The sequence below is a fragment of the Aquipuribacter aurantiacus genome (assembly GCF_051216895.1).
Classification (GTDB): Bacteria; Actinomycetota; Actinomycetes; order Actinomycetales; family JBBAYJ01; genus Aquipuribacter.
Genome location: NZ_JBPKAO010000001.1, coordinates 406143 through 463813, shown reverse-complemented (window position 1 = coordinate 463813; position 57671 = coordinate 406143). Strand labels below are relative to the sequence as shown.

General features: G+C 74.9%; 47 protein-coding genes and 1 pseudogene (2 of these 48 cut by a window edge). 23 read left to right on the top strand and 25 right to left on the bottom strand.

Translation table 11 applies throughout. From position 1 onward, the window contains the following. From ACR80Q_RS02235 to ACR80Q_RS02225, 3 genes are all read right to left on the bottom strand, one after another. A protein-coding gene (locus ACR80Q_RS02235) for a DedA family protein (RefSeq protein ID WP_435376042.1) crosses the window boundary here: on the bottom strand, window positions 1-540 show its 5' portion. It extends 51 nt beyond the left edge of the window; only the first 540 of its 591 coding nucleotides appear in the window; its start codon is at window positions 538-540; the stop codon falls past the left edge of the window. Between the two features lie 61 nt (window positions 541-601). After that, on the bottom strand, window positions 602-2911 hold the full coding sequence (gene secD, locus ACR80Q_RS02230) for a protein translocase subunit SecD (protein WP_435375909.1): 2310 nt from the start codon (window positions 2909-2911) through the stop codon (window positions 602-604). 57 nt (window positions 2912-2968) lie between these two features. Continuing rightward, window positions 2969-3376, bottom strand: coding sequence for a hypothetical protein (locus ACR80Q_RS02225; RefSeq protein ID WP_435375908.1), 408 nt, complete (start codon window positions 3374-3376; stop codon window positions 2969-2971). A 114-nt stretch (window positions 3377-3490) separates the two neighbouring features. On the opposite strand from ACR80Q_RS02225, the gene ACR80Q_RS02220 reads away from it, so the two are divergent. Beyond that, window positions 3491-5422: a threonine/serine exporter family protein gene (locus ACR80Q_RS02220; protein WP_435375907.1), complete on the top strand. Its 1932-nt coding sequence runs from the start codon at window positions 3491-3493 to the stop codon at window positions 5420-5422. On the opposite strand, the gene ACR80Q_RS02215 is transcribed toward ACR80Q_RS02220, so the two are convergent. The 7 genes from ACR80Q_RS02215 to topA all read right to left on the bottom strand — a co-directional run bounded on the left by ACR80Q_RS02215 (window position 5403) and on the right by topA (window position 16721). Beyond that, entirely contained in the window at window positions 5403-5933 is a 531-nt protein-coding gene (locus ACR80Q_RS02215; RefSeq protein WP_435375906.1) for a hypothetical protein, read from the bottom strand. The two genes, ACR80Q_RS02220 and ACR80Q_RS02215, sit on opposite strands and share 20 nt — an antisense overlap. After that, window positions 5930-6373, bottom strand: a complete 444-nt coding sequence (locus tag ACR80Q_RS02210; protein ID WP_435375905.1) for an ATP-binding protein — start codon at window positions 6371-6373, stop codon at window positions 5930-5932. The genes ACR80Q_RS02215 and ACR80Q_RS02210 overlap by 4 nt, the downstream gene beginning before the upstream one ends. 175 nt (window positions 6374-6548) lie before the next feature. After that, window positions 6549-8165 (bottom strand): alpha/beta hydrolase, encoded by a 1617-nt coding sequence (locus ACR80Q_RS02205; protein ID WP_435375904.1) that lies wholly within the window; start codon window positions 8163-8165, stop codon window positions 6549-6551. Then, window positions 8162-9307, bottom strand: coding sequence for a DNA polymerase III subunit delta' (locus ACR80Q_RS02200; protein WP_435375903.1), 1146 nt, complete (start codon window positions 9305-9307; stop codon window positions 8162-8164). Before ACR80Q_RS02200 ends, ACR80Q_RS02205 begins: the two co-directional genes overlap by 4 nt. Then, window positions 9304-12969: a dTMP kinase gene (gene tmk / locus ACR80Q_RS02195; RefSeq protein ID WP_435375902.1), complete on the bottom strand. Its 3666-nt coding sequence runs from the start codon at window positions 12967-12969 to the stop codon at window positions 9304-9306. Before tmk ends, ACR80Q_RS02200 begins: the two co-directional genes overlap by 4 nt. Window positions 12970-13079: 110 nt before the next feature. Then, window positions 13080-13688, bottom strand: a complete 609-nt coding sequence (locus tag ACR80Q_RS02190) for a hypothetical protein (protein ID WP_435375901.1) — start codon at window positions 13686-13688, stop codon at window positions 13080-13082. 147 nt (window positions 13689-13835) lie between these two features. Next, window positions 13836-16721 carry a type I DNA topoisomerase gene (gene topA, locus ACR80Q_RS02185; RefSeq protein WP_435375900.1) on the bottom strand — a complete coding sequence of 962 codons (2886 nt, stop codon included), beginning with the start codon at window positions 16719-16721 and terminating at the stop codon, window positions 13836-13838. 225 nt (window positions 16722-16946) lie between these two features. Between topA and ACR80Q_RS02180 the strand changes: the two genes are divergently transcribed. Next, window positions 16947-17216 carry a hypothetical protein gene (locus ACR80Q_RS02180; RefSeq protein WP_435375899.1) on the top strand — a complete coding sequence of 90 codons (270 nt, stop codon included), beginning with the start codon at window positions 16947-16949 and terminating at the stop codon, window positions 17214-17216. 36 nt (window positions 17217-17252) lie between these two features. Here ACR80Q_RS02180 and ACR80Q_RS02175 read toward each other — a convergent pair whose 3' ends face one another. Then, window positions 17253-17930 carry a TetR/AcrR family transcriptional regulator gene (locus ACR80Q_RS02175; protein ID WP_435375898.1) on the bottom strand — a complete coding sequence of 226 codons (678 nt, stop codon included), beginning with the start codon at window positions 17928-17930 and terminating at the stop codon, window positions 17253-17255. 219 nt (window positions 17931-18149) lie between these two features. Between ACR80Q_RS02175 and ACR80Q_RS02170 the strand changes: the two genes are divergently transcribed. Next, a complete protein-coding gene (locus tag ACR80Q_RS02170; protein ID WP_435375897.1) occupies window positions 18150-19115 on the top strand; it encodes a hypothetical protein in 966 nt (321 codons plus the stop codon). Window positions 19116-19193: 78 nt separating this feature from the next. Here the strand turns inward: ACR80Q_RS02170 and ACR80Q_RS02165 are convergent, their stop codons facing one another. Continuing rightward, window positions 19194-20789, bottom strand: coding sequence for a DUF7059 domain-containing protein (locus tag ACR80Q_RS02165; RefSeq protein WP_435375896.1), 1596 nt, complete (start codon window positions 20787-20789; stop codon window positions 19194-19196). A 354-nt stretch (window positions 20790-21143) separates the two neighbouring features. Between ACR80Q_RS02165 and ACR80Q_RS02160 the strand changes: the two genes are divergently transcribed. Continuing rightward, on the top strand, window positions 21144-21971 hold the full coding sequence (locus tag ACR80Q_RS02160) for a formate/nitrite transporter family protein (RefSeq protein ID WP_435375895.1): 828 nt from the start codon (window positions 21144-21146) through the stop codon (window positions 21969-21971). 139 nt (window positions 21972-22110) lie between these two features. Here ACR80Q_RS02160 and ACR80Q_RS02155 read toward each other — a convergent pair whose 3' ends face one another. From ACR80Q_RS02155 to ACR80Q_RS02145, 3 genes are all read right to left on the bottom strand, one after another. Further along, complete coding sequence (locus tag ACR80Q_RS02155; protein ID WP_435375894.1) at window positions 22111-24417, bottom strand: sodium-translocating pyrophosphatase; 2307 nt, start codon at window positions 24415-24417, stop codon at window positions 22111-22113. Between the two features lie 183 nt (window positions 24418-24600). Beyond that, window positions 24601-25005 carry an ATP-binding protein gene (locus tag ACR80Q_RS02150; RefSeq protein ID WP_435375893.1) on the bottom strand — a complete coding sequence of 135 codons (405 nt, stop codon included), beginning with the start codon at window positions 25003-25005 and terminating at the stop codon, window positions 24601-24603. Window positions 25006-25049: 44 nt separating this feature from the next. Continuing rightward, window positions 25050-25397, bottom strand: a complete 348-nt coding sequence (locus ACR80Q_RS02145; RefSeq protein ID WP_435375892.1) for an STAS domain-containing protein — start codon at window positions 25395-25397, stop codon at window positions 25050-25052. Between the two features lie 134 nt (window positions 25398-25531). On the opposite strand from ACR80Q_RS02145, the gene ACR80Q_RS02140 reads away from it, so the two are divergent. Together ACR80Q_RS02140 and ACR80Q_RS02135 are read left to right on the top strand one after the other, a co-directional pair. After that, complete coding sequence (locus tag ACR80Q_RS02140) at window positions 25532-27988, top strand: DEAD/DEAH box helicase (protein ID WP_435375891.1); 2457 nt, start codon at window positions 25532-25534, stop codon at window positions 27986-27988. A 108-nt stretch (window positions 27989-28096) separates the two neighbouring features. Continuing rightward, window positions 28097-28735 carry a hypothetical protein gene (locus ACR80Q_RS02135; RefSeq protein WP_435375890.1) on the top strand — a complete coding sequence of 213 codons (639 nt, stop codon included), beginning with the start codon at window positions 28097-28099 and terminating at the stop codon, window positions 28733-28735. Between the two features lie 39 nt (window positions 28736-28774). On the opposite strand, the gene ACR80Q_RS02130 is transcribed toward ACR80Q_RS02135, so the two are convergent. The 6 genes from ACR80Q_RS02130 to ssd form a co-directional block, all read right to left on the bottom strand. Then, window positions 28775-29161 (bottom strand): pilus assembly protein TadG-related protein, encoded by a 387-nt coding sequence (locus tag ACR80Q_RS02130; protein WP_435375889.1) that lies wholly within the window; start codon window positions 29159-29161, stop codon window positions 28775-28777. Beyond that, window positions 29158-29523, bottom strand: coding sequence for a hypothetical protein (locus ACR80Q_RS02125; protein ID WP_435375888.1), 366 nt, complete (start codon window positions 29521-29523; stop codon window positions 29158-29160). The genes ACR80Q_RS02130 and ACR80Q_RS02125 overlap by 4 nt, the downstream gene beginning before the upstream one ends. A gap of 37 nt (window positions 29524-29560) precedes the next feature. Next, window positions 29561-29836 carry a DUF4244 domain-containing protein gene (locus tag ACR80Q_RS02120; protein WP_435375887.1) on the bottom strand — a complete coding sequence of 92 codons (276 nt, stop codon included), beginning with the start codon at window positions 29834-29836 and terminating at the stop codon, window positions 29561-29563. A gap of 146 nt (window positions 29837-29982) precedes the next feature. Then, window positions 29983-30948 carry a type II secretion system F family protein gene (locus tag ACR80Q_RS02115; RefSeq protein ID WP_435375886.1) on the bottom strand — a complete coding sequence of 322 codons (966 nt, stop codon included), beginning with the start codon at window positions 30946-30948 and terminating at the stop codon, window positions 29983-29985. Then, window positions 30945-32063 carry a TadA family conjugal transfer-associated ATPase gene (locus tag ACR80Q_RS02110; RefSeq protein ID WP_435375885.1) on the bottom strand — a complete coding sequence of 373 codons (1119 nt, stop codon included), beginning with the start codon at window positions 32061-32063 and terminating at the stop codon, window positions 30945-30947. Before ACR80Q_RS02110 ends, ACR80Q_RS02115 begins: the two co-directional genes overlap by 4 nt. Next, a complete protein-coding gene (gene ssd / locus ACR80Q_RS02105) occupies window positions 32050-33168 on the bottom strand; it encodes a septum site-determining protein Ssd (RefSeq protein WP_435375884.1) in 1119 nt (372 codons plus the stop codon). The genes ACR80Q_RS02110 and ssd overlap by 14 nt, the downstream gene beginning before the upstream one ends. Window positions 33169-33541: 373 nt before the next feature. Here ssd and ACR80Q_RS02100 point away from each other — a divergent pair, with 373 nt between their 5' ends. After that, complete coding sequence (locus ACR80Q_RS02100) at window positions 33542-34366, top strand: HAD family hydrolase (protein ID WP_435375883.1); 825 nt, start codon at window positions 33542-33544, stop codon at window positions 34364-34366. Between the two features lie 28 nt (window positions 34367-34394). Here the strand turns inward: ACR80Q_RS02100 and ACR80Q_RS02095 are convergent, their stop codons facing one another. From ACR80Q_RS02095 to xylA, 4 genes are all read right to left on the bottom strand, one after another. Further along, entirely contained in the window at window positions 34395-35291 is an 897-nt protein-coding gene (locus ACR80Q_RS02095) for a cell filamentation protein Fic (RefSeq protein ID WP_435375882.1), read from the bottom strand. 118 nt (window positions 35292-35409) lie between these two features. Continuing rightward, a complete protein-coding gene (locus tag ACR80Q_RS02090; protein ID WP_435375881.1) occupies window positions 35410-36267 on the bottom strand; it encodes a glycerophosphodiester phosphodiesterase family protein in 858 nt (285 codons plus the stop codon). A gap of 94 nt (window positions 36268-36361) precedes the next feature. After that, the gene (gene xylB, locus ACR80Q_RS02085; RefSeq protein ID WP_435375880.1) at window positions 36362-37786 is read right to left on the bottom strand and encodes a xylulokinase; all 1425 of its coding nucleotides are present in this window, start codon (window positions 37784-37786) and stop codon (window positions 36362-36364) included. 8 nt (window positions 37787-37794) lie between these two features. Beyond that, the gene (xylA, locus tag ACR80Q_RS02080) at window positions 37795-38988 is read right to left on the bottom strand and encodes a xylose isomerase (RefSeq protein WP_435375879.1); all 1194 of its coding nucleotides are present in this window, start codon (window positions 38986-38988) and stop codon (window positions 37795-37797) included. A 127-nt stretch (window positions 38989-39115) separates the two neighbouring features. Here xylA and ACR80Q_RS02075 point away from each other — a divergent pair, with 127 nt between their 5' ends. The 16 genes and pseudogenes from ACR80Q_RS02075 to ACR80Q_RS02000 all read left to right on the top strand — a co-directional run. Further along, window positions 39116-40216 (top strand): LacI family DNA-binding transcriptional regulator, encoded by a 1101-nt coding sequence (locus ACR80Q_RS02075; protein WP_435375878.1) that lies wholly within the window; start codon window positions 39116-39118, stop codon window positions 40214-40216. A gap of 10 nt (window positions 40217-40226) precedes the next feature. Then, window positions 40227-41441 (top strand): sensor histidine kinase, encoded by a 1215-nt coding sequence (locus ACR80Q_RS02070; protein WP_435375877.1) that lies wholly within the window; start codon window positions 40227-40229, stop codon window positions 41439-41441. Between the two features lie 100 nt (window positions 41442-41541). Continuing rightward, window positions 41542-43332 (top strand): ABC transporter transmembrane domain-containing protein, encoded by a 1791-nt coding sequence (locus ACR80Q_RS02065; RefSeq protein WP_435375876.1) that lies wholly within the window; start codon window positions 41542-41544, stop codon window positions 43330-43332. After that, window positions 43329-45119 carry an ABC transporter ATP-binding protein gene (locus ACR80Q_RS02060; protein ID WP_435375875.1) on the top strand — a complete coding sequence of 597 codons (1791 nt, stop codon included), beginning with the start codon at window positions 43329-43331 and terminating at the stop codon, window positions 45117-45119. The genes ACR80Q_RS02065 and ACR80Q_RS02060 overlap by 4 nt, the downstream gene beginning before the upstream one ends. A 90-nt stretch (window positions 45120-45209) precedes the next feature. After that, complete coding sequence (locus ACR80Q_RS02055) at window positions 45210-46004, top strand: LytR/AlgR family response regulator transcription factor (RefSeq protein WP_435375874.1); 795 nt, start codon at window positions 45210-45212, stop codon at window positions 46002-46004. A 35-nt stretch (window positions 46005-46039) separates the two neighbouring features. Next, on the top strand, window positions 46040-46381 hold the full coding sequence (locus ACR80Q_RS02050; RefSeq protein ID WP_435375873.1) for a hypothetical protein: 342 nt from the start codon (window positions 46040-46042) through the stop codon (window positions 46379-46381). Beyond that, window positions 46378-48033, top strand: a complete 1656-nt coding sequence (locus tag ACR80Q_RS02045; protein ID WP_435375872.1) for a sodium/solute symporter — start codon at window positions 46378-46380, stop codon at window positions 48031-48033. The genes ACR80Q_RS02050 and ACR80Q_RS02045 overlap by 4 nt, the downstream gene beginning before the upstream one ends. A 162-nt stretch (window positions 48034-48195) precedes the next feature. Continuing rightward, complete coding sequence (locus ACR80Q_RS02040; RefSeq protein ID WP_435376041.1) at window positions 48196-48489, top strand: DUF485 domain-containing protein; 294 nt, start codon at window positions 48196-48198, stop codon at window positions 48487-48489. Next, the gene (locus tag ACR80Q_RS02035; protein WP_435375871.1) at window positions 48486-50105 is read left to right on the top strand and encodes a monocarboxylic acid transporter; all 1620 of its coding nucleotides are present in this window, start codon (window positions 48486-48488) and stop codon (window positions 50103-50105) included. The genes ACR80Q_RS02040 and ACR80Q_RS02035 overlap by 4 nt, the downstream gene beginning before the upstream one ends. A 147-nt stretch (window positions 50106-50252) precedes the next feature. Then, window positions 50253-52235, top strand: coding sequence for an acetate--CoA ligase (gene acs, locus ACR80Q_RS02030; RefSeq protein ID WP_435375870.1), 1983 nt, complete (start codon window positions 50253-50255; stop codon window positions 52233-52235). Window positions 52236-52315: 80 nt separating this feature from the next. Next, a pseudogene (locus ACR80Q_RS02025) lies at window positions 52316-52960 on the top strand (glycosyltransferase family 39 protein); the annotation flags it as partial. A 350-nt stretch (window positions 52961-53310) separates the two neighbouring features. Further along, window positions 53311-53484 (top strand): hypothetical protein, encoded by a 174-nt coding sequence (locus ACR80Q_RS02020; protein ID WP_435376046.1) that lies wholly within the window; start codon window positions 53311-53313, stop codon window positions 53482-53484. A gap of 93 nt (window positions 53485-53577) precedes the next feature. Then, complete coding sequence (locus tag ACR80Q_RS02015; protein WP_435376045.1) at window positions 53578-54102, top strand: hypothetical protein; 525 nt, start codon at window positions 53578-53580, stop codon at window positions 54100-54102. 132 nt (window positions 54103-54234) lie between these two features. After that, window positions 54235-57060, top strand: coding sequence for a hydrogen gas-evolving membrane-bound hydrogenase subunit E (gene mbhE, locus ACR80Q_RS02010; RefSeq protein WP_435375869.1), 2826 nt, complete (start codon window positions 54235-54237; stop codon window positions 57058-57060). Further along, window positions 57057-57404, top strand: a complete 348-nt coding sequence (locus ACR80Q_RS02005; RefSeq protein ID WP_435375868.1) for a sodium:proton antiporter — start codon at window positions 57057-57059, stop codon at window positions 57402-57404. Before mbhE ends, ACR80Q_RS02005 begins: the two co-directional genes overlap by 4 nt. Beyond that, a protein-coding gene (locus ACR80Q_RS02000; RefSeq protein ID WP_435375867.1) for a monovalent cation/H+ antiporter subunit D family protein crosses the window boundary here: on the top strand, window positions 57401-57671 show its 5' portion. It continues 1292 nt past the right edge of the window; 271 of the gene's 1563 nt are visible here — the first part of the coding sequence; the start codon lies at window positions 57401-57403; its stop codon lies beyond the right edge, outside the window. The genes ACR80Q_RS02005 and ACR80Q_RS02000 overlap by 4 nt, the downstream gene beginning before the upstream one ends.

Genomic DNA, 57671 nt, shown 5'->3' with positions numbered 1-57671 from the left:
GAACCCCACGACCAGGGCCACCACGGCGGCGACGACGACCCGCTGCAGGACCGTCGCGTACTGCTCGACGAGGGACCAGTTCTCGCCCAGGGTGTACCCGGCGACGACGAAGGTCGTGTTCCAGATCCCGCTCCCCGCGGTCGTGTAGAGGACGAACCGCCCCACCGGCATCCGCTCCACCCCCGCCGGCACGGAGATCGCGCTGCGGATGATCGGCAGCATCCGGCCGAAGAACACCGCGGCGTACCCGTGCCTCACGAACCAGCGCTCGGCGACCTCGACGTCCCGGGCGTCGACCAGCGGCAACCGACCGGCGAACGCGACGACGCGGTCCCGGCCGACGGCCGCCCCGACCCGGTACAGCGCGAGGGCGCCGACCAGCGAGCCCGCCGTGGTCCACAGGATCGCGGACAGCAGCGAGAAGCTGCCCTGGCTGGCCGCGAGACCCGCCAGCGGCAGGACCACCTCGCTGGGGATGGGCGGGAAGACGTTCTCGAGGGCCACGACGAGACCGGCACCGGGCCCGCCCAGGGTCTCCATCAGCCCGACCGCCCAGCCGGCGATCCCGCCCTCGACCTGACCGCTCACGGGTCCCGCCCGTTCACACGACGGCTCCGCTGTCCATCGGGTCACGCGCGACCTTCCGGGTCCTGGGGGCGGGTGGGGGTGTCGGCCAGCGGCCCTCCAGCGCCACCGCCAGCGGGGAGGCGACGAACAGCGAGGAGTACGAGCCGACCACGACGCCGATCAGCAGCGCGAGGGCGAAGTCGGTCAGGGAGTCACCCCCCAGCACCGCCAGCGCCAGCAGGATCACCCCCGCCCCGATGCCGGTGTTGACGGTGCGCGGCAGGGTCTGGACGACGGCCTGGTTGACCACCGAGGAGAACGGGCCGCCCCCCGCGCCCCGCCACAGCTCGCGCACCCGGTCGAAGATGACGACCGAGTCGTTGACCGAGTACCCGATCACCGTGAGCAGCGCCGCGAGGAACACCCCGTCGACCGGGCGCCCGAGCCAGGCGAACACCCCGACCACGATCGCGACGTCGTGCACCATCGCCAGCACCGAGCTCGCCGCGAACGTCCAGCGGAACCGCACAGCCAGGTAGGCGAGCTGGGCCAGCAGGGCCACGCCGAGCGCGACCAGGGCGTTGCGCTGCAGCTCCGAACCCAGGCTCGGCCCGATCAGCTCGTCGCGGACCTTCTCCAGCTCGCCCGCGGTGGCCTCATCGACCGCGTCCTCGACCACCACGGCCTCGTCGTTGTCGATGACCCCGGTGCGGACGGCGACGACACCGTCGCCGCCGGCCTGCACCACGGCCTGCGGGAACCCGGCCTCGGCGACCGCGGCGCGGACGTCGCCGGCCACGTCGGCGCCGTCGGTCGCGGCCACGTCGCTCTGGTACTCCAGCAGCCGACCACCGGTGAACTCCACCCCCAGGTCCAGGCCACGGACGGCGATCCCGGCCCCGGCCACGAGCACCGCGACCACCGCCCCGACCAGCAGCCGGCGGCCGTGGCGCATCAGGTCCGGGTCGCGGCGGGTCAGCCACTCCCGCACCGGCCCGAGCCGGCTGATGCCGCTCGCACCGGGTCGCCGCTGCAGCCAGCGGGTGCCCACCGCGGTCTCGGCCAGGACCCGGGTGAGCACCAGCGCGGAGAACATCGACGCCAGCACGCCGATGCTCAGGGTGACGCCGAAGCCCCGCACCGGGCCCGAGGCCAGGACGAACAGCAGCCCGGCCGCCAGCAGCGTCGTGACGTTGGAGTCGACGATGGCGGTCCAGGCCCCGGAGAAGCCGCGTCTGGTCGCGTCGACCAGCCCCTTGCCGCGGCGCTGGTACTCCTCGCGGGCGCGCTCGTAGACCAGGACGTTGGCGTCGACGGCCATGCCGATGGCCAGGACGAAGCCGGCGAGGCCGGGCAGGGTCAGGGTCGCCCCGACGGCCAGCAGCGCCGCGTAGGCGATGAGCCCGTACCCGGCGAGCGCCACGACGGCGATGCCGCCCAGCAACCGGTAGACGGCGGTCATGAACAGCCCGGTCAGGGCGACGCCGATGACCGCCGCCAGGGCGGAGGCGTTGATGGCGGTGGCCCCGAGCGTCGCCCCGACGGTGCGCTGCTCGATGATCTCGACCGGTACCGGCAGCGCACCGCCCTCGATGAGCCCGGCCAGGTCCGCGGCCTCCTCCTGGGTGAAGTCGCCCGTGATCGACGTCGTGAAGCCGGGGATGCCGGCCTCGCAGGCGACGCTCGGGTCGACCTGCGGGGAGGACACCACCTCGTCGTCCAGCACGATCGCGACCCGACGCTGCGGGTCGCCCGGCGGGGCGCAGGCGGCCTCGGCCGTGAGCGCCTGCCACGCCACCCGCCCCTGCCCCTGGAAGTCGACCGACACGTCCCAGCCGACGCCCTGCTGACCCAGCACCGCCGCGGCCGCACCGACCCCCTCGCCGGTCAGCGACGCCGGGGCGAGCCGCAGCTCGACCCCGGACTCGTCGGGCAGCACCAGCTCGCCGTCGACCGGCTCCGCGCCGACCGGCCCGGAGCCCTCGGGCCCGGCGGCACCGAGGACGGGATGGAACGACAGCTGCGCGGTCCGACCGATGGTCTCGGCGGCCTCGCGGGGGTCCTGGACGCCGGGCAGCTCGACGATGATGCGGGTCTCGCCGGAACGGACCAGCGTCGGCTCGCTGACGCCGAGGGCGTCGACGCGACGACGCAGCACCTCCATGGTGCGGTCGGTCGACCCGGCGTCGGCGACCACGGTAGGCGAGTCCTGGGTCTGCAGGGTGATCTGCGTGCCACCCCTCAGGTCGAGGCCGAGGCGGGGGGCGGTGGTGAGGACGTAGAACAGGGACGTGGCCAGGACGGCCACGACGACGAGCAGGCGGAACCACTGGGGGCGGGACACGGGTGGACCTCCGGGGACGAGCGACCCCGGCGAGGGGTCGCGCCTACGAGCGGGACGTCAGGTGCGCGTCACGCTCGGAGGTGCCCGACCGAGGGTCGGCTCGTGGCCGGAGGTGCGGGGCGGGGCGGTGTCCGGGCCCAGCCCGCGAGGCAGGGCCGTGACCGGCCGGGGCGGGGCGGGGACGGCACGGTGTTGCACGGGCTCGTCCGACGGCGGGGGCGCGGCCCCGCTCACCCGCTCGGTCGGCGCCTGCCGGGCCGACGTGTGGCCGGTGACGACGAGGCCGTCGCCGGCGGCCTCGCCCGCGGGCGGGGCGCTGACGGCGCTCGAGGGGGTCAGGTCCAGGACGGCCACCGACGGGACCGCGGCGGACGACCAGGCGAGCAGCGGCGCCGCGAAGGCGGGCAGCAGCGCCAGGAGGGCGGCGCGGAGGACCACGAGCAGCACGGGGCGACGCACGATCACCCCTCCGTCGTCGGCGCGGTCGGCAGGCGCCGGCCGGGTAGGAGGCTACCCGGGCGGCCCGGGGCGGGGTCGGCTGCTTTGACACCCGGGGGCACCGGGTGCTCGTCTGGTGACGTGCGTGCCCTGCCGGCCCCCTCGCGGGTCCTCCTGCTGGCCGCCCCTCTCCTGATCGCGTTGCTCGTGGCGCTGCTCCTGGGCGGGGCCGCCCCTGCCCTCGCGTCGTCCCCGGCGCCGGAGCTCCAGGCTCCCGACGGCTCGGGCGGCTCGGGCGGCGAGCAGCCGGAGCCGGACGAACCGCCGGACGTGGCACCGGCCCCCCCGGGCGCCGACCCCGGGGACGACGCCCCGACCGCCCCGACCGAACCGGTCGAACCGGTCGAGCCGGCCCAGCCGACCGACGACGGCACCTCGACCGGCACCCCGGGCACGGCGCCGGCGCAGGAGGAGGTCCCCACCGACCGGCCCGAGCCGACCGTCGTCGCTCCCACCGACGCCCCCGCGGCGACCGCGGGCACCGACCCCGGGCCGGCCGTGGACGCCGAGCCGACGGCCACCACCGGTGAGCCGGTCCGGCTGTCGCCGTCGTCGCCCGCCCTGGTCAGCTCGAACATCCCGCTGGGTTCGGTGGCCCTGGCCGTGGTGGTCCTGCTGGTCGGGGGTCTGCTGGTCCGGACGGTGGTCCGCCGCGGCGCCGAGCAGCCCGCCCCGGACCCCGACGGCACCGCGGCCACCGTGCCCCTGGCGGCCGCCCCGTCCGCGGGCCGACCCGAGGGGCCGGTCGGTGACGACGCCCCGACGGACCCCGCCACGCTGGACTTCCTGCTCGCGCTGGGCGAGGCGCTGGTCGACGCGGGCGACGCGATCAACCACGTGCAGGAGACGCTGGAGGAGGTCGCGACCGTCAACGGCGTGCACGGCGTCGGGATCGTCGTCATGCCCACGGCGCTGTTCATCTCGCTCCCCCACCAGGACGGCGTCCAGACCGAGGTGTCCGCCGCGGGGGCGTCGGCGTTGCGCCTGGACCAGGTCGACGAGGTGTTCCGCATCGTCGACCAGGCCCGCAGCGGTGCGCTGAGCCCGTCCGACGGCCGCGTCGCCCTGGCCCGCGCCCGCGCCACCGGTCCCCTCTTCTCACCCGGCCAGCAGCTGCTGGGCTACGTCCTGTTCACCCTGGGGCTGGTCCTGATCCTGCAGGGGGGCTGGCTGGAGCTGCTGGTCGGCGGCGGCCTCGGGCTGCTGGTCGGGGCGCTGCACCTGGCCTCGGAGCGGTTCCCCAGCGCCTACCAGCCGTTCCTGCCGGTGGTCGCGGCGCTCGGCGCGTCGGCGGTGGTGCTCAGCGTGGCCCGGGTGCTGCCCGAGCTGGCCGTGTTCCCACCGCTGGTCGCGGCGCTCGTCGCGTTCCTGCCCGGGGCGCTGCTGACCACGGCCGTGCTGGAGCTGTCGACGGGGCAGATCATGTCCGGCTCCGGGCGGCTGGCCGCGGGGACGCTGCGCCTGGTGCTCCTGGCCCTGGGCATCCTGGCCGGCGCGCAGCTGGTGGGCGTCCCCGGCGCCTCGATCGACAACCCGGCGACCGGCGCCGCGACGGTGGTCGCGACCTGGACGGGGGTGGCGGTGTTCGGCGTCGGGGTGGTCCTGTTCAAGGGCGCCCGGTGGTCGTCCCTGCCGTGGATCATGCTGGTGCTCTACGTCGCCTACGCCGGTCAGGTGCTGGGCGGGCTGCTGTTCGGGAGCACCCTGTCGGCGTTCTTCGGCGCGCTGGCCATGACGCCGGTGGCGATGATCGCCGCCCGCCAGCCCACCGGCCCGCCCGCGCTGGTCAGCTTCCTGCCCGGGTTCTGGCTGCTGGTGCCGGGTGCGGTGGGCCTGGAGGGCGTCACCCGGTTCCTGGACGAGGACACCGCCGAGGGCATCTCGTCGCTGGTGACGATGGGGACGTCCATGGTGGGCATCGCCCTGGGCGTGCTGCTCGGGCTCGCCGTCGGCGGCCAGGTCGCGCAGCGGCTCCGGATCCGTCGGGAGGCGCTCAGCCAGGTCCCTGCGTGAGCTCCGACGGCCCGTCCCACCGGGTGGGCGCTCGGCCCTGGACCTGGTCGCGGAACTGCGCCAGGTACCACTCGGAGAGCTGCCGGACCAGGGGTGGGCGCGGCAGCGTCATCAGCTGCCCCTCACGGCAGAAGCGGTCGCACTCCTCGATCAGGGTCCGGAGCCGTTCGGCGACCTCGACCACCCCGGACGGCACGTGCTCCACCAGGTCGATGGTCCGCTCACCCCGTGCGTGCGCGGCCTCCAGCTCGGTGTCGCGGCGCGACCGGGCCGTGGCGTGCCGCGTGCCCAGGGAGTCCACCAGCTCGACGAGGCGGGCCGGGACGTCGAGCTCGCCGGCGTCGTCCTCCAGCGCCAGCAGGCGCAGCTCGCGGACGAGCCCGTCGTGGTGCTCGCGCGAGGCGATGAACAGCGGGACCGGCAGCCCCAGCAGCCGGACCTCCACCAGCGGACCGTCGTCACCGGGCAGGTAGCGCCCGAGCGAGGACTCCGTCGCCCCGGACCCGCTCACGTCCGCTCCAGGCCCTCGAGACCCAGGTCGCCGAACCCGTGGAGGTCGGCGGCCGACCACGTCTCCCGGGGCCGGAGCACCCGGAACCAGACCGTCTTGCCGGCCTTCTCCGGGCGCCACCCCCACTCGTCGGCCAGGTCGTCCAGCAGCCCGATCCCGCGCCCGGTGGTCGCGGTGCGCGAGAAGTGCTGGCGGTGCGGCGGCACGGACGACCCGTCCATGACCTCGACGTGGACCCCGCTGCCCTGCCGTCGCACGTGCAGGCTCAGCTGCGTGCCGGCGTGCAGCAGGGCGTTGGTGACGACCTCGGCCGTCAGCAGCTCGACCGCGTCGCACAACGGCTCCAGCCCGTAGCCGGACATCCGCTCGGTCACCCACCGTCGGGCCTGCCGGGCGGACACGGCCTGCGGCAGGAGCTCGATGGTCGCCGGCGCCGTCATCGGGGCCACCTCGACCCACCGCTCCCGCAGTCACCCATGCGCCTCGTCCCTGCTCGCCCGGCCCTCGCGGGCCCCTCAGCCCCACAGCCTGGGCCCGACACCCCGACCCCGTCCACCCGGATGGACCGGCTCGACCGGCCGGACGGACCGGCACCGGGGCTCCGCGGGCAGTGCATCAGTACTCCGCGACGCAGACCAGGCCGTCCTCCGGCACCGTGCCCTGCAGCAGGTACGCGTCCAGGGCGGTGTCGATGCAACCGGCCCCGGTCTGCCCGTAGGCGGTGTGGCCGTCGCCGTCGAAGGTCACCAGGACGCCGGACTCCAGCTGCGCGGCCAGCCGCTCGGCCCACACCCCCGGCGTGGCCGGGTCGCGCGTGGTCCCGACCACGACGATGTCGGGGGCGCCGGCCCCGTCGACCTCGGGCCACGCGACGGGCTCGTGCGGCCAGCTCAGGCAGGGCAGTCCGCCGTAGGCCAGCTGCGGGCCGAACGTGGGCGCCTCGACGGCCAGCTCGGCCGCCAGCTCGTCGAAGTCCTCGACGGTGATCTCCCGCAGGCCCTCGGGGTCGGCGCCACCGTCGATGCAGTTGACGGCGTAGATCGCCTCGCCCGCGTTGTTGCGGTAGGCGCCGTCCGGGCCGCGCTCGGCGAACAGGTCGTTGATGATCAGCAGCAACGACCCGTCACCGGCGAGGGCCAGACCGAGCCCCTGGCGCAGCGCCGGCCACAGGTCGTACTGGTAGAGCGGGCCGATGATGGCGAACAGCCCCAGGCCCTGGCCCAGCGGGCGCTCGGGGTCCTCGGTGGGCAGCGGGGCCGTGTCCAGCGCGGCGATCAGCCCGCGCACCTGGTCCACCCCGTCGGCGACCGACCCCGTCAGCGGGCAGTCCTCCTGGGTCAGGCAGTCGGCGACGAACGACTCCAGCGCGACCTCGAAGCCCCGTGCCTGCTCCAGGGCCGTCTGCGGGTCGGAGGCCTCGCGGGCGGTGAGGTCGACGGCCCCGTCCAGCACCATCCGCCCGACACGGTCGGGGAACAGCTCAGCGTACATCGCGCCCAGCACCGTCCCGTAGGACTTGCCCAGGTAGGTCAGCTCGTTGTCACCGAGCGCCGAGCGCAGCACGTCCATGTCGCGGGTGGCGGAAACCGTGTCCACGAACGGTGCGACGGGGTCGTCGGCGCAGCCGTCCGCCAGCGCGGCGGACAACCGCTCGAGCTCGACCAGGTCGGCGGTGTCGTCGGGGCTCGGGTCGGCGGCGGCGAACTCGTCGTAGACCGCGTCGTCCAGGCAGTCCACGGCGGCGGAACGGGCGACGCCCCGCGGGTCGAAGCCGACGACGTCGTAGCCGGCCCGCAGGGCCTCGGTGGTGACGAACTCGGCCTGCAGCGCGTAGTCGACGCCGGACCCGCCGGGCCCACCCGGGTTGACCACCAGCGAGCCGAGCCGCTCACCGGAGGCCGGCAGCCGGGTGAGGGCGATCTGCAGCCGTTCCCCGCCGGGGTCGCCGTAGTCCAGCGGGACGTCCAGGCTCGCGCACTCGTGCTCGTCGACCGTGACGCCCTCGGGCGGGTCGACGTCCTCGCAGCCGCCCCAGTCGACGGTCTGGGAGTAGAACGGGCCGAGGTCCGGCTCGGGGGCCGCGGTGACCGACGGGTCCGCGGGCGAGGCGGCGACGCCCTCGGGCTCGCCGCCGGCCAGGCTGCAGCCGCTGACGGCCAGCGCGAGCGCCAGGGCCAGCGCGGGCGGCCCCGGGCGGAGCGGACGACGGGGGCCGGACGGTGCGGTGCTCACGAGGACTCCCCCAGCTGGACGGTCATGCCTTCGAGCGCGAGCGGCAGCGCGGCGTTCTGCGTCAGCCGTCGTCGCGTCGTGGTGATGGTGTCGCAGACCCGGAGGACGTCCGCCGGGCTGGACCGCCTGGCGAGACCCTCGACGTCGGCCCGCATGTCGCCGTTCACCAGCGGGACCGACGCCCCGGCCTGCACCACGAGGACGTCGCGGTACAGCGACAGCAGGTCCAGCAGGGCCCGGTCGAGGCCGTCGGTGGCGCTGCGGCGGGCCTGCCGCTTGTGCGACTCCTGCAGCTCACGCCACTGGGTCCGGACCTGACGGGGCAGCTCCTCGGGCGTGGCGACGCCCATCATGCGCAGCCACTCGGCGTTCTCCTCCTCCTGCGCGGCCTCGACCGCCGCGGTGGACTCCTCGGTGGCGATGTCCTTGAGCTCCTGGGCGACCTGGACCGCGCCGGGGACGCCGACGGCGCGCGAGGGGGTCTGCAGCACCTCGCGCCGACGGCGGCGGGCGTCCGGGTCCAGGGCCAGCCGGCGGGCCACCCCGATGTGGCCCTGCGACGCCGCCGCGGCCCAGGCCGCCTCGCCGGGGCTGATGCCGTGGCGGGCGACGAGCACGTCGGCGACGGCCGCGGCCCGGGGCACCCCCAGGGTCACCACGCGGCAGCGGCTGCGGATAGTGGGCAGGAGGTCCTCGGGGAACGGGGCGCACAGCACCCACACCGTGTGCGGCGGCGGCTCCTCGACCTCCTTGAGCAGCATGTTGGCGGCCACGTCCCGGAGCCGGTCGGCGTCCTCGACGACCACCACGACCCAGCGACCCCGGGTGGGCGCGACCGAGGCCCGGCGGACCAGGTCCACCACGACGTCCTTGCGCAGCTGCATCTCGTCGGTGGCCAGGACCGTGACGTCGGGGTGGGACCCGGCGAGGGCCTCACGGCAGTCGTGGCAGCGCCCGCACCCGCCGTCGGGGCACTGCAGGGCGGCCGCGAAGGCCCGGGCCGCCACCGAGCGACCGGACCCGGGGGGCCCGGTGACGAGCCAGGCGTGGGCCAGCCCCGACCGTTCGTGCTGGCGGCGGACGGCGCGCCGCAGGACCTCGACCGCGCGTTCCTGACCGACCACGGCGTCCCAGACGCTCATCCGTCCCGTCCCCGCGAGCGACGCCACCCGCCGGGGCCGGTCGAGCCGGTCGAGGCGTCGTCGGGCAGGTCGATGCGTTCCGGGCGCGTGCCGGGCAGGGACTGCTCGTCCGGCTCGGCGTCGTAGAGCTCGTCGGCCAGCTCGCCCGGCTGCCCGTCGTCGCCCTCCGCGTACTCCTCCGTCGCGTACTCGTCCGTCGCGTACCCGTCCGTCGCGTACTGGTCGGTGGCGTACTGGTCCGTCGCGTACTGGTCGGTGGCGTACTGGTCCGTCGCGTACTGGTCCGTCGCGTACTGGTCCGTCGCGTACTGGTCCGTCGCGTACTGGTCCGTCGCGTACTGGTCCGTCGCGTACTGATCCGTCGCGTACTGATCCGTCGCGTACTGATCCGTCGCGTACTGATCCGTCGCGTACTGATCCGTCGCGTACTGATCCGTCGCGTACTGATCCGTCGCGTACTGATCCGTCGCGTACTGATCCGTCGCGTACTGATCCGTCGCGTACTGATCCGTCGCGTACTGATCCGTCGCGTACTGATCCGTCGCGTACTGATCCGTCGCGTACTGATCCGTCGCGTACTGATCCGTCGCGTACTGATCCGTCGCGTACTGATCCGTCGCGTACTGATCCGTCGCGTACTGATCCGTCGCGTACTGATCCGTCGCGTACTGATCCGTCGCGTACTGATCCGTCGCGTACTGATCCGTCGCGTACTGATCCGTCGCGTACTGATCCGTCGCGTACTGATCCGTCGCGTACTGATCCGTCGCGTACTGATCCGTCGCGTACTGATCCGTCGCGTACTGATCCGTCGCGTACTGATCCGTCGCGTACTGATCCGTCGCGTACTGATCCGTCGCGTACTCGTCCGTCGCGTACTGGCCGCTCGCGTCCTGCTCCGTCCCGTCCTGGTCCGTCGCGTACTCGTCCGTCGCGTACTGATCCGTCGCGTACTTGTTCGTCGCGTACTGATCCGTCGCATACTGATCCGTCGCGTACTTGTTCGTCGCGTACTGATCCGTCGCATACTGATCCGTCGCGTACTTGTTCGTCGCGTACTGATCCGTCGCATACTGATCCGTCGCGTACTTGTTCGTCGCGTACTGATCCGTCGTGTACTCGTCCGTCGCGTACTGGCCGTTCGCGTCCTGCTCCGTCCCGTTCTGGTCCGTCGCGTACTCGTCGGCCCCAGGGGCCGCGGCGGCCGGTCCGGCGGCGAAGCGGTCCGGCGGGTAGCGGCGCGTCCGGTTCGACGGCAGGGCGGGGATGACCGCCGTGTCGCTGTCGTGCACCTCGGCGCGGGCCAGGTCGGCCTGGTGCCGCCGGAGCTCGGCCTCGGCGGCGGCCTGCTCGGCGCGGAGCTTCTCGGCCTCGCGGCGGGCCGCCGCCAGCTGCTCGCGCACCCGTGCGCGGGCGGCCTCCTCGGCCTCGGCCACCGCCACCGCGTCGACCTCGCGGTCGGCGCGCGCCCGCGCCTCCTCCGCCAGTCGCGCGGCGGCGACGCTCTGCTGCCGCTCCGACAGCGGCAGCATCCGTCGCAGCCGACCGATGACGAGGTCCAGGACCTCCTCGCGCGGCAGGGTCGCGTCGACGACGAGGTAGTGGCGGGCGTCCTGGGCGGCCAGGCGCAGGAAGGTCTGGCGGACGTCGGCGTGGAACTGCTCACCAGCGGCCTCCACCCGGTCGGCCACCCCGACCCCGTCGCGGCCGTCCATCCGGGCCCGGGCCAGCGCCGGGTCGACGTCGAGCACGACCGTCAGGTCCGGACGCAGCCCGTCCGTGGCCCAGCGCGACAACCGCGCGACCTCGTCGCCCACCAGGTCGCCGCGGGCACCCTGGTAGGCCACCGAGGAGTCCGTGTAGCGGTCGCTGACCACCACGGCACCGGCGGCCAGCTCGGGGGCGACGACGGTCGCGACGTGCTGGGCGCGGTCCGCCGCGAACAGCAGGGCCTCGGCCCGGGGGACGGGTCCGGGGCCCTGGGACGAGTCGTCCCAGTCCAGGACCAGGCGCCGCACACCGTTGCCGACGGGGGTCCCGCCGGGCTCCCGGGTCAGGACGACGCGGTGGCCGAGCTCGTCGGTGAGCCAGCCCTGCAGACCGATGGCCAGGGTCGACTTGCCGCTGCCGTCGCCGCCCTCGACGACCACGAAGAAGCCCCGGTGGGGCCGCGGCGGGTCGAGCGGGTCCGCGGCGCCCTTCCGGACGGCGTCGACCACCTCGGCTCGCAGGCTCAGCCCGGGGCGGTCGTCGAGCTGGCGGAACGTGACGACCCCGACGGCCACGGCCAGCACGCCGGCCAGCGCCATGACGATGCCGGCGCCGCTGAACGTCCAGGTCAGGTCGTCGGTGACGGTGACGGCCCGGTCCCCCACCAGCTGGGTGGCCAGCCACGGACCGGCGGCCATCACCGAGATCAGCACCACCCGGACCGCGGTCTGGACGAACGCGAAGGTGCGGCCGCGGATCTCGTCGTCGACCTCGCCCCCCAGCAGCGTCATGCCGGTGACCCAGGCCAGGCCGGCGAAGAAGCCGAGGGCCAGCACCGCGACGACGGACAGCACGATGTCGGGCGACAGCCCGACCACGACCAGCACGACACCGGCCGCACCGATCGACGCACCGAACAGGCGACGGCGGCTGACGTCGCGCAGCGTGCGAGGGCCCTGCCACACCCCCAGCGCCATGCCCAGGAACACCGCGCCGAACAGCACGCCGTAGCCGGGGGCGCCCGCGCCCAGCCCCGCGGCGTAGACGATGCCGAGCCCGATGACGAAGCCACCGGCTGCGAAGGCACCGATCATGCCGCCCACCAGGCCTCTCACGACGGGGGTACGGGCGATGAACGACCAGCCCTCGACGATCTGCCGCCACAGGGACGGGCGGGCGGCCGGCACGCCGTCGGGGTCGGTGACCACGGCCCGCACGGCCGGGCCCTCGGCCGAGGGCGGCAGGGGCAGCCGGGCGATGACGACGGCCGCGACCAGGTAGGTGGCGGCGTTCACGTACAGGGCCAGGTCGACCTCGCTGGCCACGGCGGAGGCGAAACCGCCGGACAGGTCGTCCAGCAGGTTGCTCAGCAGCGACAGCAGGACGAAGGCGAGCGCGGCCAGCGGGGCCGTGCCGTAGGTGGCGATGACCCCCAGCTGGTTGGCGGCCTCGAGCCGTCGCCGCGGGACGAGGTTGGGGACCATCGCGTCCTTGGCCGGCATCCAGAACAGCGCTGCGACCTCGATCAGCACCGTGGCGACGAACAGCCACTCCAGGGTCCCGACCACCGGGATGGACAGGAACAGCAGGCCCCGCACCGCGTCGCCGACGACCAGGGTCGTCCGCCGGTCGAGCCGGTCGGCGAGCACGCCCGCGATGGGGCCGAGCAGCAGCGACGGGGCCAGCCGCAGGATGAACACCACCGACACCGCCAGACCGGCGGCGGCGATGTCGTCGGTGCCCCCGGCCAGCTGGGTGGCGAAGAACGTGATGGCCAGCAGGCCGAGCCAGTCGCCGAAGCTCGACAGCCCCAGGACCAGCCACAGCTGGCGGAAGGCGGGGTAGCGCAGCACGGCGGCCGGGCTGTGGTCGGGGGCGCCGTCCAGGTCGTCGGGGACCTCGACGACCTCGGGGGCCTCGTCGACCGGAGGGACCGGGGGCGTCTGCGTCACCTCGTCAGGGTACGTGCGCCGACCCCGGGGACGGGGAAGCCGCTGCCGCCGGTGGGGGGACCGGCGGCAGCGGCGCTGGTGGGGGGCTCAGGACCCCTGTGGACGGGCGGTCAGCGCAGGACGGGGAACCGCTGCACGATCGCCAGCGACTTCCACCCGCGACCGAGACCGAAGGTGTCGGCGGCACCCAGGACGAGCAGGAGGAACAGCACGCCCGCGTAGATCAGGTGGTCGTCCATGAAGGGGTTGTTGGGCGGGGGCAGCACGGCCGCCCACATCAGGACCAGCATCAGGCTGCCGGAGACGACGGCGATCCTCATCCCGATGCCGAGCATCAGGGCCACACCGATCCCGAGGAGGCCGATCATGAAGATCCAGTCCGCCCAGGCGGCGCCGGCGATGGAGTTGAAGGTCGAGGCGAGCGGCCCGGTGGGGGCGTTGGCCAGGAAGCCCTCGGTGGGCGAGCCGCCGTCGATCCAGGCACCCTCGGCGGGGGTGGCCCGGCCCAGGCCGAACATCTTGTCCAGGAACGCCCACAGGAAGACCCAGCCGATCGCCAGGCGGAGCCCGGCCATCAGGTAGCGGGCGACGGGGGGCAGACCGGAGGAGCGGGAGTGGACCCCGTGATCGCGGGTGCCCTCACCGGAACCGGTCTCCGTGATGACCTCGAGCCGGTCGCTCTGGGTGGGGACGGTGGGACGGCGGGTGGTAGCGCCCATGATGGCCTCCTGTGGTTCCGACCGGCCCTGTCGGCCCGGTGCACCACCTCCGGCGGCGCACCCCAAGAGTCCCGCCCACCTCGGTCCCCGGCTCGGGACCTAGGTCCTTGATCATCATGGGCGGCCCACGGACCGCCGCCGGCCGCGTCAGAGGGTCGGAGCCGTCCCCGCCGTCGTCCTCGTGGCCGCCGTCTTCTTCGCCGCGGTCGTCGTGGCCGTGGTCTTCTTCGCCGCGGTCTTCTTCGCCGCGGTTGTCGTGGCCGTCGTCTTCTTCGCCGCGGTCTTCTTCGCCGTCGTCTTCTTGGCGCTGGTCTTCTTGGCCGCCGTCTTCTTGGCGCCGCGCTTCTTGGCCGGGCCCGCCGCGCGTCGGTCGGAGAGCAGCTCCACCGCCCGCTCGAAGGTGATGGACTCCGTGGAGTCCGCCCCGCGCAGGGTCGCGTTGGTCTCGCCGTCGGACACGTAGTCCCCGAACCGGCCGGAGCGCACCGTGATCGGCTTCTCGCTCACCGGGTCGACGCCCAGCTCCTTGAGCGGGGCCGGCGCCGCCCGCCCGCCCCGACCGCGCTTGGGCTGGGCGTAGACCGCCAGCGCCTCCTCCAGCGTCACCGTGAACATCTGCTCCTCGGTGTCCAGCGACCGGGAGTCGGTGCCCTTCTTGAGGTACGGGCCGTAGCGGCCGTTCTGCGCCGTGATCTCCTCCTCGCTGGAGGGGTCCACGCCGACGACCCGGGGCAGCGACAGCAGCCGCAGCGCGTCGTCGAGCGTCACGGTGTCGATGGTCATCGTCGACAGCAGGCTGGCCCGACGGGGCTTGTCCTTGCTGTCCTCGGGGAGCACCTCGGCCACGAACGGGCCGAACCGGCCGGACTTGACGATGACGTCGTGGCCGGTGTCAGGGTCCTGGCCCAGGACGGTGTCGCCCTTGGCCGCGTCGGCGATGAGCTCACGGGCGCGGGCGACGGTCAGCTCGTCGGGGGCGATGTCGTCGGGGACCCCGGCGCGCACCTCCTTGCCGTCGGCGCCGGCGGAGGCGTTCTCGTCCTGCAGGTACGGCCCGTAGCGACCGACGCGCAGCACGAGTCCCTCCCCGAGCTCGATGGTGCTGACGGCGCGGGCGTCGATGTCGCCCAGCTCCTCGGCCAGGCCCTTGAGGCCCTCGGCCAGTCCGGTGAGGCCCTGGCCGGCGCCGCCGGGCAGCGGGGGCAGACCGGCGGCCGGGGTGCCGTCCGCGCCCTCGGGACCCGATGCACCGAAGTAGAACCGGGCGAGCCAGTCCGACCCGGCGACCTCGCCGGCGGCGACCCGGTCCAGGTCGGCCTCCATCTCGGCCGTGAAGTCGTAGTCGACGAGCCGGGGGAAGTGCTCCTCCAGCAGGCGCGTCACCGCGAAGGCCAGCCACTCCGGCACCAGGGCGTTGCCCTTGTGACGGACGTAACCACGGTCGATGATCGTGCCGATCGTCGCGGCGTAGGTCGACGGGCGACCGATGCCGCGCTCCTCCAGCGCCTTGACCAGGCTCGCCTCGGTGTAGCGGCTCGGCGGGCTGGTGCGGTGCTCGGCCGTCGCGACGTCCTCGGCGTCGACCCGGCCACCCTCCTCCAGCTTGGGCAGGCGGTTCTCGGTCTCCCCGTCGGTACGGGCGTCGTCGCGGTCGGCGTCGCGGCCCTCCTCGTAGGCGGACAGGAACCCGCGGAAGGTGATGACGGTGCCGGAGGCCGACAGCTCGACGGTGCGGTCGTCGGAGGTTCGCGCGCCGATCCGGACCGAGGCCGTGGTGCCACGGGCGTCGGCCATCTGCGAGGCGACGGTGCGCTGCCAGATCAGCTCGTAGAGGCGGAACTCCGCGCCCCGGACCGACCCGGCGACCTGGGCGGGGGTGCGGAAGGAGTCCCCGGCGGGGCGGATCGCCTCGTGGGCCTCCTGGGCGTTCTTGGACTTGCCGGCCCAGGTGCGCGGGGAGGCCGGGACGGAGTCCGCACCGTAGAGGTCCTTGGCCTGGCTCCGGGCGGCCTGCACGGCCGTGGCCGACAGCGACGTCGAGTCGGTCCGCATGTAGGTGATGTAGCCGCCCTCGTACAGCGACTGCGCGACGCGCATGGCGTCCTTGCTGCTCAGGCGCAGCTTGCGCGAGGCCTCCTGCTGCAGCGTGGAGGTGGTGAACGGCGCGGCCGGCTTGCGCGTGTAGGGCTTCTCCTCCACGCGGGTGACCGAGAACTCCGCGTCGGACATCGCCGCGACGAGGGTGCGGGCCCCGTCGACGTCGAGCACGGCCACGTCGGCGTTCTTGAGCCGACCCAGGTCGTCGAAGTCGCGGCCGGTGGCCACGCGGGCCCCGTCGAGGGAGGTCAGGCGGGCCGAGAACTGCTGCCGGTCGCCGGGGGCGCTGAAGGTCGCGGACACGCTGGCGTAGTCGGCGGCGACGAACGCCATCCGCTCGCGCTCGCGCTGCACGACCAGCCGGGTGGCCACGGACTGCACCCGACCCGCGGACAGGCCCTGCCGGACCTTGCGCCACAGCACGGGGCTGACCTCGTAGCCGTAGAGCCGGTCGAGGATCCGACGGGTCTCCTGCGCGTCGACCATGTTCTCGTCGATGTCGCGCGTGGCCTCGAGGGCGCGGGCGATGGCCTCGCGGGTGATCTCGTGGAAGACCATGCGCTTGACGGGGACCTTGGGCTTGAGCTCCTCGAGCAGGTGCCACGCGATGGCCTCGCCCTCGCGGTCCTCGTCCGTGGCGAGGATGAGCTCGTCGACGTCCTTGAGGGCGCGCTTGAGCTCGGTGACCTTCTTCTTCTTGTCCGCGTCGACGACGTAGTAGGGCTCGAAGCCGTTGGAGACGTCGACGGCGAACTTGCCGTACGGCCCCTTCTTCATCTCCGGGGGCAGCTCCGACGGCTGCGGCAGGTCGCGGATGTGCCCGACCGACGCCTCGACGACGTAGCCGTCGCCCAGGTAGCCACCGATGGTCTTGGCCTTGGCCGGTGACTCCACGATGACGAGGGCCCGGGAGGTGGGCGATGAGCTACGAGCCACGCGGTGCGTCCTCTCTGCGCGGGCGGGCCCGTGCAGCGTCTGTCAACGCGGACGAAGCTCGCCCGACCCGCGCCACGGTAGCCGTACCGGCGCCGGGGTCGCTCCGCGGCCACCCGCCCTGCTGACAAACCCGCGGATCGGGCGCATCCTGTTCCTGTGGGGCTCGCAACGGGGCAGCCGGTCCCGCCACCGAGGGTGCTGGTCCCGTGGTGGCGGCGGCCTTTCGTGCGCCCGACCGAGCCGACCGCCCCTCCCCTGCAGCGGCTGGTGGCCGACCTGCAGCGCCTCGAGACCGAGGCGGAGCGACTGCTGGGCGATGCGAGCGTGCTGGGGCGGGGGCAGCGGCTGATCGCCCTGCGGATCGCCTTCGACCTGGTCCTGATGGACGCGGCCCGGGCCCTGGAGGTGCCGCTGCCGCACGAGAAGGCGCCCTTCACCAGCGACGAGCGGTTCCGGGTGAGCATCGACCTGACCGCCGCCGGCCTGCGCTGGTAGCCCGGGCCCACCCGGCCGACCTCGGACCCGTCGGGCTCACCCGGCCGGCGTCGGACCCGTCGGGGTCGAGCCCGGCCGTTCGAGGTCCGCGGCCAGGTCGTCCAGCTGCCGGCGGGTGAACGCCTCGCTGTCGGTGAACGCCCAGCGCAGGTGCCCGGACACCTCGACCGACACGATCCCCAGCATCCGCTGGAAACCCATGACGAACGGGTAGACCTCGCCCGGCCGCATCGGCAGGCCCATGGCGTCGGCGGCCTGCTGCAGGTCCGCCCGCAGCGACGGGGCGAGGTCGGAGTCGGGCAGGGTGCGCAGCCGACCGGCGCGCAGCAGGTCGACGAACAGGCCCCCGAACAGCTGGCCGAAGCGGCGTCCACTCACGACGGTCGGACCACCCTCGGGCGCCTCGTACCCGACGATGGGGGTGCCGTAGACCAGCCCGAACTCGGGTGTGTTGGCCAGCGCCCAGGTGCGGAACGCCCAGGTGGCCCGTCGCAGCCGGGCGTCGTGGTCCGTGGGGTCGCCGGCGTCCACCGCGGCCTGGCAGACGTCGGCCACCTCGTCCTGGCAGGCCGCGATGAGCAGCGTCAGCAGGTCGTCACGCCCGCTGACGTGGCGGTACAGCGCCGGGGCGGTGACGCCCAGCCGACGGGCGACCTCGCGCACGACGACCGCGTCCGGACCGCCCTCGACCAGCAGGCTCCGGCTGGTCGCCACGATCCGTCCGGTGGTCAGCGGTTCCCTCGCCACGGCAGGCCCCCCTACGGGTCCGGGGGTGTACCCCCTTGTTGGTGAACGATGTTAACCGTATCGTGGGTTAACACCGTTCACTCCCGCTCTGGAGGTCCCCGTGGTCAACGTCTGCTCGCTCCCCGCCCTCGCCACCCCGGCGTCGCCCGACCTGCCGCGCCCGGCCGCAGCCGTCGGGGCCGACCGGTGAGCGCCCTGGCCCGCGCCGCCTGGTCGGTGAGCCGAGGTCTCACGGTCCTGCTGGCGGTCAACGTCGTCCTGGTCCCCGTGGCCGTGGTGATGGGGCTCCTCGACGACACCGTCACCGCCGGCGCCCCGGCCTGGGACAAGCCGCTCAAGTTCGGCCTGTCGTTCCTGGCGTTCGCCCCCGCCATGCTCTGGATCTACTCCCACGTCCGACGCACCCGGCTGGTGCGGGTCGCGCTCGAGGTCGCCGGCTGGGCGATGGTGGTGGAGATCGCCGTCATCACGCTGCAGGCCGCGCGCGGCAGCGCCTCGCACTTCAACGTCAGCACCCCGCTGGACACCGCGCTGTGGGGCGTGATGGCCGCGGGGGTCGGCATCTTCAGCGTGGTCGTCGCGGTGGCCGGGGTCGTCCTGGCCCGACACCGCCTGCAGGGTGCCCTCGGCCTGGCCATGACGCTCGCGGTACCGCTCATGCTCCTGGGCGCGGTCAGCGGCTACCTGATGACGAACCCGCGACCGGGTCAGATCGAGGCCGGGGCCACGACGGTCGGCGGGCACACCGTCGGCGCCGTCGACGGCGGACCCGGGCTGCCGCTGCTGGGCTGGTCGACCGTGGCGGGCGACGACCGGGTGGCGCACTTCGTCGGGCTCCACGCCCTGCAGGTCGTCCCCGCGGTCGCGCTGCTGCTGGTCTGGCTGGTCGGGCGCGGGGTCCTCCACCTCGACGTGCGTCGGCAGCGGCAGGTCGTCGCCCTGGCCGCGGCGTCCTACCTCGGGCTCATGGTGACGCTGTTCCTGCAGGCCCAACGCGGCCAGTCCGTGGTTGCGCCGGACCTCGTGACCTGGGCCCTCACGGCGGCGCTCGTCACCGCACCGGCCACCGCCGCCGCGGTCCTGGCCCTCAGCGGCAGGCGTCACCAGCGAGCCGCCGTCGCGGCACGCACGGACGACGTCGTGGTCGGCTGACGACCGCGGCGACCAGCAGCGGGTCCACGTCGAGCGGGTCGCGTGACGCTCGGGACACGGCTGCGGTCGGGGCGGTGGTCACGGCAGGACCAGCAGCCCCTCGGAGACCAGGCCCCGGACGGCCGGGAGCAGGGCGGCCCGCAGCTCGGCCTCCTCCGTCTGCAGCAGCGAGGCCAGGGCCCCCACGACCTGACCGACGGTGAGCTCGCCGTCGCACGCCCCGACCAGGCCCGCGAGCGCGGTGGAGGCCTCGACCACGCGGCCCCGACGACGGGTGTCGACCAGGTGAACCGTCCGCGGGTCCGCCTGACCGGGGTCCAGCTCCCGGCGCTCGACGACACCGACGGCCACGACGGGACGGGTCCCCAGCAGCGCCTCCAGGTCGGCGTGCGCCCCCACCCGACCCAGGGCGTCGTGACCGGTGAGGCCGGCGGCGATCACGTCGCGCCAGGCCCCGGGCACCGCCGCGTGCTCCTCGTCGAACCGCCGCAGCGGGGGCGTGGCCGGGTCCGCCGCGCGTCGGCGCAGGGTGACGACGCCGAACCCGACCGCCTCGACCCCGCGCTCGGCGAAGTCGTCGAGCCACGCCCGGTACCAGGAGTCCGCCTCGGTCCGGTCGGGGCGGCCGCCGTCGGAGATCCAGGCCTCGGCGTACAGGGCGGGGTCGGCGAGCTCACGCTGCACCACCCAGACGTCGAGCACGTCGTCGCCGCCGCTGGCCTCGTGCAGCCGTCGCGCGGCCTCCTCGACCCAGCCCCCGAGCCGGTCGGTCCACGGCTGGTCGGCCCGGTCCTCCCAGTTGCCCAGGAACTGGGCCAGGCCGCCGGGGCGCAGGTGCAGCGGGGCCTCCAGCAGCATGCGGCGGACCACGTCGTCGCCGGCCAGGCCGGCGTCGCGGTAGGTGTAGGTGGGCACGTCGGCCCGCCGGGGGGTGACGACGAAGGGCAGGTTGGCGACCACCCGGTCGAAACGCTCCCCCGGCACGGCGTCGAACAGGCTGCCGGTCCTGACGTCCAGCTGGACCCCGTTCAGCGCGGCGGTGACACGGGCGAAGGCCGAGGCCCGGCTCGACACGTCGGTCGCGACCAGCCGCGCAGCGGTGCGCGACAGGTGCAGCGACTGCACGCCCGACCCCGCGCCCACGTCCAGGCAGCGCTGCCCCCGCAGCGGTGGCACGACGGCCCCGACGAGGGTCGTCGACGCCGCGCCGACCCCCAGCACGTGCTCGGTCGGCAGCACCCCACCGCCGTGGGCGAGCTCGCCGAGGTCCGAGCAGACCCACCACGCCGACTCGCCCAGATCGTCCGCGACGGCGTGCGGCTGCAGGTCGACGCAGGCCCGGACCTGCCCCGACGTCACCCGTACGAGCAGCCCGAGGCCGACGGCGCGGTCCACCCCCAGCGTCGGCAGCGCGGCCGCCGCGGCGTCCACCGGCACGGCGTCACCCAGGGTGAACAGGCGGATCAGGACGGCCACCGGGTCGACCGCGCTGCCCAGCTCGCGCCGCACGGGTACGGCCTGGTCGCGGGCCAGCGCCCGGGCGGCGACGTCGCCCAGCCGCTCGGCGACCCCGGCGACGGTGTAGCCCGCCGCGTCGAGGTCGTCACGGAGCAGGACGAGGTCGGCCCCTCCGAGCGGGGCCGGCGGGGCAGGCGGGGCGGTCGAGGCGGTCACCCCGTCACGGTAGGCGTCCGGTCACCGGGCCACGACGCATGACGCTGCTCCGGTGCCACGGCCCGCCGCCACCCAGCTGCCCGCCGACGAACCGGCCCTGTGGGGGCCTGGGCCTCCAGCGACGCAGCACCCGCCTGAGGCCGGACATGCTGACCGGGGTGCGCGACGACCTGCTGTGCTGGTCACGACCTGGACCGCCCACGGGGACGGTCCTCAGCGCGCCGCAGTACCTGCCGCTGGGGCTAGTGGCCCCGATCGAGACCCTCGTCAAGCAGTGCTGCGGCGCGAGCGGGCCGCGACCGGGTGTCCCTGCGGCGATGTGTCGCCCGCACCGAGCAGGAGCAGACTCGAACGGTGACCTCCTCCACCAAGTCCTCCGCCCCGGACCCCGCCGCACGCACCGACGACGACGCCACCACCGAGGAGAAGGACAAGGCCCTCGACCGGACCATCGTCGAGGGCACGCCCCGGTTGCACCGGTCGTGGTACGACCTGCTGGCCACGGGGGTGGTGGCCGGCATCGAGGTGGGGATCGGCGTGCTGGCGCTGTTCCTCGTCGAGGACGCCACCGGCAGCCGGCTGCTGGGCGCGCTCGCGTTCTCCATCGCCTTCATCGCCCTGCGGCTGGGCCACAGCGAGCTGTTCACCGAGGGCTTCCACATCCCCGTCATGGTGGTGGCCGCCAAGGAGGCCACCGTGGTGCAGCTGCTGCGTCTGTGGGGCGGCACCCTGGTCGGCAACCTGGCCGGCGGGTTCCTGGTCGCCTGGCTCATCGCGACCGGCCTGCCGGACCTGGGCGAGGTGGCCGGGACCGCGGCCCGCGAGTTCACCGAGGCGCCGTTCGACCTGCGGACGTTCTGCCTCGCGGTGCTGGCCGGGGCCGCGATCACCTTGCTGACCCGGATGCAGAGCGGCACCGAGAGCGACGTCGCCAAGATCATCGCGGCGGTCGGCATCGCGTTCGTCATCGTCGGCGGCGGCCTGTTCCACTCGATCCTCGACTCCATCATCGTGTTCGTCGCCTACCACCACGGCGAGCCGGGGGTGGGGTTCGGGGAGTGGTTCCCGTTCTTCGCCTGGGCCGTGCTCGGCAACATGGTGGGCGGCCTGCTGCTGACCACCATGCTGCGCATGGTGCGCAGCCAGGAACGCCTCGCCCAGTGGCGGGACTCCAACAGCTGACGGTCCCGGGTGCCGTCCCCGAGCAGGACGAGAAGCAGGACCCGCACGACCGCACCCGGCGTCGGGGCCCGGACGCACGACGGCACCCTGCGTCGGGTGGACCGATGCAGGGTGCCGTCGTGTCGGGGCGGGGGGCGGTTCAGGTGGTGCGGGCGACCGGGACGTCGTCGGTCATCGTGACCTTGCGACGCTTGGCCACCACGACCGCGATGACGATGATCGCGAACGAGACCCCGGCGATCGTGTACCGGAGGGTGTCGTCCTGGGTGTCGCCGAAGCTCAGCGCGACGACGGCGGGCGCGATGAGGACCGCCACCAGGTTCATCACCTTGAGCAGGGGGTTGATGGCCGGGCCGGCGGTGTCCTTGAACGGGTCGCCGACCGTGTCACCGATGATCGTGGCCTCGTGGGCCAGGGAGCCCTTGCCGCCGTGGGCGCCGTCCTCGACCAGCTTCTTGGCGTTGTCCCAGGAGCCGCCGGAGTTGGCCAGGAACACGGCCATCAGGGCGCCGGTGCCGATGGCCCCGGCCAGGTACCCGGCCAGCGGGCCGACCCCGAGGCCGAAGCCGACCGCGATCGGGGCGAACGCGGCGAGCAGCCCCGGGGTCGCCAGCTCACGGAGCGAGTCCCGGGTGACGATGTCGACGACCCTGCCGTACTCCGGGCGCGTGGTGCCCTCCAGGATCCCGGGGATGTCCCGGAACTGGCGGCGCACCTCGAACACGACCGCACCGGCCGCGCGCCCGACGGCGTTGATGGCCAGGCCCGAGAACAGGAACACGACCGCCCCGCCCAGCAGGACGCCGACCAGGGTGGCGGGGCTGACGATGCCGTAGTCCACCGTGTCCACGGCCTCGCCCGCCTCGATCAGGGCCGAGCGGATGGCGTCGGTGTAGGACCCGAACAGCGCGGTCGCGGCCAGGACGGCCGTGGCGATGGCGATGCCCTTGGTGATGGCCTTGGTCGTGTTGCCGACGGCGTCCAGGTCGGTGAGGATCCGCGCGCCGGCCTCGTCGACGTCCCCGGACATCTCGGCGATGCCCTGCGCGTTGTCGCTCACCGGACCGAAGGTGTCCATCGCCACGATGACGCCGACCGTGGTCAGCAGCCCGCAGCCGGCCAGGGCGATCAGGAACAGCGACAGGATGACCGAGCCGTCGCCCAGCAGGAACAGCCCGAACACCGCGGCCGCGAGCACGCCGACGGTGTAGACGGCGGACTCCAGGCCCAGCCCGATGCCGGACAGGATGACGGTGGCGGGCCCGGTCAGCGAGGTCTCGGCGACGTTGGCGGTCGGGGGCTTCTTGGTGTCGGTGAAGTACCCCGTCAGCCACAGGATGGCCCCGGCGAGCAGGATTCCGACCAGCACGGCGACGGAGGCGACGAAGCGGGGGTCGCCCGGCAGGGACAGGATGTCCTCGTCGGAGACCTGCGTGAAGTCCGCGAACGTGGACGGCAGGTACAGGTACGCGGCCCCGGCGGACAGCACGGCGGAGATGATCGCGGACAGGTAGAACCCGCGGTTGATGGCCGTCAGCCCGGACTCGCCGGCACGGGGCTTGATCAGGTAGACGCCCAGGACGGCGGTCAGCGCGCCCAGGGCCGGGACGATGAGCGGGAACACGAGCCCGGCCTCGCCGAAGGCGGCCTTGCCCAGGATGAGCGCCGCGACGAGCACGACGGCGTAGGACTCGAACAGGTCGGCCGCCATGCCGGCGCAGTCACCCACGTTGTCGCCGACGTTGTCGGCGATCGTCGCGGCGTTGCGGGGGTCGTCCTCGGGGATGTTCTGCTCGACCTTGCCCACCAGGTCGGCGCCGACGTCGGCCCCCTTGGTGAAGATGCCGCCGCCGACGCGCATGAACATGGCGAGCAGGGCGGCGCCGAAGCCGAAGCCCTCGAGCACGGTCGGGGCGTCGGAGCGGTAGAGCAGGACCACCGCGGCGGCACCGAACAGGCCCAGCCCGACCGTGGCCATGCCGACGGTCCCACCGGTCCGGATGGCGATCCTCATGCCCACGTCGCGGCCGTCCGGCTCACGGGCGGCCGCGGCCACGCGCAGGTTCGCGCGGGTGGCCAGCCACATCCCCAGGTAACCGATCCCGGCGGAGAACCCGGCCCCGAACACGAAGGCGACGCTGCGCCCGATCCTGATGTCCAGGTCACCGGGGAGCAGGAACAGCAGGGCGAACACCAGGACGACGAAGATCGCCAGCGTCCGGAACTGCCGCCGCAGGTACGCCGAGGCGCCCTCCTGGATGGCCGTGGCGATGACCTGCATCGCACTGGTCCCCTCACCGGCGGCCAGCACCTCCCGGCGGAACATCCAGGCGATGCCCATGGACCCGACGGCGACGGCGGCGACCAGGGCGACGATGAACGTCGACCCCGCGCCGAAGTCCACTGCCTCCCCGGTCGTGGCCGCCGCGAGTACGTGCTGATGCATAGGGAGGTCCTCCTCGAGCCGAAGCATGGACAGACCCAGGAGCGGACCGGTCCCCATCGTCACCGACCCCGTCGTCGCGGTCGTCATCGATGCGGTCCGCACACGGCGGGTGAGGGCTCGGAGTCTAGGGGGTCGGTCACACAGGGACACCAGGCCTGAGCCCGGTGTGTGTGCTGCGTCACGTCAGGGGACGTCGCTCCACGTCAGGACGGTGGTGTCGCCCTCGATCGTCACGTGGTCGGCCAGGCCTCGCAGCAGCGCCAGGGCCAGCCCGTCGGCGGCACCGGGGTCCACGGTCACCGCCTCCTCGCTCCCACCCACGGGCGAGAGCCCCCCGCCGACCCGGACGACGAACTCGCCGGTGCCGTCCTCGCCGGGGCCGAGCACCAGCTCGACCACGTGGTCGGTCACGGTGTGCATGGCCCAGGTGACGGCCTCGCCGACGGCGATGCGGACCTCGTCCACCCGGTCCTCCGGCAGGCCCTCGCGCCGGGCCACGGCCGCCGCGACCAGGCGGGCCGTCCGGACGTTCTCGGGCGAGCCGCCGACCCGCAGGACGACGTCGTCGGCGCCCGGGAAGACGCTCACGACCGGCTCACGCGCTGCTCATCGGAGGACCTGCGGGGCGTCGCTCACGCGGGGCCGCTGCCGGCGAGCGCGTCCTCGATGCTCGGGTGGATGGTGAACACCTTGGTGAGACCGGTGATCCGGAACACCTTGAGGATCTTCTCGCTCGCGCAGACGAGCTCCAGGTCCCCGTCCATGGTGCGGACCCGCTTGAGGCCCCCCACCAGGACACCGAGTCCGGTGGAGTCCAGGAACTCGGTGCCGGACATGTCGACGACCAGGTGACGAGCGCCCGCCGCGACGGCGTCGTTGAGCGCGCTGCGCAGCTGCGGGGCGGTGTAGACGTCGATCTCGCCGCCGACCTCGACGACCGTGCGGTCGCCCTCCGGGCGCGTGGCCAGGGTCAGGTCCACGGGTACCTCCTCATTCGCCGGGGGGGTCTCCCGGCTCGACTGATCCGCCGACAGTCAAGCATCAGACAGGCCCCGGCGTCCTCTCCACGCGAGCCGGCGGCCCATGTGTCGCCCCGTCGGGGCAGTCTGGAGGGGTGGACACGACCGCGACGACGACCCGCCTGCCCGCAGCGGCGGCCGCCCTCGTCGCCATGCCCGCCGCCGCGTCGCGGCTGCGGGGCGTCCGCACCCGGGCGCCCCGGGCCGCCGCGACCGCCCCCCTGCCGGGATGGGTCCACCCGGCGCTGGTGCGGGCCCTGGCCGAGACCGGCATCGAGGAGCTGTGGTCGCACCAGCTCGAGGCGGCCGAGGCGGCCCGCGCGGGTCGCCACGTGGTGGTGTCCACCGGGACGGCGTCCGGCAAGACGCTGGCCTACCTGCTGCCCGCCGCGACCGCCGCCCTGGAGGGCGGACCGGACGGTGGGGCGCGGACGTCGCCGACGACCCTCTATCTGTCGCCCACCAAAGCGCTGGCCGCGGACCAGGAGCGGCGCCTCGCCGAGCTCGCCGTGCCCGGGCTGCGAACCGGCACCGTCGACGGTGACGCCACGTCCGAGCAGCGGACCTGGGTGCGCGACCACGCCCACCTCGTGCTGTCCAACCCGGACCTGCTGGCCCACACCCTGCTGCCGGACCACGCCCGCTGGGGCCGGCTGCTGCGACGCCTGTCCTACGTGGTCGTCGACGAGTGCCACGTGTACCGCGGGGTGTTCGGGGCCCACGTCGGCGCGGTGCTGCGACGGCTGCGACGGGTCGCCGCGGCCTACGGCGCGTCCCCGACGTTCGTGCTGTGCAGCGCCACCATCGCCGAGCCGGCCCGGACCGCGTCCCGCCTGACCGGGCTGCCGGTGCACGCCGTCGAGCGCGACGGGTCACCCGACCCCGGCGCGACCCTGCTGCTGTGGGACCCCGTGGTCGACGAGCCCGTGGTCGACGAGCCCGGGGTCGTCGCGGAGGGGGTCGTCGCGGAGGGGGGTCCGGTGGCGCCGCGGGCCGGGGCGCGCGCCGCAGCGTCGGGCGCGAGGCCGTACGGAGCCCCCGAGGCCGCCCCCGGTGGCGGGCCGGGGCGGGCCCGCCGTCGCGGGGTCGTGGCGGAGTCGGCCGACCTGGTGGCCGAGCTGGTGACCCGGCGGGTGACCACGGTGGCGTTCGTACCGTCGCGGCGGGCCACCGAGACCGTGGCCGGGCGCACCCGGGACGCGCTCGTCTCCCGGCACGGGCCCGACGTCGGGGGGCGGCTCGCCCAGGCCGTGGTGCCCTACCGCGGTGGTCACCTGCCCGAGGAGCGGCGGGCCACCGAGCGGGCGCTGCGCGAGGGCGACCTGCTGGCGGTGGCGGCCACCTCGGCGCTGGAGCTCGGCGTCGACGTGGCCGGCCTGGACGCCGTGGTGATGGCGGGCTGGCCGGGCTCGGTCGCGTCGTTGCGCCAGCGGGCCGGCCGGGCCGGGCGCGGGGACCTGCCCGGTACCGCGGTCCTCATCGCCCGGGACGACCCGCTGGACGCGTACGTCCTCGCGCACCCGGCGCAGGTGCTGGACGCCCCGGTGGAGGCCGTGGTCAGCGACACCGACAACCCCTACGTGCTGCTGCCCCACCTCGCGGCGGCCGCCGCGGAGCTGCCGCTGACGGAGGCCGACCTGCCCGCGTTCGGCTCCGGCGCCCGCGACGTCGTCGACGTGCTCGTCGAACGGGGCGACCTGCGACGTCGACCCGGGGGCTGGTTCTGGGCCCGGCCGGACCGGCCCCGCGTCGACCTGCGGGGCAGCGGCCGCGGCCAGGTCCAGCTCGTCGAGGACGCCACCGGGCGGGTGCTGGGCACGGTCGAGGCCGCTCGCGCCGAGCAGGTGGTGCACCCGGGCGCGGTCTACCAGCACCTGCTGCGCAGCTACGTGGTGCTCGAGCTGGACCTCGAGGCCGGGGTGGCCCTGCTCCGCGCGGGAGACCCCGGGTGGTCCACCTACCCGCGGACCGTGACCCGGACCAGGCTCGTGCAGACGGACCACGAGCGCCGGCTGGGGCGGGGACGGCTGCAGCACGGCGCCCTCGACGTCGTCTCGCGGACCACCGGCTTCGTCCGGGTGGACAACGCCACCGGGGCCGCGCTCGGCCACGAGGACCTGGACCTGCCCGAACGCTCCTTCCGGACCCGGGGCACGTGGTGGGCCCCGGACGCCGACGCGGCCGCCGCCCTCGTGGCGGACCCGCTGCGCGCGCTGGGTGCGCTGCACGCCGCCGAGCACGCCGCGGTCGCCCTGGTGCCCCTGGTCGCCACCTGCGACACGTTCGACGTGGCCGGGTCGCACGAGGTCCACCACCCGGACGCGGGTGGTCCCCTGCTGCTGGTCCACGACACCTGGCCCGGTGGCGCCGGGTACGCCGAGCGGGTCTACGAGACGGCCGAGGTGTGGGCGCGGGCGGCCCTCGAGGCCGTGTCCGGCTGCCCTTGCCTGTCCGGTTGCCCGGCCTGCGTGGTGCGCGGCGGGTGCGGGTCGGGCAACCAGCCCCTGGACAAGTCCGGCGCCGTGGACCTGCTCGGGCTCGCGGCGGGGTGACCCGCGCGCCACGGCGACTCCCAGGGTCCGGGTCGCTAGCGTGCTCGGGACAGGTCGGACAGGCGTCAGCTCACCGAGCACCCGCCCTGCGCAGTGGAGGAGCTCGACATGATCGTCATCGGAATCATCCTGGTCCTGCTGGGGCTCGTCCTCGGCGCGTTCGTCGTCGGCGGCTCGCTGCCGGGCGACACCGGCACCGACGTGTCCTTCAGCCTCTTCGGGCTGACGGTCGAGACGTCGGTGGTCGTGGTCTTCGCCCTGGGTGCGCTCACGCTGCTGCTGCTCGAGCTGGGCGTCATCGCGCTGCGCTCGGGGGCCCGCAAGTCCTCCAAGCGCCGCGCCGAGCTGCAGCGGCTCCGTCGGGTCGAGGCCGAGGTGCAGTCCCGCCAGGCCGCCGAGTCGCAGCGCAACGCCACCCCCGCGTCCGCCGCCCCCTCGGCCGCCCCGGCCCCGTTCGCCCGCCGCGACCCCGACTCGTCCCCCCGCCCGGGCAGCGCCTCCCCGGCCGGCTCGTCGGCTCCCTCGGGCCAGTCGACCTCCTCGGGCCCGTCGACCTCGACCAGCCAGTCCGCTCCCGCCGGCTCCTCGGCGGACCGCTCGGACCTCTCCAGCGCGCAGGGCGACCAGTCGCACCCGACCGCACCGGCCTCGACCCGGCCCCCCGAGGACGCCAGCAGCACCAGCACCCTCGGTGACACCGGCTCCCAGCCCCGCACCGACGGGCCGAGCAGCACCGACCGCCCCTGAACCGGCACCCCTCAGCCACCACCCCTGAACCGGCACCCCTCAGCCGGAGGAGACCGGTCCGGCCCGCGCCCGCCCCTCGACGGATGCGCTCAGGCCGAGCACCTGCACCGGGGCGACGACCCTGACCGTGATGTCCGGCCCCACCGCGAGGCACTCGACGACCTGCGGCGGTCCGGCCCCACCACTGCCGGCCCCACCACTGCCGGCCCCGGCACCACCGGCCCCGGCGGCGACCTGCGCGGCCGCGGCGCAGGCCAGGTCCACCGGGTCACCCCGCGCCAGGTGGGCGGCCGCGGCCAACGCGGCCAGGTCGGCCGCCGCGTCCACCCGCGCCCTGACCACCGCGACCTGACCGACGCCGCCCACCGCGGCACACCCCAGCACCATCCCGGCCAGGGCCGTCGCCGTGAGCGTCACCCCGCTCACGCCACCGGCTCCGGCCAGGCTGCGACCCGGCACGTCACGGGGACCCCCCACGACGACCCGCTGGTCCAGGAGGGCACGAACGCCGGGACGACGTCGAGGCTGACGGACACCTGCACCAGGCCGGGGCCCGACGAACCGGTCGGCGCCGCCCTCGTCCCGACGTCCACCCGCGCCGGTCGGTCGAGGACCCCGCGTGCGTGACCGACCGCCACCTCGGCGGGTTCCCCCGCGCTGACCGCCCGCGCCGCTGCCCGCGCCCCGTCCACGCAGGCCACCCCGGCCCTGGCCACCGACCCGGCGAGGAGGACCACGGCCAGGGCGAGCAGGACCACCGGGAACGTGACCGCGACCTCGGCGGTCACGCTCCCGGCGTCGCCCCGCAGGACCCGCGTGCGACGGTCAGACCGTCGAGAGCGCACGCCTGACCAGCTCGAGCAACAGCTCCTGCACCTCACCGCTGCGCAGGACCGCGAACAGCAGCCCGGCGAACCCGACCGCGGCGAGCGTGGCCACCGCGTACTCCGCGGTCGCCATGCCCAGGTCGCCACCGACGCCGCCTCCCGGTCCCGACCGGGCCGGCGGGCCTGCCTCCCCCTGTGGTCCGGGCACCGGCGCTCCCGGGTCCCGGTGCCCCCCGACGCCCGCACCGGCCGTCGTCTGCTCGTCCTCGTCCATGTGACTCCCCTCGTCCCCGCGTCCGCGGTGGGCCCGCCCGGGCCCGACGTCCACGCTGCCGGTGGACCAGGAGGGCGCGGGGGCCGGACGCGACCGGCGGTGGACGACGGGACCCGTCGCCGGCTGTGGACACACGGCCGGACCGGTCATGACAGCCCGGTGCCCAGCAGCTGGACGACGACGGGCGAGACGCCCAGCAGCAGGAACCCGGGCAGGGCGGCCAGCCCGAGCGGCAGCACGAGCAGGGCGGCCAGGCGAGCCGTCGCCGTCGCCGTCCGCTGCTCCTGGGCACGTCGCACCTCGTCCGCGGCCAGCTGCAGGGGCCGCCCGGCCGGTGCCCCGGTGCGCAGCGAGAACTCCACGGCGTCCAGCAGCGGCAGCAGCGTGTCGTCGACCACCACCAGCCGCAGGTCCCCGGTGTCCAGCCCGACCGCGCACCGTCGCAGCCCCTCTCCCAGGCCCCGGGGGTCGGCCCCCGGCACTGCGGCCAGGGCGTGGGCCACCTGAGCCAGCGCCGTCGACGTCGCCGCCCCGGAATCCAGCGCGGCGGCCACGAGGTCGCACACCACGGCCTCGTCCACCCCGTCGGGCGAGGCCACCGCCGTCGCCCGACGGACGAGGCGGGACGACCACCACCAGGACAGCGCCAGCAGCGCGACCCCCAGGACACCGCAGACCCGACCCCACGGGGTGCCCAGCAGCACGGCCGCCGCGTCCACGCCCAGCAGGCCGGCCACGACCGGCCCCGCCAGGGGCAGACCACCCACGATCCGCGCCGACATGGCCGGCCCCGCCACCGCACTGGCCCGGCGCCCGTCGGCGGCCACCGTCTCCCGGACCGAGCCGGCGCAGCGCCGGAGCACGTCGGCGGCCGGCGCACCGAGCCGCTCGACGACGTGGAACGCCACCAGCACCGCGTTTCGACCGGCCCGGGCTCGCGGCGCCACGGGCTGCCCACCCCGCAGGACGACGGCCCCGGACTCCTCGACCGCGGCCCGCCACGACAGCCCCGCGTGCAGGCAGACGGCCAGCCGCTCCGCGACCCGGACAAGCTCGTCGACCTCCAGCCGGCGCGCCGCCGGGGTCACAGGCCCGGTGCGACGACCGCTCATGCGGCCGGGGTGCGCGCCAGGTGCCGGGCGGAGGCCCCCTGACGCCCCTCCGCGTCGACCACCATCACCAGCCGCGGCAGCCCACCGACCGTGCCACCCCGGGCACCTCCGCTGCTGCCCCCGCCGCCCGTGCTGCTGCCCGCGCCGCCCGTGCTGCTGCCCGGGCTGCCTCGCCTGCTGCCCGCGCTCATGTCGTCGTCGTCTGCCGCCCAGGTCCACACCCCCTGCACCCGACGGCGCCCGTCCGCACCGCGGGCCACCGGCACGACGACGTCCACGGCCGCCCGCAGCTGCAGCAGCGCCGTCGCCGGGTCGATGCCCGCCGAGCCCGCGAGCGCCACCACGCGCACCGGGACGTCCTCCGGGTGGGCGGCGTGCAGCGTCGCCGCTCCCGCGTGCCCGGCCCCCATCGCCAGCAGCAGCTCCCTGACCTCGGCGCCGCGGCACTCACCCACGACGAGGCGGTCCGGCCGCATCCTCAGGGCCTGACGGACCAGCACGTCGAGGCCCACGGCCCCGGCGCCCTCGACGTTGCCCGGGCGGGCCTCCAGCGACACCACGTGCGGGTGGGCGGGCGACAGCTCGGTCGCGTCCTCGACCACGACCAAGCGCTCGTGGGCCGGGACGCAGGACAGCAGGGCGCCCAGCAGGGTCGTCTTCCCCGCCCCGGTGGCACCGGTGACGAGCAGCCCGCGACGCGAGACGACCACGTCGGACACCACCCGCGCCAGACCCGGCGACACCGACCCCCGGGCCACCAGGTCGGCCAGGCCGAGGGCGGTCGCGGGCGGTACGCGAAGGCTGATGTGGGTCCCGGAACGGCACAGCGCCGGCAGCACGGCGTGCAGCCGGGTGCCGCCGGGCAGCCGCGCGTCCACCCAGGGCGAGGCGTCGTCCAGCCGCCGCCCGCCCGCGGCCGCCAACCGGACCGCCAGCGCCCGCACCTGCTCCTCGGTGTCCAACCCGGGCACCGTCGCGCGGCGCAACCCGTCCGCACCGTCGACCCACACCCGCCCCGCCCCGTTGACCAGCACGTCGGTGACCCCCTCGCGAGCCAGCAGCGGCCCCAGGACGCCGGCCTCGCTCGCGTCGGCGCCCGGCTCAAGCGACCGCACGCCCACCACCGGGGAGGTGGTGCTCGACCCACCCGGCGGCCCAGCGCCGCAGCGGGCTCCGCGCGCCGACCGCGAACGGCTCGCCCCGTTCCAGGGCGGCCGCCAGCCCGGGTTCGGCCCGGCACACGTCCACCCGGTCCAGCGCGGCGGCAGGTCCCCGACCCGCCTCCACGGCCGCGGCGGCGTCGGCCGGACGGAGCCCGCCCGGGGCCGGCCCCCGGAGCAGCAGGTGCGTCGACGGCACCCCCGGCCACCCGGCGAGCACCGCGGGTGCGGCCGCCACCGCGCGGACCTCGGTCGGGCAGACGCACAGCAGGACGTCGGCGGCGACCGCCATCGACTGCGCGGCCTCGTCCCCGGCGCGGGGCAGGTCGACCACCACCAGGTCGTGCTCGTCGACCCCCGAGCGCACGACGGCGCGCGCCGCCGCCTGGTCCACGGCGACGGCGGCACGGCCGTGGGACAGCACCGCCACCCCGTCGGCCACCGGCAGGGCCGCGACCAGCCCGCCCGCGGGCAGCGGTGCAACGACGTCATGCAGGTCCGACCACCTCGGGCCGGGCAGGTCCTCGGCACCCAGCGCCAGGTCGATCCCTCCGCCGAGCGGGTCCGCGTCGACCAGCAGGACCCGGTACCCGGCTGTGGCCCCGGCGCTCGCCAGGGCGACCGCGGCACTGGTCGCCCCCGCACCACCCCGGGCGCCGACGACCGCCACGCACCACCCGGTGGGTCGGCACGCCCGACGCACCGCGTCGACCAGCCACTCCCGGGCCAGGGGCAGCACGACGACCTGCCCGGCGCCCACCGCGACCGCGGCCCGCCAGATGTCCGGGCCGGGTTCGTCGTCGACGCCTCGCGGGTCGTGGTGGACCAGCACCACGTCGTCCCGTCGCGGCAGGTCGCGGACCAGGTCCGGCTCGCCCGCCGGCACCAGCACGGCCGCGGCGCCCGTCCAGGCCATGAGGGTCGGGCGACCCGTCACCGAGTCGGTCCGCACCCCCGCCTCGGCGCAGGCCGAGGCCAGCAGGGCACGGAGGTCGGGGTCGTCGCCCAGGCAGAGCACCGCCCCGGACCGTGCACCCCCGGACGCCTGTCGCTGCTTCATGCCGCTCCCGCCCGGCCCGACCACCGGACCCGGCACCCATCGAGCCAGCGACGGTGGTCCCCCGGCCTCGCGGAGGGGCTGGGCTGTGGACCGGGCGGGGTCACCGGTGGTTGTGGACACACCAGCCCAGGGGGGCGAGCGCCGCGGGCGGGTCGCCGGACGACCACCAGGAGAAATAGGGGCGGCCCCTGCCGGGGGGACGCAGGGGCCGCCGGACTCGGATCGCCGGGGGGGACGAAACCGAGTCCACAGGGCTGGGGGAAGCCCTACGGAGAAGTGTGGCGGTATTCCGGCGTTCAAGCAACTCGTCCGGGGACAAAGCCCCGAACGGATCCCGCGGGCAGCCCGTGACCGCGCTCCGTAGGGTGGGGCCATGCCCCCGGAGACGTCCGACGAGCCGAGAGTCGCGGCGTTCTTCGACCTCGACAAGACCATCATGGCGGCCTCGAGCACCTTCGCCCTGGGGCGCGGGCTGCGCCGCCGGGGGATGCTGCCGCCGCACACCGCCGCCCGCAGCGTCTACGCCCACGCGTCCTACATGCTGCGCGGCGCCGACCACGTGCAGATGGAACGCATGAAGGAGCTGTTGAGCGACCTGGTCGCCGGCTGGGACGTCGAGGTGGTCGGCGAGGTCGTGGCCGAGGCCCTGGAGGAGGTGCTGGTCCCGCTCGTCTACCCGGAGGCCGCCGAGCTGATCCGCTGGCACAAGCAGTTCGACCGCCCCGTCGTCATCGTGTCCTCGGCGGCGCTGGAGGTGGTGCGTCCCATCGGCGAACGGCTGGGCGTCGACCACGTGATCGGCACCAGCATGGAGATCGTCGACGGCCGGTACACGGGTGTCATCGACTACTACGCCTACGGGGCGCACAAGGCCGACTCGGTGCGCGCCCTGGCTCAGCAGCACGGGTTCGACCTCGAGGGGTCCTACGCCTACAGCGACTCCGCGACGGACCTGCCGATGCTGACGGCGGTGGGCCGGCCGCACGCGGTCAACCCGGACCGGCAGCTGGTCGCGCACGCCGAGATGCACGGCTGGCCGATCCTGCACTTCGCGCCGCCGCCGGCCGCGGGACGCAACCTGAACGCCGTCCCGGTGCCGTCGGCGACCACCGTCGGGGCCGTGGGTGCGGTCGGCGCCGTCGGTGCCGTCGGCATGGGCCTGTACCTGGCCCACCGCCGCCGGGCCCCGCGCCGCTGAACCCGCGCGCAGGACCGCCCGCCGCTGATCAGGCCAGACGGCCGGCCAGGACCTCGTCGGCCACCTGGCGCCCGTGGTCGGCCCCCACCACGACCGCGCGTCCCCACCACAGCACCCAGGCCTCGACGCCCTCGACGGTGCCGCTGCTCCAGCCGGACAGCGCCTCGAGCCGTCCGGGTGCGTCGAGGAGGGCGAACCGCTCGGGGACGGTGACCCCGGACGGGTCCAGGCCGGTGGCGACGACCACGGTCCGGGCCAGCGCGCGGGCGACCACGCCGGCCCCGGGCAGGAACGCGTCGGTGGTGGTGCACTCGGCGTCGGCGACGGCCGCCAGGACCAGGCCGGGAGCCTTCGTCGCATCGGTCGTCAGCAGCCTGACCAGGGCGTCGACCCGTCCCGCCGCGTCCGGACGGGGCCGTCCGAGGGTGTCGGAGGTGCTGTCGGGCCCCGCCCCCGGGCCGGCCCCTGCGCGCAGCCGGACCAGGTCGGCCGCGGCCAGGGTGTGCAACCGGGCCAGCACCTGCGCCGGGGCGCGGGACAGGCCGCGCGCCAGGTCGTACGTGTCGAGGGTGGCCCGCAGCGAGCCTCGGACGACCGCGTCGACGGCGTCCCGCGCCGGTGACCCGACGCCCGCCGCGGCCGCCGCGCCGGCTCCGACCGCCGACCCGACCTCGCGGACGGCCGGACCACCCGCGGTCGCCGGACCGACCATCGCCCGCACCTGGCCCAGGGGGAGCCGGACCCCCTCGACCTCGGCCGACGCGGCTGCCGCCCGCACGCAGGCCTCGGTGCGGACCTCCGCCGTCCGCCGACGCAGCGCGGGGTGCCAGCGCAGGGCACCGCAGGCCTCCCGGGCCTGCTCGACGGCGGCCACCACCGCGGGTCGGGAGGACAGGGCGGCTAGCGGGTCGGCGGGCGCGGGCACCGGCCGAGACTAGGTCCGTCCCACGGCAGGCACGCACACCGGGTTCGACCGTCTGTTCGACTCGGACGATCGAACGAGAACGAGGACGCTCGCTCCACGCCCGCTCCCCGGGCCCTGCTCAAGCGGACCCGGCGTCGGCCCGCAGCGCCCGGGGCGCCCGAGGCGGCAGGGCCCTGGCCACCGGCGGCCGGGCGGTCACGGGGCGCGGCGCACGCCACTGGCCCCGGGCGACGAGCACCTCGCGCAGCAGGTCCGGACGGTCGGTGATGACCCCGCGCACCCCGATGTCCAGGAGCTGGTGCATCCGGGCCGGCTCGTCGACCGTCCACGCCATCACGTGCAGGCCGAGCTCGTCGGCCCGGGCGACCACCCCGGCCGTCAGCACCCCCGCCCCGAGGAGCCGGTCGGGCACGTGCGCCCACCGGGCGTGCGCCGGGCGGCGGGCGAGACCGGGCGCGGGGGCCCCCAGGCGCGCCGCGGCGATCAGCTGCACCAGGGTGCGCCAGCCCAGCGCCGTCGTCAGGCCCGGCTCGGCGTCGGCCGCCGCGGTCAGCAGCCGGTCCGGCGCCCCGGCCAGGCACACCCGTTCGGCGGCCCCGGCCCGACGGACGTCGGTGAGCAGCCCGGGCACGACGGCAGGGTCCTTGAGGTCGACCGCCAGCCGGGCGTCCGGGAACGCGTCGAGGACGTCGACCGGACGGACCAGCCGGTCACCGGCGGGCGTGCGCAGCGACCGGAGCCGGTCCCAGGTCAGGTCGGCGACCGCCGCGTCCAGGCCGAACAGCCGCTGCAGGGTCCGGTCGTGGTGGAGCACGGCCACGCCGTCGGCGGAGACCCGGACGTCGGTCTCCAGCCACCTCACCCCCAGCCCGTACGCGTGGCTGAAGGCCGTCAGGGTGTTCTCGGGATGCAGGCCGGCCCCACCGCGGTGCGCGACCGCCAGAGGACCCCCGTCGGTGTACCGCACCGGGTTCACGGCCTCATCGTGCGGGCTGCGGCGGCCGGCCCGGCCTCAGCCGGCCGGACTTCGTCGAGTGGTCATACGAAGTTCATCCACCGGCCACCGCAGCTCAGAGCCGGTCGACGACCTTGTCCGCCGCGACGGCGTAGCGCTCCCGCACCTGCGGGGTCGCCTCCGCGGTGACGGTCTGCTCGCCCTGCAGCCGCCAGGCCGGCGGCTCCGCGCCGCCGGACAGCACCCATGCGGCCTGCCGGGCCGCACCGTCGGCGACGTACTCCGACGGCGGCGGGACCACGACCGGGCACCCCAGCACGGCCGGGGCGATGGCGTGCGTGGCCGGTGACGCCGCGGCGCCCCCGACCAGGACGACCCGACGGACGTCGACGCCCTGCTCGACCAAGGCGTCGATACCGGCCGCGAGGCCGCAGAACAGCCCCTCGAACGCCGCCCGGGCCAGGTGGGCGGGGGTGGTGCTGGTCAGCGTGAGCCCGTGCAGCGATCCCGTCGCGTCGGGCAGGTTGGGGGTGCGCTCACCCTCGAGGTAGGGCACGAGCACCAGGCCGTCGGCGCCGGCCGGGGCCTGCAGCGCCAGCCGGGCCAACCCGTCGTGGTCGACGCCCAGCAACCGGGCCGTGGCGTCGAGCACCCGGGCGGCGTTCAGGGTGCAGACCAGCGGCAGGAACCGGCCGGTGGCGTCGGCGAAACCCGCGACGACACCCGAGGGGTCGTTGGCCGCGACGTCGCTGATGCCGGACACGACCCCGGAGGTGCCGATCGACACCACGACGTCACCGGGCCCCGCCCCGACGCCCAGCGCCGCGGCCGCGTTGTCGCCGCTGCCGGGTCCGAGCAGCGCACCGGGGCGGACCAGGTCCACCCCGACGGCCCCGCCGGACTCGGCCGGGCCGAGCACCCGCGGCAGCCTCGCGTCGTGACCGAGACCGGCCTCCAGCAGGTCGCGGCGGTACTCACCCGTCGCGGCCGAGAAGTACCCGGTGCCGGAGGCGTCGCCCCGGTCGGTGACCAGGGCGTCCAGTCCGACGGACCCGCCCTCGCCCCCACCGGCCAGGCGCCAGGTCAGCCAGTCGTGCGGCAGGCAGACCGCCGCCACCTGCGCGGCGACGTCGGGCTCGGCGTCCCGCAGCCAGCGCAGCTTGGCCACCGTGAACGAGGCGACCGGGACCACGCCGACGTCGTCGGCCCAGGCCTGCGCCCCGCGCTCACGGACCAGGTCGGCGGCCGCGGCGGCGGAACGGGTGTCGTTCCACAGCAGGGCCGGGCGCAGCACCTGCCCGTCCGCGCCGAGGGCGACCAGGCCGTGCTGCTGCCCACCGACCGACACCGCGTCGACGTCGTCCAGGCCGCCCGCGTCGGCGACGGCCGCCTGCAGGGCGTCCCACCAGCGGTCGGGGTGGACCTCGGTGCCGTCGGGGTGCGGCGCGCGACCGGTGCGCACGAGCGCACCGGTCGCGGCGTCGCGGACGACGACCTTGCAGGACTGCGTCGAGGAGTCGACGCCCGCGACGAGAGCCATGACCGCGATCAGCCCCGAGCGCCCATGAGGTGCTCGATGGCCAGCTGGTCCAGGCGGCCGTAGTGCTTGCCGCGGTCGGCCGCCGCCTCGACGTCGAAGTCCTCGAACGACGCGCGGTCGTCGAGCAGGTCCTGCCAGGTCTCGCCGTCGGCGAGGGCCGGCTCGGCGAGCTCGAGCGCACCGACGGCCTCCTGGGCCGCCTTGACGTCGGGGTCGGCGCGGTAGGCCGCGGCCCGCTCCTTGAGGATCAGGTAGGTCGCCATGTTGGCCGAGGCGGAGTCCCACACGTCGGCCGCGCTCTCGGTGCGGAACGGCTTGTAGTCGAAGTGGCGCGGGCCGGTGTAGGCCGGGCCGCCGTCGGCGCCGCCGAACTCGAGCAGGTCGACGAGGAAGAACGCGTTGATCAGGTCGCCGTGACCGAACACCAGGTCCTGGTCGAACATCGGGCCGTGCTGGCCGTTGAGGTCGATGTGGAAGAGCTTGTCCTGCCACAGCGCCTGGGCGATGCCGTGGACGAAGTTCAGCCCGGCCATCTGCTCGTGACCGGTCTCGGGGTTCAGACCGACCATCTCCGGACGCTCGAGCATCTGGATGAAGCCCAGGGCGTGACCGATCGTCGGCAGCAGGATGTTGCCGCGGGGCTCGTTGGGCTTGGGCTCGATGGCCAGCCGCAGGCCGTAGCCCTTGTCGGTGACGTACTCGCAGAGCAGGTCGACGCCCTCCTTGTAGCGCTGCAGCGCCACGCGGACGTCCTTGGAGGAGTCGGACTCCGAGCCCTCGCGCCCGCCCCACATCACGTAGGTCTCGGCGCCCAGCTCAGCGGCGAGGTCCATGTTGCGCATGATCTTGCGCAGCGCGTACCGGCGGATGTCGCGGTCGGAGCTGGTGAACGCCCCGTCCTTGAACACCGGGTGGCCGAACGTGTTCGTCGTGGCCATCGGCACGACCATGCCGGTCTCGGACAGGGCGCCCTTGAAGGCGCTGATGATGCCGTCGCGCTCGGACTCCGAGGACCCGTGCGGCACCAGGTCGTCGTCGTGGAACGTGATGCCCCAGGCGCCGAGCTCGTGCAGCTTGTGCACGGCCTCGACCGGGTCCAGGACGGCGCGGCTCGCGTCGCCGAACTGGTCGCGAGCCTGCCAGCCGACGGTCCACAGGCCGAAGCTGAAGTGGTCGGCGGGGGTGGGAACGGGAACGCTCACGGGGGACTCCTTCGTCCGGATGCTCAGGTCAGGCGTGACCGGCGACTCTCCGGCACGTGACATTACGCTACCCACCAGACCAAATCGTGTCGAGCCCCTGCGGCCAGCACCTCCGTACGATCCCCCGGTGACGACGCCCGAACCACCCCCGGGGCGCAAGGGCTCACGGGTGACCATCTTCGACGTGGCCGTCGCCGCGGGCGTCTCGTACTCGACGGTGTCGCGCGTGGTGAACGGTCAGCGGCACATCGCGGTCGCGACCCGGGCCCGCGTCGAGCGCGCCATGGCCGAGCTGGGGTACGTCGCCGACCTGCGCGCCCGCTCGCTGGCCGGCGGGAGCACCACGATCCTCGGGCTGCTCCTGCTGGACATCAACTCCGACTACATGGTCGAGATCGTCCGCGCCGTCGACGACGAGGTCTCCCGTTCCGGGTACGACCTGATGCTCTGCACCACCCACTCCCGCACCGGTGACCCCGGCGACTACGTGCGCCGACTCGCCCCCGGCCTCGTCGACGGGCTGATGGTCCTCGTCCCGCAGGACAACGACCGGTACCTGCAGGTGCTGCGGGCCAGCGGGTTCCCGCACGTGCTGATCGACCACCACGGCAGCCCGGAGGGCTCCAGCGTCGTGCGGGCCACCAACGACCAGGGCATCCGTGACGCGGTGCGCCACCTGGCCGGGCTCGGCCACACCCGCATCACCCACCTGCGGGGTGACGAGGGCCAGGACACCACCCGGATCCGGGAGGCCGCGTTCCGTTCCGAGTGCGAGCGCCTCGGCGTGCGGGCCACCGTGGCCCCCGGTGGCTTCAACGAGGTCGTCGGGCACCCCGCCGCGCTCGCGGTGCTGGACGTCCCCGACGGCGACGGCGGGACCGCCGGGGTGCGGCCCACCGCGATCCTGGCCGCGAACGACGCGGCCGCGCTGGGGGTGCTGTCCGCCGCGCGCTCACTGGGCCTGCGGGTGCCCGAGGACGTGTCGGTGGTGGGCTTCGACGACGTCACCTCGGCGCGGCTGACCAGCCCGCGGCTGACCACCGTCCGCCAGCCGCTGGCGTCCATGGGACGGGTCGCCACCGAGCTGCTGCTGTCCCAGCTCGGCGCCGAGCCGTCGGAGCCCCGGCTCGTCGAGCTGCCCACCGAGCTGGTGGTGCGCGAGAGCAGCGGGCCACCGCCGGCCGGGACGGGGCCGCGGCACGGCTCCGCACCCCCGCCCGCTGTGTGATGCTGCGGCGATGACCCCGCCCAGCGGTGACGGCGTCCTGCTCGTCCTGCTCACCGTCGCCACGGCCCTGCTGGTCCTCGCGCTGGGCTACGGGTTGACCCGCGGCGGCCTGGGCCGACGGCTGACCAACGACGCCGACCGCGCCCGGTTCGACACCTTGCACCTGACGGCCCTGGCCGCGCCGAGCCTGCGGCAGGGGCTGTCCGTGGCCGGCGCGCGCCCCGCCGCCCGGCACCTGCGCCAGCTGCTGGGCACGCCGGCACTGGCGATGGTGTCGACGACGGAGCTGCTGGCCTGGGAGGGCGCCGACGACGACAACGGCGGTCACGCCGGACGGGCCGTCGCGCACGCCGAGCGCGCCGTCCGCGAGAGCCGCACCCGGGTCCTGGCCGCCGGCGAGGTGACCTGCGGGCGGCCGGGCTGCCCGCTGCGGGGGGCGGTCGTGGCCGTCGTCGGCATCGAGGACCGGGTGCTGGGCGCCCTGGTGGCCTACTCCCCCACCCGCCCGACCGCCCAGCTGGTCCGCGCGACCGAGGAGGTCGCCCGCTGGATCGCCAGCCAGGTCGAGCTGGCCGAGCTGGACGACCAGCGCAGCCGCACGGCCGAGGCCGAGCTGCGGGCGCTGCGGGCGCAGATCAGCCCTCACTTCGTCTACAACTGCCTGGCCGCCATCGCGGTGTTCGTGCGGACCGACCCCGACCGCGCCCGGGAGCTGCTGCTCGACTTCGCCGACTTCACCCGGTACGCGTTCCGTCGCGAGGCCCAGTTCACGACGCTGGCCGACGAGCTCCGCAACGTCGAGCGCTACCTGGTGCTGGAGCAGGCCCGTTTCGGTGACCGGCTCGCGGTCGACCTCACCGTCGCGCAGGAGGTCCTGGGCGTCACGGTCCCGTTCCTGTCGGTCCAGCCGCTGGTCGAGAACGCCGTCCGGCACGGCCTGGAGTCCGGCCGCGGGTCGGTACGGGTGGTCGTCACCGCCGAGGACGACGGCGACGGGGCCGTGATCAGCGTGGACGACGACGGGACCGGTGCGGACCCGGAGACGGTCCTGGCCGCCGTCGAGGGCCGGGGCTCCAAGGACTCGATCGGCCTGGGCAACGTGGACCTGCGGCTGCGGCAGGTGTTCGGGGACTCCGCCGGCCTGGTGGTCGACACCGCCCCGGGCGCCGGCACGCGGGTCACGTTCCGGGTCCCCAAGTTCGCGGTCGGGGTCCGACCCGGCTGACGGCCCGCACGCCGGGTCGGGGGCCCGCCGGCCCGCCGGGCACCTACCCGGACGTAAACCGGTACGGCGACGGCGGCCTGGGGACCTAGCGTGGCCCGTCGTGCTCGACCTCCCCGTCACCGACCCCGGCCCGCCCGACCTCCGCTCCCCGTGGCGGTACCTGCTGGGCATCGCCTGGCGGCAGTGGCGCACGCTGACCTGGGGCTGCCTGCTGGGCATCGTCTGGATGACGTCGCTCGCGCTGCTGCCCGTGGCGCTGGGCCGCGGCATCGACGACGGCTTCGTGACCGGCGCGGACGGCAGCACCACGGTGCGCTGGGCGGAGCTGCTGACCTGGGGCGGCGTGCTCACCGGGCTCGTGGTCCTGGCCGCGGTCGTCGGCACGCTGCGCCACCGCGCCGCGGTCAGCTGCTGGCTGCAGGCGATGTACCGGGTCACCCAGCACGTCTCCCGCCACCTGCGCCGGGCCGGCACGTCCGTCACCCGGCAGGTGCCCACGGGTGAGGTCGTCTCGACCGTCGCCTCCGACGCCGACCGGATCGGCGGGGCGCTGGACGTGCTGCCCCGCTTCGCCGGCGCGGTGGTGGCGAGCACCGTGATCGCCGGCGTCCTGCTCGCGACCTCGCCCACGCTCGGTGTGGTGGTGCTGGTCGGCGTCCCGGTCTGCGTCGCGAGCCTGGCCCTCGTGGTCCGCCCCCTGCACACCCGGCAGCGCGCCCAGCGCGAGGTCGCGGGTCGGTTGACCACGCTCGGCGCGGACACCGTCGCCGGGCTCCGGGTGCTGCGCGGCCTGGGCGGCGAGCGGGTGTTCTCCGACCGGTACCGCGAGCGCTCCCAGACGGTGCGCCGGGCCGGGGAGGACGTCGCCCGGGTGCAGGCGGTGCTCGAGGGGCTGCAGGTGCTGCTGCCCGGCCTGCTGACCGCGGTGGTCGTCTGGCTGGGCGCCCGGTACGCCGTGGACGGACGCATCACCGCCGGTGAGCTGGTGGCGTTCTACGGTCTGTCGGCGTTCCTCGTGATGCCCCTGCGCACCGGCGTCGAGGCGCTGGAGAAGTGGGCCCGGGCCCTGGTCGGCGCCCGCAAGGTGCTCCTCGTGCTGGGCGTCGCCCCGCCCGTGCTGGACCGTACGGAGCCGGAGCGCCACCCGGCGCCGGCCCGACGCCCCGGCGCGGACCCGACGACGCGCCCCGGCGCGAACCCCACGACGCGCCCCGGCGCGGTGCTGGTCGACCCCGACTCGGGCACCACGCTGCACCCCGGTCGGCTCACGGCGCTGGTGTCGGCCGACCCCGCCGACTCGGCCCGGGTCGCAGCGCGGCTCGGGCGCGACGACGACGACAGCCGCGCCCTGCTGGACGGCGTCCCCGTCGTCGACCTGCCGCTGCGCGAGCTGCGCCGCCGGGTGCTGCTCAGCGAGGCGGAGCCGTCGCTGTTCAGCGGGCCGCTGCGCGACACGCTCGACCCGTGGCACGCCCACACCGCCGAGGAGGTCATGCAGGCCGTGGACGACGCGTCCGCGAACGACGCGGTCGACTCGGTGCCCGGTGGCCTGGGCGGTCGCCTGCCCGAGCGCGGCCGGTCCCTGTCCGGCGGCCAGCGGCAACGGCTCGGGCTGGCCCGCGCCCTGCTGCGCGACCCCGACGTCCTGCTGCTGGTGGAGCCCACCAGCGCCGTCGACGCCCACACCGAGGCCCGGGTGGCCGAGCGGTTGCACCGCCGCCGCGACGGGCGGACCACCGCCGTGGCCACGGCGAGCCCGCTGCTGCTGGAGCGCGCCGACCGGGTCGTGTGGCTGGTCGACGGGCGGGTGCGGGCCGAGGGCACCCACCACGACCTGCTCGCCACCCACCCGGCCTACCGCCGGGCCGTCACCCGGGGGGAGGACGGATGAGCGCCCCGCTCGTCGACGCCCCGGGCGCCACGTCGCGCACCCTCCCCGTCGCCGACGTCGCCACCACGCGCAGGGAGGCCGCCCGCCTGCTGCGCGCGCACCGCGGCGGCTTCACCAAGGTGGTCGCGCTGTACGCCGTCGTCGCGGTGGCCGCCCTGGCCGCCCCGTTCCTGCTGGGTCGGCTCGTCGACGGCGTCACCACGGGGACCCTGACCACCGCCGACGTCGACCGCGTCGGTCTGATGCTGGTGGCCGCCGTGCTCCTGCAGGGCGGCTTCGCCTACCTGTCGCGCCGGACCTCCGGCGTGCTGGGCGAGCAGATCTTCGCCGAGCTGCGCGAGGACTTCGTCGACCGGGCCGTCGACCTGCCGCTGTCCACGGTGGAGACCGCGGGCACCGGGGACCTGGTGTCGCGCACCACCAACGACGTCGAGACCCTGTCCTGGACCGTGCGGCAGGCGGTACCGACGGTGTTCGTCGCCGGCACCGCGAGCCTGCTGACGCTGGCCGCCACGATCGCGGCCGGGCCGCTGGTGGCGCTGGCGGCGCTGGTCGCGGTGCCCCTGATCCTGCCCGTCACCCGCTGGTACCTGCGGCGGTCCCGACGGGGCTACCTGGCCGAGCGGGACGCCTACGCCCGGGTCAACGGCTCGGTCACCGAGACCGTGGAGGCCGCGACGACCGTGGAGCACCTGGGCCTGGGCCGGGTCCGGGTCGCCCGGACCGACGCCGACCTGCGCCGCTGCTGGGCCGTCGAGCGCTACACGCTGGCGCTGCGGACCCGGTTGTTCCCGCTCATCGACACCGGCTACCAGCTGCCCATCGCCGTGGCCCTGGTGTGGGGCGGGTTCCTCGTGAGCCAGGACCTGGCGACCCTCGGGCAGGTCACCGCCGTGACGCTGTACCTGCGGCTGCTCGTCGACCCCCTCGACGAGCTGCTGGCCTGGATCGACCAGCTGCAGGTCGGGGCCGCCTGCTACGCCCGCGTGGTCGGGGTCGGCCTGGTCCCCGACGACCGGGTCGCCACCGACGCCCGGCCCGACGGCACAGAGCTGGTGGTGCACGACGTCCGCTACGCCTACCGCAGCACGGCCGACGGCCAGGCCCCCCCGGACGTGCTCCACGGCGTGGACCTCGACCTGGTGCCGGGCGAGCGGCTCGCCGTCGTGGGTCCCTCCGGCGCCGGCAAGTCGACCCTGGGACGGCTGCTGGCCGGGGTGCACCCCCCGCGCACCGGCAGCGTGACCGTGGGCGGGGTGCCGCTGGTGGACCTGCCCCTGGACGAGCTACGACGCCGGGTCGCCCTGGTCACCCAGGAGCACCACGTGTTCGTGGGGACGCTCGAGCAGAACCTGCTGCTGGCCCGCCCGGACGCCACCACCGACGACCTCGAGGCGGCGCTGCGGGCGGTCGACGCGCTCGGCTGGGCGCACGACCTGCCGGCCGGGCTGCAGACCGAGGTGGGTTCGGGCGCGGTGGCGCTCGACCAGGCCCAGGCCCAGCAGCTCGCGCTGGCCCGGCTGGTCCTCGTCGACCCGCACACCCTCGTGCTGGACGAGGCGACCTCGCTGCTGGACCCGCGGGCGGCCCGGCACCTGGAGCGGTCGCTGTCGGCGGTGCTGACCGGGCGCACCGTCGTCGCCATCGCCCACCGGCTGCACACCGCCCACGACGCCGACCGGGTCGCCGTGGTCGAGGACGGTCGGATCAGCGAGCTCGGCAGCCACGACGAGCTGATGGCGCGCGACGGCTCGTACGCGTCGCTGTGGCGTTCCTGGCAGACCTGATCGACCTCCCGGCCCCGGCACCGGGCGACGGCCCGCGCGACCACCGGCGGTGACGACTCGCGACCCGCCGGCAGGGCCTAGCCTGCGTCCATGACCGCACCGGGGCGGGGACTCAGGGTCCTCGTGGTCGACGACGAGGCACCGGCTCGCGAGGAGCTGGCCTTCCTGCTGCAGCGGGACGACCTGGTGGCCGAGGTCGTGACGGTCGCCCGGGCCGAGGACGCGCTGCGCCGACTGGGGGCCGGTGACATCGACGTCGTCCTGTCCGACGTCCACATGCCCGGTCTGGACGGCCTCGACCTGACCCGCGCCGTCGGCCGGCTGGCCTCCCCGCCCGCCGTCGTGTTCGTCACCGCCCACGACGAGCACGCGGTCCAGGCGTTCGACCTGCAGGTCGCCGACTACGTCCTCAAGCCCGTCCGGGCGGCCCGGCTGGCCGCCGCGCTGCGCCGCGCCACGGCGTCCACGGCGACGGCCGAGACCCGCCGGGGGCCCGCCGCGGCCGACGAGACGCTGAGCGTCGAGCTGGGCGGCGTCACCCGGTTCGTCCAGCGCAGCTCGGTGCTGTGGGCGGAGGCCCAGGGCGACTACGTCCGCCTGCACACCGCCACGGACTCCCACCTGCTCCGCTCGACGCTGTCGCAGCTGGAGGAGCGGTGGGCCCCGGTGGGCTTCGTCCGGCTGCACCGGAGCCTGCTGGTGGCGGTGGCCGCGGTGCGCGAGCTCCGCTCCGACGACGGCCGGCACACCGTGGTCGTCGAGCAGGGGCAGACCCGTCGTGAGCTGCCGGTCGCGCGCCGGCACGCGCGCGAGGTGCGGGAGCGGCTGGTCGACGCCGCCGGCGCCTCCGGGGCCGGCGGGGCCGCCGGGGCGCCCCCGCCGTGACCGAGCCCGGCCGGCGCCGGCCCGCGCGGGTCCGGGTGACCCGTACCGTCCCGCTGCGCGGGCGGGTCACGTCGCCGCCGCGCAGCGAGGACGTCGTCAGCGTCTACGACCGCTCGTTGCGCCGGGCCCAGCTGCGGTGGTCGGTGGCCTCGGTGCTCGTGGTGGTCGTCCCGCTGCTGCTCCTGCCGCTGCTCGGGGTGCTGGTCCCGGGCGTCGCCGCCCTGCCGGTGCTGGGGGTGCCCCTGGCGTGGTGGCTGCTGGCCGTGGCCGTCTACCCGGTCATCTGGCTGGCGGGGCGGCGCCACGTCACCGGGGCCGAGCGCACCGAGCAGGACTACCGCGAGCTGGTCGAGGACCCGGCGCGGGACCGGACGTGACCCAGGTCCCCGCCCTCGTGGCGATCACCGTCGTCGTGGTCCTCACGGTGCTGGTGGCCGCCTACGGCACCCGGGTGTCGCGGACCACGGGGGACTTCTACGTCGCCAGCCGGGCCGTCCGCCCCTGGTGGAACGCCAGCGCGATCGGCGGGGAGTACCTGTCGGCCGCGAGCTTCCTGGGCGTGGCCGGGCTCGTGCTCCTGGAGGGGGCCGACGCCCTCTGGTTCCCGATCGGCTACACCGTGGGCTACCTGCTGCTGCTGACGTTCGTCGCGGCCCCGCTGCGCCGCTCGGGGGCGTACACGCTGCCGGACTTCGCCGAGCTGCGGCTCGGCTCGGCCCGCGCCCGGACCGCGTCCGCGCTGGTCGTGGTCGTGGTGGGCTGGCTGTACCTGCTGCCGCAGTTCACGGCGTCCGGCCTGGTGTGGGCCTCGGCGACCGGGCTGCCGCGCTGGATGGGCACCATGCTCGTCGCGGTCGTCGTCTGCGGCGCGGTCGCCGGCGGCGGGATGCGCTCCATCACGATCGTCCAGGCCGTGCAGTACTGGCTCAAGCTCACCGCCATCGCCGTCCCCGCCTGCGTCCTGCTGGCGCTGTGGGGCGTCAACGGGGCGCCGGAGTCGCAGGCCCCCGCGGACTGGGCCCTGCCCAGCAGCGAGCCGACCGACCTGTACGGCACCTACTCGCTGCTGCTCGCCCTGCTGCTGGGGACCATGGGCCTGCCTCACGTGCTGACCCGCTTCTACACCAACCCCGACGGCACCGACGCCCGTCGGACCACCCGCACGGTCATCGGCCTGCTGGGCCTGTTCTACGTGTGGCCCCCGGTCTACGCCGTGCTGGCGTGGCGGTACGCCCCACAGCTGGCCGAGCCGGGCCGGGCGGACACCCTGGTGGTGGACCTGCCGGCGCTCGCGGCGCCGGGCACGCTCGGGGTCGTCCTGGGGGCGATCACCCTCGGCGGGGCCTTCGCGGCGTTCCTGTCCACCGCCTCGGGGCTGACCGTCGCGGTGTCCGGGGTGCTGGCCCGGGACCTGACCCCCGGCGGGACGACCGGGACCTCCGCGGGGACGACCGGCACCGGTGGGGTCGGCGGCACGGCGGGCGACCGACGAGCCGTCACCCGGTTCCGGCTCGCCACGCTCGTCGCGCTGGTCGTCCCGGTCGGGGTGGCGCTGCTCGGCGTGGACGTCCCGCTGGCCGCGACCGTCGGGCTGGCGTTCGCCCTCGCGGCGTCGACGTTCGCCCCGCTGCTGCTGCTCGGCATCTGGTGGGACGGGCTCCGCAGCGGGCCGGCGCTGGCCGGGATGGCCACCGGCGGGGGTGCGGCGGCCGCGGCCGCCGTCCTGACCCTGACCGGGGTCACGGCCCGGACGGCCCCCGGGCTGGCCGAGGTGCTGGAGCAGCCCGCCGCCTGGACGGTGCCTCTCGCGGTGGCGGTCATGGTCATCGGGTCGCTGCTGCAGTCACGACGGGAGCGGGCCACCGACACGCGGGCCCTGACGCCCCCGGTGCAGCCGGCCCTGCTCCACCGCCCGGAACCGGTGTCGGACCGGCCCGTCCCCGCCGTACCCCGGGAGGGCTTCGGCCGCAACCCCGACCCGCGCCCTCCCCGGACCGCTCGTCGCCGCTCGCCTACCGCTCGTCGCTAGCCCCCCGGCCTGCCGCCCGCGGCTGTGATCCGGACCTCCATCGTGGACGCAAGACGCCCGCACCGACGCGGCCGTGCGTGACGAGGAGGTCCCGTGAGCACGACACACGACCCGCACCGAGAGCCGGCCCCACAGCCCGACGGCCAGACCACGTGGGAGGAGGTGCAGTCCAGCGCCGACTTCCAGGCGCTGCGCCGCTCCTTCCGCCGCTTCGTGTTCCCGATGACCGCGGCGTTCCTCGTCTGGTACTTCGCCTACGTCCTGCTGGCCGCCTACGCCACGGACTTCTTCGCCACCCCCGTCTTCGGCAACGTCAACGTCGGCGTCCTGTTCGGGTTCGGGCAGTTCGTGTCCACGGCCGCCATCACCATCGCCTACATCCGCTGGGCCAACCGCAACCTCGACGACCAGGCGGCCGAGATCGGCTCCCGCATCGACCTGGAGGAAGCCCGATGAACGCGCTCCCCCTCGCCGCGACCACCGGCGCCAGCGTCGGCAACCCGATCGTCAACATCGCCATCTTCCTGGCCTTCGTCGGCGTGACCCTGACCGTGGTCATCCGCGCCTCCAAGAACACCAAGACCGCGGCCGACTACTACGCCGCCGGCCGCTCGTTCACTGGCCCCCAGAACGGCACCGCGATCGCCGGCGACTACCTGTCGGCGGCGAGCTTCCTCGGGATCGTCGGCGCCATCGCCGTGTACGGCTACGACGGCTTCCTCTACTCCATCGGGTTCCTGGTGGCGTGGCTCGTGGCCCTGCTGCTGGTCGCGGAGCTGCTCCGCAACACCGGCAAGTTCACGATGGCCGACGTCCTCAGCTTCCGGCTGCGCCAGCGCCCGGTCCGCCTCGCGGCCGCCACGACCACGCTGGCCGTGTCGTTCTTCTACCTGCTCGCGCAGATGGCCGGCGCCGGCGGGCTCGTCTCGCTGCTGCTCGGCATCGACTCCGCCGTCGGGCAGGGCCTCGTCATCGCCGTCGTCGGCTCGCTGATGATCCTGTACGTGCTCATCGGCGGCATGAAGGGCACGACCTGGGTGCAGATCATCAAGGCCACCATGCTGATCGCCGGCGCCGGCCTGATGTTCATCTGGGTGCTCGCGCTGAGCAACTTCAACCTGTCCGACCTGATGGGGACCGCGGTGGCCACCACCGGCGACCCCACCATCCTCGACCCGATGGGCCAGTACGGCGCCGACAACTGGACCAAGCTGAACTTCATCTCGCTCGGCCTGGCCCTGGTGCTCGGCACCGCCGGCCTGCCGCACGTGCTGATGCGCTTCTACACGGTGCCCACCGCCAAGGAGGCCCGTCGCAGCGTCCAGTGGGCCATCTCTCTGATCGGCCTGTTCTACCTGTTCACGCTCGTGCTGGGCTACGGCGCCGCCGCGTACGTCGGTCGCGACGTCATCCTCGCCGCCCCGGGTGCCTCGAACGCCGCGGCCCCGCTGCTGGCCTACGAGCTCGGCGGCACCCTGCTGCTGGGCTTCATCGCCGCGGTCGCCTTCGCGACCATCCTCGCCGTCGTCGCCGGCCTCACCATCACCGCCGCGGCGAGCTTCGCCCACGACGTGTACGCCAGCGTCATCAAGAAGGGCCAGGGCGACCCCGACGCGGAGGTCAAGATCGCCCGCCGCACCGTGGTCGTCATCGGGCTGGTCTCGATCGTCGGCGGCATCGCGGCGAGGGACCAGAACATCGCGTTCCTCGTCGCGCTCGCGTTCGCCGTCGCGGCCAGCGCGAACCTGCCGACCATCCTCTACTCGCTGTTCTGGAAGCGCTTCAACACCCGGGGCGCGCTGTTCAGCATGTGGGGCGGCCTGCTCAGCTGCATCATCCTGATCGTCTTCAGCCCGACCGTCTCCGGCAGCGACACCGCGATGTTCACCAGCGTCGACTTCGCGATCTTCCCGCTGTCCAACCCGGGCATCGTCAGCATCCCGCTGGCGTTCCTGCTCGGCTGGGTCGGCACCGTCACCGGCAAGCCGTCGGCCAACCACGACTCCAAGCACGCCGAGATGGAGGTCCGTTCGCTCACGGGCGCCGGGGCCGAGAAGGCCGTCGCCCACTGACCCTGCCGAGAGCAGAGATCAGCCAGGCCGCACCAGTACCTCCGCCGGGGTCACCGTCGTTACGGTGGCCCCGGCGGCACCACATCAGCCTCACGGACCCCGGTCCACGAGCCGCACGCCACGCCTCACCGCTGCGAAGGAGCACCGATGACCACGGAGACGACGCCCACCGAGACCACGGACGACGAGAGCCGCCGCTACCCGCCGTCGGAGGAGTTCGCCCGCGACGCCGTCGCCGGGGCCGACCTGTATGCCGAGGCCGACGCGGACCGGCTCGCCTTCTGGGCCCGGCAGGCCCGGGAGCGCATCAGCTGGGACACCGACTTCACCGACACCCTGGACTGGACGAACCCGCCGTTCGCCAAGTGGTTCGTGGGCGGCCGCCTGAACGCGGCCTACAACTGCGTCGACCGTCACGTCGAGGCCGGCAACGGCGAGCGCGTGGCCATCCACTTCGAGGGCGAGCCCGGCGACACCCGGACCATCACCTACGCCGACCTGCAGCGCGAGGTGTCCAAGGCCGCCAACGCGTTCGCCGCGCTCGGCGTGAAGCAGGGCGACCGGGTCGCGGTCTACCTGCCGATGATCCCCGAGGCCATCGTCACGATGCTGGCCTGCGCCCGCCTGGGCGCCGCGCACAGCGTGGTGTTCGGCGGGTTCAGCGCCGACGCGCTGCGCAGCCGGATCGACGACGCGAAGGCCACGCTGGTCGTCACCGCCGACGGCGGCTTCCGCCGGGGGGCGGCCAGCGCCCTCAAGCCCGCCGTCGACGGCGCGCTGGCCGACGGCGCGTCCGGGGTCGACAACGTGGTCGTGGTGCGTCGCACCGGCCAGGACGTGGAGTGGACCGAGGGCCGCGACCTGTGGTGGCACGACGTGGTCGACGGCGCCTCCGACCAGCACACCCCGGAGGCGTTCGACAGCGAGAACCCGCTGTTCGTGCTCTACACCTCCGGCACCACCGGCAAGCCCAAGGGCATCCTGCACACCACGGGCGGCTTCCTCACGCAGACGGCGTACACCCACGCGACGGTGTTCGACCTGCGCCCGGAGACCGACGTGTTCTGGTGCACCGCCGACGTCGGCTGGGTGACCGGGCACAGCTACATCGTCTACGGCCCGCTGGCCAACGGGGCCACGCAGGTCGTCTACGAGGGCACCCCCGACACCCCGGACAAGGGCCGCTGGTGGGACATCGTCGCCACGTACGGCGTGACGATCTTCTACACTGCCCCGACGGCGATCCGGACCTGCATGAAGTGGGGCGACGACATCCCCGCCGGACGCGACCTGAGCAGCATCCGCCTGCTCGGCAGCGTCGGGGAGTCCATCAACCCCGCCGCCTGGACCTGGTACCGCAAGACCATCGGCGCGGACTCCGTCCCCATCGTCGACACCTGGTGGCAGACCGAGACCGGTGCCCTGATGATCAGCCCGCTGCCGGGCGTCACCAGCCTCAAGCCCGGCTCGGCGCAGCGCCCGCTGCCCGGCATCAGCGCCGCGGTCGTCGACGACGAGGGCCACCCCGTCGAGCACGGCGCCGCCGGCTACCTGGTCCTCACCGAGCCCTGGCCGTCGATGCTGCGCACCATCTACGGCGACGACCAGCGGTTCAAGGACACCTACTGGTCCCGGTTCCCCGGCAAGTACTTCGCCGGCGACGGCGCCAAGTACGACGAGGACGGCGACATCTGGCTGCTGGGCCGCGTCGACGACGTGATGAACGTGTCCGGGCACCGGCTGTCCACGACCGAGATCGAGTCGGCGCTGGTCAGCCACCCCGCGGTGGCCGAGGCCGCCGTGGTCGGCGCCACCGACGACACCACCGGCCAGGTCCCCGTGGCCTTCGTCATCCTGGTCGGGCACTCCGCCGACATCATCGGCGACACCGACCCGCAGGAGGCGCTGCGGGCGCACGTGGCCAAGCAGATCGGCGCCATCGCCAAGCCCAAGCGGGTGCTCGTGGTGCAGGAGCTGCCCAAGACCCGCTCCGGCAAGATCATGCGGCGGCTGCTGCGCGACGTGGCCGAGAACCGTGAGCTCGGCGACGTGTCGACCCTGACCGACAGCGCGGTCATGGGCCTGATCCAGACCGGCCTGTCGGACAAGGCCGCCAGCTCCGACGGCTGAGCCTCCACCGGCACCACCAGCACGACCCTGACGAACCCGCCCGCCGCGACCCCGCGACGGGCGGGTTCGTCGCGTCAGGGGTGGGACCGGTGGTTCGGGGTACCCCGCCCCGTGTGACCCTCGCCGCCGCCGTGCCGTCCGGCACCCTCCGCCCCACGGCGGGCCTCCCGGCCTACGCCTGGCGACCGGTCGGCGCCGTCGCGGGCGGGTCGGTGCTGGTGCTGCTGGCGCTGTCCGGGCGCTACGGCTACCACCGGGACGAGCTGTACTTCCGGGTGCTGGGCGGCCAGCCCGCCTGGGGCTACGTCGACCAGCCGCCGTTGACCCCGCTGCTGGCCCGCTGGAGCATCGACCTGCTGGGCGACGAGCTGTGGGCGATGCGGGTGCCGGCCGCGCTGCTGCTCGGTGGGCTCGCCCTGCTGCTGGCGCTGCTGGCCCGCGAGGTCGGGGGCGGTCGCACCGCGCAGCTGCTGGCGGCGACCGGGGCGCTCGGCGCGACCCCGCTCATCAGCGGGCACCTGCTGCTGACCGCCAGCCTGGACTGGCCGCTGTGGGTGGCGACCGGCTGGCTGGTGGTCCGCGCCCTGCGGCGCGGCGGCACCCGGTGGTGGCTGGCGGCCGGGACGCTCGCCGGGCTCGCGACGTACAACAAGCTGCTGATCGGGTTGCTGCTGCTCGCGCTCGTCGCGGCCATGCTGCTGGTCGACCGACGGACGCTGCGCACCCCGGGGCCCTGGCTCGGCGCCGCCGCGACGGCCGTGGTCGGCGCCCCCAACCTGCTCTACCAGCTCACCAACGACCTCCCCCAGCTGCAGATGGCCGGGGCCCTCACCGGTGACGCGGCCCGCGTCCTGTTCCTGCCCGGGCAGCTGCTCAACCTGGGCCCGCCCGCCGCGCTGGTGTGGGGGGCCGGGCTCGTCGCGCTGCTGGTCGACCCGCGCTGGGCCCGGCTGCGCAGCGTCGGCGTCGCCTACCTGGTCGCGGCCCTGCTGCTGCTCGCCGTGGCCGGGCAGTTCTACTACACCACCGGGTTCCTGCTGCTGCTGCACGCGGTGGGCTCCGTGGTCGCCGAGCAGTGGCTGGGCTCGCCCCGGGACCGCGCCCGGGCCGGCCGGCTCGGGCGGCTCGTCGTCGTCAACGTCCTCACCCGGTCGCGGCCCTGCTGCTGCTCGCCGTGGCCGGGCAGTTCTACTACACCACCGGGTTCCTGCTGCTGCTGCCCGCGGTGGGCTCCGTGGTCGCCGAGTAGTGGCTGGGCTCGCCCCGGGACCGCGCCCGGGCCGGCCGGCTCGGGCGGCTCGTCGTCGTCAACGTCCTCACCTCGGCCCTGGTCGCCCTGCCGGTGCTGCCGGCCCCCGTGCTGCGCTGGACCCCGGTCCCGCTGCTCAGCCCCACGGTCGGTGACCAGGTGGGGTGGCCCGCCCACGTCCGGCAGGCCGCCCAGGCCTACGAGGCGCTCACGCCGGCCGAGCAACGCAGCACGGTGCTGCTGGCCGACAACTACGGCCAGGCCGGGGCGCTGGACCGCTACGGCCCCGACCTCGGCCTGCCCCCGGTGCACAGCGGGCACAACGCCCTGCACGACCGCGGCGGGCCGTCGGCGGGCACCACCACGGCCGTCGTGCTGCTGCAGGAGCAGGACCGGGACCGGCGCGCCACCGCCACCGGTCCGGCGCTGGCCCACGCGTTCGAGACCTGCGAGCGCGTCGACGCCCTGGACAACGGCCTGGCCGTGCCCAACGAGGAGCAGGGCACCACCGTGATGCTCTGCCGCGGGCCCACCGACGACTGGGACCGGTTGTGGCCCGCGTTCCGTCACGTCGGCCTGTCCACGTTCTGCCACGCCTGCCGTCAGGTCCTCGGCTGACCGCGGCCCCCGGCCGGTGTGACTCACCGCGCCGGCCCCGTCCGGTCCCTCGGTAGGGTGGGGGGACGCCCCGGGCCCTGCGCGGCTCTCCGGCGTCCCCTCCCCCGCAGACCACCGTAAGGAACCTCGCCCGTGGCCCTGGTGATCGCCCTGCTCGTCCTCGCGTCGACGGCAGTGCTGGCTCACCCGTTGTCCAACCGGCTGGGTCGTGATGCCGGCTACCCCCTGGGCGCCCTGTTCCTGCTGTCGCTGGGCATCATCTCGTTCCACGCCCCGACGGTGCTGGACGGTGGGGCGGTCGAGTTCGAGCGGCAGTGGATCCCGGCGCTAAACATCGCGTTCCGGCTGCACCTGGACGGGCTGAGCCTGCTGTTCGCCATCCTGGTCCTGGGCGTCGGGGCGCTGATCATGTCCTACTGCGCCCGCTACCTGAGCGAGGAGTACGACCACGGCCGGCTCTACCTGCTGCTGGGCGCCTTCGCGACTGCGATGCTCGGCCTGGTGCTCGCGGCCGACATGGTGCTGCTGTTCGTGTTCTTCGAGCTCACCACGCTGGCCTCGTTCTTCCTCATCGGCGGTCAGGGCCTGGGGTCGGCCAAGCCGGCCACCCGGGCCTTCGTCATCACCGCCACCGGCGGGCTGAGCCTGCTGGGCGCCGTCGCGCTGACCGCCTCGGTGGTCGGCACGACCAACCTCACCGAGGCGCTCGAGCGCTCCGACGAGATCGCGGCCTCGCCGCTGGCGCCCTGGATCGCCGCCCTGCTGATCCTGGCCGCGTTCACCAAGTCCGCCCAGCTGCCGTTCCACTTCTGGCTGCCGGACGCCATGGTCGCCCTGACCCCGGTCAGCGCGTACCTGCACGCCGCGACCCTGGTCAAGGCCGGCATCTACGTGCTGCTGCGGTTCTCGCCGCCGTTCGCGGGGATGCCCGGCTGGACCGTCGTGCTGGTCTCCGTCGGGCTGGCCACGTCGATCGTCGGGGCGGTCTTCGCCCTGCAGCAGCACGACCTCAAGGCCCTGCTCGCCTACTCGACCGTCAGCCAGCTGGGGTGGATCGTCGCCCTGATCGGCGTGGGCACCACCGCCTCACTGGCCGTGGCGGCGCTGCACACCTTCGCCCACGCCCTGTTCAAGGCCACGCTGTTCATGCTGGTCGGGATCATCGACCGCGAGGCGGGCAGCCGCGACATCCGTGAGCTGCAGGGGCTGTACAAGGTCATGCCGGTGACGGCGACCCTGACGGCGCTGGCCGCGCTGTCGATGGCGGGCATGCCGCCCTTCCTCGGGTTCGTCAGCAAGGAGGAGGCCTACAAGGCCTTCCTGGAGCTGCCCGGCCCGTGGGGCTGGGTGGTGGCCGGGATCGCCGTGCTGTCGGCCGCGATGACGTTCGCCTACTCCTTCCGGATCCTGCACGGGGCCTTCGGCGGCGGGACGGCGCAGGCCAGCCTGTACGAGCCGCGGGCCTCGTTCCTGGCCCCCGCGGCCATCCCCGCCGTGGCCGGGCTGCTGCTGGGCCTGACCGTCGGCGCCCTCAACCCGCTGGTCTCCCGGACGGTGCAGGACACCCTGCTGGTCGAGACCGACGCGGACCTGGCCCTGTGGCACGGCTTCGAGCCGGCGCTGTACCTGTCGGCGCTGACCATCGCGCTCGGCGTGGTCCTGTTCCTGCTGCGGGCCCCCGTCGACCGGGCGCTGCACCGGTCGTTGCTGCCCTTCACCGGGGTGCAGGTCTACGACGCGACCTACCAGGGCGCGCTCCGGCTCGGGGACCTGGTGGGCCGGAACACCCGCTCCGGCGCCCTGGCCCCGCACCTCGTCTGGCCCGTGCTCTCGGTGGGGGCCCTGGCCGTCGTCGGTGTGCTGACCCTGGGCGAGCTGCCCGTCCCCGCGGCCCCGGTCACCCGGGCCGGCGACTGGCTCGTGGTCGGGCTCGTGGCGGTGGGCGTGCTGGGCATGGTGCTCACCCACAACCGGCTGGGCGCGGTGTCCATGCTCGGGGTCGTCGGGTTCCTGGTCGCGGTCTGGTTCCTTCTCGCCGGCGGGGTGGACCTGGCCCTCACGCAGACCCTGGTCGAGGTCCTGACCGTGGTCGTGGCCGTGCTGGTGCTCCGGCGGCTGCCGCGTCGCTTCGCCCCCACGACGAGGCGCCGGGCCGTGCCGGCCGCGCTGCTCGCCGTCGGCGCCGGTCTCGCGGCCGGTCTGGCCACGCTGGCGCTGACCGGGCGCCGCGAGCCGTCGCCGGCCTCGGAGGTGCTGCTCAACCAGGGCGAGGAGCTGACGGGCGGGACCAACGTCGTCAACACGGTGCTGGTCGACTTCCGCGGCCTGGACACCTTCGGCGAGATCCTCGTCCTGGCGGTCGCCGGCATCGGGCTGCTGGCCCTGCTGCGCCGCGACGCGGGACCCGCCACCGCGGTGGCCGGGACCACCGCGGACGCCGCGCCGTCCCCCGCCCCGGACGCCGTCGCCGAGACCGAGGCCGGCGACCGGACCATCTTCGCCGTCACCAGCCGGCTGCTCGTCCCGGTGATCCTCGTCATCTCCTTCCTGCTGCTGTGGCGCGGGCACGACGAGCCGGGCGGCGGCTTCATCGCCGCGCTGGTCGGTGGACTGGGCGTGGCCCTGGTCCAGATCCCCCGCGGCGCCGGGGCCCGGAGCCGGCTCCAGGCCGTCCCGCTGCTGTCGGCCGGCATCACCGTGGCCGTGGGCGCCGGGCTGCTCGGCCTGCTCGGCGACTCGTTCCTGCAACCGCTCAAGGGAGACCTCGTCATCGGTTCGTTCACCCAGTCGTTCACCACGTCGCTGATCTTCGACGTGGGCGTCTACCTCGTCGTCGTCGGTCTGGTGGTCGCGGCGGTCGACCGCCTCGCCAACGGCCGGGTCGTCGCCGAGGCCGAGGCCACGCAGGTCCCCCCGACCCCGGCCGAGCTCGAGGCGATGGACGAGGTGGCCCGGTGAGCGCCGCGGTCCTCGTCGCCGTCCTCGTGGCGGGCGGGGTCTACCTGCTGATGCAGCGCGGCCTGGTGCGGGTCACGTTCGGCTTCATCATGCTCGGGCACGCGGCCAACGTGCTGCTGGTCGCGGCGGGCGGGATGAGCCGGCGCGAACCGCCCCTGCTGGGCACCACCGACCCGGCCGTGGCCGCGGACCCGCTGCCGCAGGCCTTCGCGCTGACCGCCATCGTCATCACCTTCGGGATCACCGTCTACCTGCTCGCCATGGCCGGCAACGGCGGCGACGACGACGCGCCCGCCGCCGACGCCGAGCCGGGCACCACGACCGACGAGGGGGTCCGCCCGTGAGCGACCTCGTCCCGTTCCTGCTCTGGCTGCCGCTGCTCGGCGCGGCCGGGGCGCTGGCGGCCGGGCACCGGGTGCGGCTGCAGCGCGCCATCACGTTCCTCGTGTCCACCCTCGTGCTGGGGTACGGCCTGACGATGGCCTGGTCCACCAGCGACGGCTCCGTCGTGGTCGAGCAGGTCGCGGGCTGGCAGGGAGGCATCGCGATCCCGTTCGCCGTGGACACCCTGAGCGCGCTCATGGTGTCCGTGGCCGCCGTCCTGGTGCTGG

Excerpts from the sequence above, each read along its gene's own strand:
- xylB (WP_435375880.1), bottom strand. The coding sequence starts at position 37,786 with ATGGCTCTCGTCGCGGGCGTCGACTCCTCGACGCAGTCCTGCAAGGTC.
- ssd (WP_435375884.1), bottom strand. The coding sequence starts at position 33,168 with ATGAAGCAGCGACAGGCGTCCGGGGGTGCACGGTCCGGGGCGGTGCTC.
- ACR80Q_RS02115 (WP_435375886.1), bottom strand. The coding sequence starts at position 30,948 with ATGAGCGGTCGTCGCACCGGGCCTGTGACCCCGGCGGCGCGCCGGCTG.
- ACR80Q_RS02060 (WP_435375875.1), top strand. The coding sequence starts at position 43,329 with ATGAGCGCCCCGCTCGTCGACGCCCCGGGCGCCACGTCGCGCACCCTC.
- ACR80Q_RS02210 (WP_435375905.1), bottom strand. The coding sequence starts at position 6,373 with ATGACGGCGCCGGCGACCATCGAGCTCCTGCCGCAGGCCGTGTCCGCC.
- ACR80Q_RS02035 (WP_435375871.1), top strand. The coding sequence starts at position 48,486 with ATGAACGCGCTCCCCCTCGCCGCGACCACCGGCGCCAGCGTCGGCAAC.
- ACR80Q_RS02135 (WP_435375890.1), top strand. The coding sequence starts at position 28,097 with ATGATCGTCATCGGAATCATCCTGGTCCTGCTGGGGCTCGTCCTCGGC.
- ACR80Q_RS02155 (WP_435375894.1), bottom strand. The coding sequence starts at position 24,417 with ATGCATCAGCACGTACTCGCGGCGGCCACGACCGGGGAGGCAGTGGAC.
- ACR80Q_RS02070 (WP_435375877.1), top strand. The coding sequence starts at position 40,227 with ATGACCCCGCCCAGCGGTGACGGCGTCCTGCTCGTCCTGCTCACCGTC.
- ACR80Q_RS02190 (WP_435375901.1), bottom strand. The coding sequence starts at position 13,688 with ATGGGCGCTACCACCCGCCGTCCCACCGTCCCCACCCAGAGCGACCGG.
- ACR80Q_RS02100 (WP_435375883.1), top strand. The coding sequence starts at position 33,542 with ATGCCCCCGGAGACGTCCGACGAGCCGAGAGTCGCGGCGTTCTTCGAC.
- ACR80Q_RS02120 (WP_435375887.1), bottom strand. The coding sequence starts at position 29,836 with ATGGACGAGGACGAGCAGACGACGGCCGGTGCGGGCGTCGGGGGGCAC.
- ACR80Q_RS02200 (WP_435375903.1), bottom strand. The coding sequence starts at position 9,307 with ATGAGCGTCTGGGACGCCGTGGTCGGTCAGGAACGCGCGGTCGAGGTC.
- ACR80Q_RS02055 (WP_435375874.1), top strand. The coding sequence starts at position 45,210 with ATGACCGCACCGGGGCGGGGACTCAGGGTCCTCGTGGTCGACGACGAG.
- acs (WP_435375870.1), top strand. The coding sequence starts at position 50,253 with ATGACCACGGAGACGACGCCCACCGAGACCACGGACGACGAGAGCCGC.